The sequence below is a fragment of the Pseudaquabacterium terrae genome (genome assembly GCF_013266755.1).
GTDB lineage: Bacteria > Pseudomonadota > Gammaproteobacteria > Burkholderiales > Burkholderiaceae_C > Pseudaquabacterium > Pseudaquabacterium terrae.
On sequence record NZ_JABRWJ010000002.1, the window covers coordinates 340632 to 396360 of the forward strand.

Here is a 55729-nt window from a genome sequence, read left to right on the forward strand (position 1 = left end):
TGCGCAGCTCGGACGGGTTGATCGTCACCTCGGCCTGCTCGTCGGGCTCGGCCATCACGGCGACGGTGCAGGCACTGGTGTGGATGCGGCCCTGCGATTCGGTCTCCGGCACGCGCTGCACGCGGTGGCCGCCGGATTCGAACTTCAGCTGGCCGTAGACCTGCTCGCCCTCGACCCGCAGCACCAGTTCCTTGTAGCCGCCCAGGTCCGACGCACTCTCGCTCATCACCTCGGTGCGCCAGCCGCGGCGCTCGCAGAAGCGCAGGTACATGCGCGCCAGGTCGGCGGCGAAGAGCGCCGACTCCTCGCCGCCGGTGCCGGCGCGGATCTCGACGAAGGCGTTGCGGACATCGTCCGGATCGCGTGGCAGCAGCGCGGTCTGCAACTCGGCGTGCAGGCGCTCGATGTCGGCGTCAGCGGCGGCGATTTCCTCGCGCGCCATCTCGGCCATCTCCGGATCGGCAAGCAGCTCCCGCGCGGCGGCCAGGTCGGCTTCGCGCTGCTCGTAGGCGCGAAAGCGCTCGACGACGGCAGCCGCTTCGGCCTGTTCTCGCGCCACTTGGGCGTAACGCTGGATGTCGGTGGTGAGCTGCGGGTCGGCCAGGTGCGCGTCGAGCTCGGCGAGCCGCATGTCGAGGCGTTGCAGTTGGTGGCGCAGGGCGGGTTTCATGGCGTGGTGGCCGGCGTGCCGTCGAGCGCCCAAGGCTCGGCGGCAGCGCAGGCGGCAAGGCTAACGGCGGTCGTCCGACGGATTGCGCGTCGACTGGCGCAGGAACAGGCGCGCGACCGTGTCGGCCATCTGCGCCCGCTGCGTGCCTTCGCTGGCGTGCAGCTCGGCCAGGGTGCCGTGCAGCAGTTTCTGCGTCAGGCCGCGCGACAGCGCGTCGAGCACGGTGTCGATGTCCGCACCCTTGGCCAGTAGCTTGCGCGCGCGATTGATCTCGGCGCCGCGCCATTCGTCGGTCTGCGCGTTCAAAGCCTGGATCAGGGGCACGCTGGCGCGCTGGTCGAGCCAGTGGCTGAAGCTCTGCACGCCGGCATCGATGATCGCCTCGGCCTGCGCGACGGCGGCCTGGCGCTTTTCACCGGCGCTTTGCACCAGGCCGGACAGGTCGTCGACGGTGTAGAGGTAGACGTCGGACAGCGTCGCAACCTCGGGCTCGATGTCGCGCGGCACCGCCAGGTCGACCATGAACATCGGCCGGCGGCGGCGCGCCTTCAGTGCGCTCTTGACGGCACCGAGGCCGATGATCGGCAGCGTGCTCGCGGTGCACGAGACGATGGCGTCGAACTCGTGCAGGCGTTGCGGCAGGTCGGCCAGGCGAATGGCCTGCGCGCCGAAGCGGCCGGCGAGCTTCTCGCCACGTTCGAGCGTGCGGTTGGCGATCGCCATCGCCTTCGGCGCCCGCGCCGAGAAGTGCGTCGCGACCAGCTCGATCATCTCGCCGGCGCCGACGAACAGCACGTTGATCTCGGCCAGGTCCTCGAACAGCTGCGACGCGAGCCGCACCGCGGCCGCCGCCATGCTGATCGAGTGCGCGCCGATCTCGGTCGACGAGCGCACGTCCTTGGCGACCGAGAACGAGCGCTGGAACAGCTGGTGCAGCGTGGTGCCGAGCGTGCCGGCGGCATCGGCTTCGCGCACCGCCTGCTTCATCTGGCCGAGGATCTGCGGCTCGCCGAGGACCATCGAATCGAGGCCCGAGGCGACACGGAACGCATGCCGCGCGGCGTCGCGATGCTCGAGCACATAGGTGTGCGTGCGCAGCTGGTCGCCGCTGACGCCGCCTTGCGACGCGAGCCAGTCGATCGCCGGCGTCACCAGCTCGCGCACGGCGGTCGGCGCCGCGGCGACGTAGAGCTCGGTGCGGTTGCAGGTCGACAGCAGCGCCGCTTCCGGCAACAGGCGCCGCAACCGGTCCTGGAATCCGCGCAGCGCGGGCGAGAGCTGTTCGGGCGCGAACGCGAAGCGCCCGCGCAGGTCCACCGGCGCGGTCACGTGGTTCAGGCCGAGGGTGAACACGCTCATGCCGAGATTATAGAATTTGATGCATTTGCTACTGCTGTAGCGGGGCTGTCGCCGCTTGATCTGGCTCAAGCCGCGTCGGGCCATTTCTTCTTGGCGCGATGGACCTTCTCGACGCTGTCTGGCACCTGTTGAACCTGATCGCACCGGGGCTCGGCCTCGGTCTGATCGCCAGCGCGCTGGCCAAGCTGCTATGGCGGCGCGAGCTGGCCGGCGTGCGCTGGCCGCGCTTGGCTGGCTGGGCCTGCGCGGTGTCGACGGTCGTGCTGCTCGCCGGGCTGGTGATCACCGGCCGCGACGGGCGCATGGGCACCTACGGCGCGATGGTGCTCGGCTGCGCCGCGTCGCTGTGGTGGGCCGGCTTTCGCCGCCGCACCTGACGCTCAGGCGGCGAGCGCCGCGTCCTTCGTCAGCACGTCGGCGCGCAGCGAGTGCGGCAGCGCCTGCGTGATGCGCACGTCGATCAGCTGGCCGACCAATCGCGCCGACAGCGGGCCGCCGTCGAAATTGACGATGCGGTTGCACTCGGTGCGGCCCATCAGCTCGAGCGCATTCTTGCGGCTTGGGCCTTCGACCAGGATGCGCTGCACGGTGCCGACGCGGCTCGCGCTGATGCGTTGCACGTTCTCTTCGATCAGCGCCTGCAGCTGCTGCAGACGTTCGAGCTTGAGCGCCTGCGGCGTCTCGTCGTGCAGCGCCGCGGCCGGCGTGCCGGGACGCGGGCTGAAGACGAAGCTGAAGCAGGCGTCGAAGCCGACGTCGCGGATCAGCTGCAGCGATTTCTCGTGATCGGCGGCCGTTTCGCCGGGAAAGCCGACGATGAAGTCGCTGGACAGACTGATGTCGGGCCGCACCGCGCGCAGCTTGCGGATCGTGCTCTTGTACTGCAGCGCGGTGTAGCCGCGCTTCATCGCCATCAGGATGCGGTCGGCGCCATGCTGCACCGGCAGGTGCAGGTGATTCACCAGCTTCGGCAGCCGGCCGTAGGCCTCGATCAGCCGCGGCGTGAACTCGTTCGGATGGCTGGTCGTGTAGCGGATGCGCTCGATGCCCGGCAGCTCGTGGATGTAGTCGAGCAGCAGCGCGAAGTCGGCGATCTCGCCATTGCCATCGCGGCCCATCACGCCGCGGTAGGCGTTGACGTTCTGGCCGAGCAGCGTCACTTCCTTGACGCCTTGCGCGGCGAGGCCGGCGACCTCGGCGAGCACGTCCTCGAACGGGCGGCTGACTTCTTCGCCGCGGGTGTAAGGCACGACGCAGTACGAGCAGTACTTCGAGCAGCCTTCCATGATCGAGACGAAGGCGGTCGCGCCGTCGACCTTGGCCGGCGGCAGGTGGTCGAACTTCTCGATCTCGGGAAAGCTGATGTCGACCTGCGGCCGGCCTTGGCTGGTGCGCTGGGCGATCAGCTGGGGCAGGCGGTGCAGCGTCTGCGGGCCGAAGACGACGTCGACGTACGGCGCGCGCTCGATGATCGCCGCGCCTTCCTGGCTGGCGACGCAGCCGCCGACACCGATCAGCACGCCCTTGCTCTTCAGGTGCTTGACGCGGCCCAAGTCGGAGAACACCTTCTCCTGTGCCTTCTCGCGCACCGAGCAGGTATTGAACAGGATCAGGTCGGCCTGCTCGGGATCGTTGGTCGGCTCGTAGCCTGCGGCCACGCGCATCACGTCGGCCATCTTGTCGGCGTCGTATTCGTTCATCTGGCAGCCGAAGCTGCGGATGAAGACCTTCTTCGCGGGCGTCGTCATGACCGCCTCCTTTACTGCTTGGTCCAGTGTTGCGCGCCCCAGTCGAAGGACCAGTGCTGCGCTTCGGCGGGGGTGGTCGGCCAGGGCTTGCGCGCGGCCTCGGCCGGTGTCAGCACCCACACGTCGTGCAGGTTGCCGCTCGAATCGATGGTGTAGTGCACCAGCAGCTTGTGGCCGATCAGCGAACCGGACATCTGCAGCATGCCGTGCGCGCCGCGGATGCGTGCGCCGGGCGCCAGGCGCGCGGGCTTGCCATTGAGCTGCACCTCGGGCGGTTGCACGACCATGAACACGCCGCGCAGCGCGGTGGCCGGGAACTGGCGCGGCAGTTGAGCGGCCGCCGGCGCAATGAACGACGCGCCCAACAGGGCACCGAGAACACAGCGAAGCATGGTGTAGACCCAGGGGCTGTGGAAAGAAAAACGGCCCGAGCATGCTGCTCGGGCCGGGATCTGGTGGCGCTTCAGGGATTCGAACCCCGGACCTGCGGATTATGATTCCGTCGCTCTAACCGACTGAGCTAAAGCGCCAAGAGCCCGCGATTATAGCGGTGAGTTTCGACGCGGCAGCAAGGCGGCCGCAACCACGGATCTTCATGTTCAGCTTCTTCAAGAAAAAAGCGCCGCCGCCCGCACCGATCTTCACGATGGAGCCGCCGGCGCCGCTGGATGCGCCGGTCACTGCGCCGAAGGCAACACCCGTCGCCACGCCGCCACCGGCGGCAATCTCGTCACCGAAGCCGGCGCCCGTCGCAACCCCGGCGCCGGTCGCCGCCGAGCCGGTCGACATGCGCGGCGGCATGGCGATGTTCGAATCGGCCGCGGCGCGCGAGCGCTGGATGGACCGGCTGCGCGGCGGCCTGCAGAAGACCGGCGCTGGCATCACGCAGGTCTTCGTCGGCACGCGCATCGACGATCACCTGTATGAAGAGCTCGAAGCCGCGCTGCTGATGGCCGACACCGGCGTCAAGGCCACCGAGCACTTGCTGCAGGACCTGAAGCGCCGCGTCAAGGACAGCAAGGCGACGGACCCGCAGCAGGTCAAGACGCTGCTGGCCGACGCGCTCACTGACTTGCTGAAGCCACTGGAGAAGGCACTGGTCGTCGGCCAGTACCAGCCGACGGTGGTGATGGTCGTCGGCGTCAACGGCGCCGGCAAGACCACCAGCATCGGCAAGCTGACGCGGCACCTGGCCGACGCCGAGCAGAGCGTGCTGCTCGCGGCCGCGGACACCTTCCGCGCGGCGGCACGCGAGCAGCTGGCGGTGTGGGCCGACCGCAACCGCGTCGAGATCGTCAGCCAGGAAGGGGCCGACCCGGCGGCGGTCACCTTCGATGCCGTCTCGGCGGCCAAGGCGCGCGGCCGCGATGTCGTGATTGCCGATACCGCGGGGCGCCTGCCGACGCAGCTGCACCTGATGGAGGAGCTGAAGAAGATCCGCCGCGTCATCGCCAAGGCCGATCTGACCGCGCCGCACGAGGTGCTGCTCGTCGTTGACGGCAATACCGGGCAGAACGCGCTGACCCAGGTCAAGGCCTTCGACGATGCGCTGACCTTGACCGGCCTGATCGTCACCAAGCTCGACGGCACCGCGAAGGGCGGCGTGCTGGCGGCCATCGCGCGCGAGCGGCCGGTGCCGGTCTACTTCATCGGCGTCGGCGAGAAGCTCGAGGATCTGGAAACGTTCGATGCGCGCGAGTTCGCGCAGGCATTGCTGAGCTGACTGCTCAGCGTGCCTGCACGGGCACGGGTTCGAAGTCGTCGAACAGTGCCGAAGGCACCGGCTCCATCGAACCGTCGTCGTGGTCCTTGTCGCCCTCGGCGAGGATCTCGGCCACCGGGATCAGCGGCATCGGACGCGAGCTGCCGGCAGCCTGCTGCTCCCTCGCGGGGCTCGGTGCGGCGAGCATCGGCAGCAGCTGATGGCGTGCCAGCGCAACATCGGGCAGCGCCTCGGCCTGCCACGACAGCACCTTGATTCCGGCCTTGCGCAGCAGCAGCGTCATGCGTTCATGGCGGCGCTTGCTGTTCTCGCTCAGGCGCGCCGGCCGCACGTCGATGACCGCCAGCACGCGTGAGCCGCTGTCGCACAGCAGCAGGTCGGCGCTCAAGCCGGCGATCGCCTGCAGCCATTCGGATTGGCGCGTCGGCACACCGAGAAAGCGCGACAGCGGCACCTGCGCCAGCACCAGGTAGCCGGGCATCGCGGCGCGCAACAGCGTGTGTGCCTGGCGCTCGGCGACCGTCAGCACGCGGGCGGCCTGCGGTGTGAAGGTGGCGGCGACATCCTGGGCCTCGCGCCGTGCAGTGGGCCGCGCGGCGGGCCGCCTGCGCCGGCCGGCAAAGTAGGACAGCAGCAGCACCAGGATGGCGGCGACTGCGAGAGCGGCGGTGGGATCGACGGACAGCATGGCGGAATGTTCGGCCTTCGTGCCACCGGACTGAAGGTCCGAAAGTCACGGGACACGTGATTGCGCTGCGACAAGTGTGTCGGACTGCTACGGAAGCAGCCCGTCGGCGTCAGCGCATCAGGCCTTTCATGCCGCCCATGCGCTTCATCATCTTCATCAGGCCGCCGCCCTTCATCTTCTTCATCATGCCCTGCATCTGCTCGAACTGGTTCAGCAGGCGGTTGACCTCCTGCACCTGCACGCCGGCACCGGCGGCGATGCGGCGCTTGCGGCTGGCCTTGATCAATTCGGGCTTGCGCCGCTCCAGCGGGGTCATCGAATGGATGATGCCCTCCATCCGGCGCACGTCCTTCTCGGCACGGTCCATGTCGACGTTGCCGGCCTTGGCGGTCATCGCGCTCGGCAGCTTGTCCATCAACCCCGACAGGCCGCCCATCTTCTTCATCTGCGAGATCTGCATCAGGAAGTCGTTGAGGTCGAAGCCGTCGCCGGACTTGACCTTGTCGGCCAGCTTCTGCGCCGCGCCGAGATCGACGTTCTTCTGCACCTCCTCGACCAGCGCGACGATGTCGCCCATGCCGAGCACGCGGCCGGCATGGCGCTCGGCGTCGAAGACCTCGAGGCCGTCGATCTTCTCGGAGACGCCGGCGAACTTGATCGGCGCGCCGGTGATCTGCCGCACCGACAGCGCCGCGCCGCCGCGCGAATCGCCGTCGAGCTTGGTCAGCACGATGCCGGTCAGCGGCAAGGCGTCCTTGAAGGCCTTCGCGGTGTTGACCGCGTCCTGGCCCTGCATCGCATCGACGACGAACAGCGTCTCGACCGGATTCAGCAGCGCGTGCAGCTCGCGGATCTCGGCCATCAGCGCTTCGTCGATCGCCAGGCGGCCGGCGGTGTCGACGAGCAGCACGTCGAAATAGTGGCGCTTCGCATGGTCGAGCGCGGCGAGGGCGATGTCGCGCGGCTTCTGCTGCCCGGTCGACGGGAACCATTCGGCGCCGGCCTGCTTCGTCACGGTCTTCAACTGCTCGATCGCCGCCGGCCGGTAGACGTCGGCCGAGACGGTCAGCACTTTCTTCTTGCGGCGCTCGATCAGGTGCTTGGCGAGCTTGGCGGTCGTCGTCGTCTTGCCCGCGCCCTGCAGACCAGCCATCAGGATGATCGCCGGCGGCTGCGTCACGAGGTTCAGGTCGGCGACGCCTTCGCCCATCGTGCGGGCGAGCTCCTTGTGCACCACGCCGACGAGCGCCTGGCCCGGGTTCAGCGAGCCGACCACGTCCTGGCCGAGCGCTTTTTCCTTGACGCGCGCAATGAACTCGCGCACCACGGGCAGCGCGACGTCGGCTTCGAGCAGCGCGACGCGCACCTCGCGCAGCATGTCCTGCACGTTGCTTTCGGTGATGCGGGCCTGCCCACGCATCGTCTTGACGAGGCGCGACAGGCGGTCGGAAAGGGCGGAGGCCATGGGCGGGGTGCGGGGCGTTGCGATGCTGGATGCCGCGCAGGCCGCGAAAGTACACTGGGCTCGATGATTCTATCGGGCCTATCCTCGGGCGCCGGGTCGACCTGGGGCCTCGCCGGCAGCACGCTCGGCGCGGCACCGCTGGCCCTGGCGTTGGCGTCGGTGCTGGCCTATGCGATCGCGGCCTGGCCGCAGCGCGCCGCGGCCATCGCCGGCGAGGCGACCACGCCGAGCATTTCACGCGTGCAGGCGCCGGCGCTGGTTGCCGGCTGGATGCTGCATGCCGTGCTGCTGGTGCTCGACATCAGCGGCTGGGGTCGCAGCGAGGTCGGTGCGCGGCTCGGCTTCGGACCGGTGCTGTCGCTGACGCTGTGGCTGGTCGTCGCGGTGCACATCGTCGAGAGCCGATTCGTGCCGCTGCCCTCGGTGCGGCGTGCGCTCGCCGCGGGCGGCGCGATGGCCGTCGTGCTTGCCTGGGCCTTTCCGGGGGACGTGCGCGCGATGCCCTCGCCGTGGGCGCCGCTGCATTGGGTGCTCGGCGTCGCATCGTACGGGCTCTTCGGCGCCGCGGTGCTGCATGCGTGGCTGCTCGATGGGGCCGAACGCCAGCTGCGCCGGCACACGCCGCCGGTGCACGGACCGCTCGGCCTGCCGCTGCTTCGGCTCGAGCGGCTGACCTTTCGTTTCGTCGAGGCCGGCTTCGTCGTGTTGACGCTGGCGCTGGTGCTCGGCTTCGTCACCGCGTCGCGCTGGCGCTGGGATCACAAGACGGTGTTCTCGCTGCTCGGCTGGGGCGTCTTCGCGGCCTTGATCGGTGGCCGGCTGCTGCGCGGCTGGCGCGGCCGCCGCGCGACACGCTGGCTGTACGTCGGCACCGTGCTGCTGCTGCTGGCTTACGCCGGTTCGCGCTTCGTGTTCGAAGTCGTGCTTGGCCGCAACGCGGCCTGAAGGCTCATCCGGCATGAAATACCTGCTCGTTCTGCTGGTGATCGGCATCGGCCTGTGGATGGTGACGCGACGCCTGCGCCGGCCGGCGCCGCCGAAGCCGCAGGCGCCCGCCGAGCCGAAGGTGCCGGCCCCCGCGGCGATGGTCGAGTGCGCGCACTGCGGCCTGCACCTGCCGGCCGCCGACGCGGTGCTCGAGGGCCGCCACGTCTATTGCGGCGAAGCGCACCGGCTGCTCGGCCCGCGCGCATCCGATGGCCGGTGACCGCGGCGCGGCGTCGCCGCGTTCGCGCTCGGCGGGCGGCTCGGCGACCGCCGCGCGCGACGAGCGGCGCAGCAACGACCGCCGCAGCAACGACCGCCGTCGCAGCGACCGACGCCAGGCCGATCGGCGCCAGGGTGATCGCCGCCAGCTGCCGCGCGACGACGACGAGGACTCGTGGTTCGGTGCGCTGGCCGGCGGCGCGCGTTCGACATTCCTCGGCGAGCGCGATGCCGGGCTGTGGGCCGACGAGGAGGGCGAGGCGGCCACCGAGAGCCGCTTTCTCGCGCGCGAGGCGCGGCGCATCGTCTCCACCGAGGGCAGCGCGCTGCGGCGTGTCTTCCGCGCCTACCTGATGGCACGGGCGGTGCTCGGCACCGCATTGGCGCTGACGCCGTGGATCATGAGCGTGATGGGGGCGCGGCTGTCGCTGCCGATGCTCGCGGTGTGCCTGGGTTATGCGGCGCAGGCGCTGTCGATGTGGCTGCTGCCGGGCCGCGGCGACGTGGCGGCGGCGGCCGCGCGGCCGCGGCTGGCGCGCCGCCAATGGGCGCTGACGATCGGTGTCGATCTGCTGGCCTTCTCGACGCTGTACCTGATCGATCCGGGCGCGCAACTGAACTTCGCCGCATTGCTGGCGCTGCCGGTGCTGATGGCCGGCGCGATGACCAAGCGCCTGGCCGCGCTGGCGACGGCGGCTTTCGTCACGCTGGTGTTGCTGGCGGGCGTCTGGCGCAGCGCGCTCGGCGGACAGTTCACCGTCGCGCTGTTGACGCAAGCCGGCCTGGCCGGCGTCGGTGCCTTCGTCATCACGCTGCTGTCGGGTGAGCTCGCGCAGCGGCTCGCGCGCGAGGAGCGGGCGGCACGCGGCAGCCTGGCGCTGGCGCGGCAGCAGGCGCGGCTGAACCGGCTGGTGATCGAAGAGATGGCCGACGGCGTCATGGTCGTCGACCGGCGCTGCCGCGTGCGCACGGCCAATCCGGCGGCACGCGCGATGCTCGGCGTCGCCGCGAACGCGCGCACGTCGTCATTCACGTTGCACGACGATCCGGCGTGGGCGACGCTGCTGTCGGCGGTCGAGCTGGCCTACGGCCTCGGTCACTGGCCCGAGGCGTTGCGCGAGATCAGCCTGCCCGGCACCGGCGGCTCGGCGCGCACGGTGCAGGTGCGCGCGCGCTTCACGCGCCGCGGCGGCATCGACGAAGACACCACGCCGCCCGAGGATGTCTGCGTGCTGTTTCTCGAAGACCTGCGCAGCGTGCAGGCCCGCATGCGGCAGGAGAAGCTGGCGGCGATGGGCCGGGTCTCGGCGGGCATCGCGCACGAGATCCGCAACCCGCTGGCGGCGATCGCGCAGGCCAACGCGCTGATGCTGGAAGACCCGCTGCCGGCACCGCAGCAGCGGCTCGCCCGCATCGTCGAGGACAACGTCGAGCGGCTCAAGCGCATCGTCGACGACGTGATGGCGGTGGCGCCCGGCGCCGAATCCCAGCAGCGGGTCATCGATGCCAGCACCGAGGTCGCGCGCATCGTCGCCGAATGGCGGGCCACCAGCGGGCTCGGCGCGGCCGACGCCGATCGCCTCGACGTGCGCCTGCCGAGCGAGCGGCTGCCGGTGCTGTTCGATGCCGAGCATCTGCGCCGCGTGCTGGTGAACCTGCTCGACAACGCGCGCCGCCACGGCAGCGAAACGCCCGGTGCGGTGCGCCTCGAGCTGCTGCCGCGCCCGAAGGAGGGCGGTGCGCTGCTGGCGGTGGCCAGCGACGGCGCGCCGATTGCCCCGGAGGTCGAGCACCATCTGTTCGAACCGTTCTTCTCGACGCGCAGCCGCGGCACCGGACTCGGCCTGTACATTTGCCGCGAGCTGTGCGAACGTCACCGCGCCAGCATCGAATACCGTCCCGGTCCGCCGGGCGATCGCCATCGCAACGTGTTCCGCGTCTCGATGCGCGGCGCACCTGCTGCACCGTAGAAGCTGCCGACATGCCTGCCCCTGCCGCCCCGAGCCTGCTGGTCGTCGACGACGAGCCCGACCTGCGCACGCTGTACGAGCTGACGCTGCTGCGCGAGGGCTACGACGTCGAGACCGCCGGCTCGGTCGAGGAAGCCTGGCAGCGCCTGGTCGAGCGCGGCTACAACGCGGTGATCACCGACATGCGCCTGCCCGACGGCAGCGGCCTCGACCTGCTGCGCCGTCTCGAAGCGGCCGATCGATCCGAGAAGACGATCGTCATCACCGCCTACGGCTCGGCGGAGAACGCCGTCGAGGCGCTGAAGGCCGGCGCCTTCGACTACCTGACCAAGCCGGTCGACCTGCGCCAGTTCCGCGGCGTCGTGGCTGCGGCGCTCGGCCGCGCGCCCCAGACGGCGCCGAGCGTCAAGCCCTCGTCGCTGCCGCCGGCGACAGCGCCCGCGGCCGCGCCCGTGGCGGCTGTTGCGCGCGCCGCACCGGTGGCCGTCGCGGAGCCGCCGGCGCCCGGCGCGCACCCGGCATTGCAGCGCCTGATCGGCGGCTCGGCCGCGATGCAGCAGGTGCGCTCGATGATCGAGCGTGTTGCCCGTGGCATGGCGCCGGTGATGGTGCAAGGCGAGTCGGGCACCGGCAAGGAACTCGTCGCGCGTGCGATCCATGGCGTCAGCGGACGCTCGGCGCAGTCGTTCATCGCAGTCAATTGCAGCGCGATTCCCGAGCAGCTGCTGGAGGCCGAGTTCTTCGGCTACCGCAAGGGTGCCTTCACCGGCGCGAACGAGGACCGCGAAGGCTTCTTCCAGGCCGCGCATGGCGGCACCTTGTTCCTCGACGAGATCGGCGACTTGCCGCTGTCGATGCAGAGCAAGCTGCTGCGCGCGATCCAGGAGCGTTCGGTGCGGCCGATCGGCGCGGTCAGCGAAATGCCGGTCAACGTGCGCATCGTCAGCGCGACGCACAAGGACCTGTCGACCGAGGTCCACGAGGGCCGCTTCCGCCAGGACCTCTATTACCGGCTCAACGTGATCCAGCTGCGCATGCCGCCGCTGCGTGAGCGCACCGACGACCTGACCGCCATCTGCGGCGCGGTGCTGCAGCGCATCGCGCGGGATGCGGGTGTCGCGCCCGCGCCGCGGCTGTCGGCCGAGGCACTCGCTCACTTGAGGGCTTATTCCTTTCCGGGCAACGTGCGCGAGCTGGAGAACCTGCTGCACCGCGCCGTGACGCTCGCCGGCAACGACGTGATCGAGCGTGGCGACCTCGGGCTCGACGACAACGGCGAGCCGGTGGGCGACAACGAGTGGGTGCCGACGGTGGCGCCCGCCGCCGAGCCGCCAGCGCCGGAGCCGGGGCGCGCAGCGCCGGTGGCGGCCGAGCCGGCGCCGCTGCCGCCGGACCTGGTGGCCTACCTCGATCAGATCGAGCGCGACGTGCTGCAGCGTGCGCTCGAACGCTATCGCTTCAACCGCACGGCCGCCGGCGCGAGCCTCGGGCTGTCGCTGCGGCAGATGCGCTACCGCATGGCGCGGCTGGGCATCAACCTGTCGGACCATGGGGAGTGAGCCAACCTGGTCCGACGACGGGTGGTGGACGGCGGCGCGGCGCATCGATTCACCGAACCACGGCCCGCGGCCCGACGCGGTCGCGATCGAACTGGTGGTGCTGCACTCGATCAGCCTGCCGCCGGGCGAATACGGCGGCGACCAGATCGAGCGCTTCTTTACCAACCGGCTCGACATCGCCGAGCATCCGTACTTCGAGCGCCTGCGCGGCGTGCAGGTCTCGGCGCACTTCGTGATCCGCCGCGACGGCGAAGTGCTGCAGTTCGTGTCGACCGAGCGCCGGGCCTGGCACGCCGGCCGCTCGCAGTGGGCCGGCCGCGACGACTGCAATTCCTGGTCGATCGGCATCGAGCTCGAAGGACTCGAGGGCGAGCGCTTCGAGCCGGCGCAATACGCCGCCCTCGTGCCGCTGCTGCGTGCGCTGCGGCGGCGTCATCCGATTCGCGCCGTGGTCGGGCACGAGCACGTCGCGCCGCAGCGCAAGCAGGACCCCGGACCCGGCTTCGATTGGGCCGGACTGCGGCGCCGTCTGCGCTGGTCGCCGCGCCGCTTTCCGGCCGCGACCTGAGGCGCTGCGTCGCGCGGGGGTCGGCGTCTGCAGCGCTAGCACAAACGCGGCGCTGGTCGGGGAAAGTCCGGTGGTGTACGCTATAGGTAGTGTCTAGAGTACCGCGTGGCCCTAGATGTAGTGTCTTCGGTCCACCGGCGCTCCACGGCATCTCCACAGCCTTATCCACACCCGACCGATTGATTGCCTGTCTGGCCGCCCGCTGCGCGGCCCGATCGGTCGACTGCTGCCAGAAAGAGGAGTACGCATGCAAACAGCCATCAGCAGGGCGCAAGAGCCCGCCATTGCGCAGCCCACCGCCGCTGCCATCGCCGGCGCGCCGGTGTCCGCCTACGCCGGCTACCAGATCATTCGCCGCAACGGCTCCGTGGTGTCCTTCGAGCCGAACAAGATTGCCGTTGCGCTGATGAAGGCCTTTCTCGCGGTGCACGGCACGCAGGGGGCGGCCTCGGCGAGCGTGCGCGAGACGGTCGATGCGCTGACCGAGGCGGTCGTGCGTGCGCTGCTGCGCTCGCGTCCGGGCGGTGGCACCTTCCACATCGAGGACGTGCAGGACCAGGTCGAGCTCGGCCTGATGCGCGGCGGCCACCACGAGGTCGCGCGGGCCTACGTGCTGTACCGCGAGCGCCGCTCGCAGGAGCGTGCGCGCCAGGGCCAGCCGGCGCAGGCGCAGGAGCCCCAGCTGCACGTCGTCGATGGCGGCCGGCGCGTGCCGCTCGACCTGCCCGCGCTGCGTGCGCTGATCGAATCGGCCTGCGCCGGCCTGGGTGCCGATGTCAGCGCGCAGCCGATCCTTGCCGAGACGCGGCGCAACCTCTACGACGGCGTGCCGATCGACGAAGTGCACAAGGCCGCGATCCTCGCCGCGCGCACGCTGATCGAGAAGGAGCCGTCCTACAGCCGCGCGACGGCGCGGCTGCTGCTGCACACGATCCGCAAGGAGATCCTCGGCGAGGAGGTCTCGCAGGCGCAGATGGCCGAGCGCTACGCCGAGTACTTCCCGCAGTTCATCAAGAAGGGCATCGCCGCCGAGCTGCTCGACGGCAAGCTGGCGCAGTTCGACCTCGCGCGGCTCGGCGCGGCGCTGAAGGCCGAACGCGATCTGCAGTTCGACTACCTCGGCCTGCAGACGCTGTACGACCGCTACTTCCTGCACATCCAGGACACCCGCATCGAGATGCCGCAGGCCTTCTTCATGCGCGTCGCGATGGGCCTGTCGCTGAACGAGATCGACCGCGAGGCGCGGGCGATCGAGTTCTACGACGTGCTGTCGTCGTTCGACTTCATGTCGTCGACGCCGACCCTCTTCAACAGCGGCACGCAGCGCTCGCAGCTGTCGAGCTGCTACCTGACGACGGTGGCCGACGACCTCGACGGCATCTACGAGGCGCTGAAGGAGAACGCGCTGCTGTCGAAGTACGCCGGCGGCCTGGGCAACGACTGGACCCGCGTGCGCGCGCTCGGCTCGTACATCAAGGGCACCAACGGCAAGAGCCAGGGCGTCGTGCCGTTCCTGAAGGTCGTCAACGACACCGCGGTCGCGGTCAACCAGGGCGGCAAGCGCAAGGGCGCGGTGTGCGCATACCTCGAGACCTGGCACCTCGACATCGAGGAGTTCCTCGAGCTGCGCAAGAACACCGGCGACGACCGCCGGCGCACGCACGACATGAACACCGCGAACTGGATTCCGGACCTGTTCATGCGCCGCGTTCACGAAGGCGCCGACTGGACGCTGTTCTCGCCGTCGACCTGCCCGGACCTGCACGACAAATTTGGCACCGAGTTCGAGCGCGCCTACACCGCCTACGAAGCCAAGGTCGACCGCGGCGAGATCAAGCTCTACAAGCGCATGCCGGCCAAGGACCTGTGGCGCAAGATGCTGTCGATGCTGTTCGAGACCGGGCATCCGTGGATCACGTTCAAGGACGCCTGCAACGTGCGCTCGCCGCAGCAGCACGTCGGCGTCGTGCACTCGTCGAACCTGTGCACCGAGATCACGCTGAACACCAGCGACACCGAGATCGCCGTCTGCAACCTCGGCTCGGTGAACCTGGTGCAGCACGTGGTCGACGGCCAGATCGACCACGAGAAGCTCAAGCGCACGGTCAGCACGGCGATGCGCATGCTCGACAACGTCATCGACATCAACTACTACGCGGTCAAGAAGGCGCGCGATTCAAACCTGCGCCATCGGCCGGTCGGCCTCGGGCTGATGGGCTTCCAGGACGCGCTGTACCAGCTGCGCATTCCCTACGGCTCGCATGCCGCGGTGGAGTTCGCCGACCGCTCGACCGAAGCGATCTGCTACTACGCCTACTGGGCCTCCAGCGAGCTGGCCGAAGAACGCGGCCGCTACGCCAGCTACCGGGGCTCGTTGTGGGACCGCGGCATCCTGCCGCTGGATACGCTCGATCTGTTGCGCGAGCAGCGCGGCGGTGGTGAGGGCGCAGGCTACGTCGAGGTCGATCGTTCGCAGACGATGGATTGGGACGCGCTGCGCCAGCGCATCGCGCAGCACGGCATGCGCAACTCCAACAGCATCGGCATCGCGCCGACCGCGACGATCTCCAACATCATCGGCGTCGAGGCGTCGATCGAGCCCTGCTTCGGCAACCTGTCGGTCAAGAGCAACCTGTCGGGCGAGTTCACCATCGTCAACGAGTACCTCGTGCGCGACCTGAAGAAGCTCGGCCTGTGGGACGACGTGATGGTGATGGACCTCAAGCACTTCGATGGTTCGCTGCGCCGCATCGACCGCGTGCCCGAGGAGCTGAAGCAGCTCTACGCGACCGCGTTCGAGGTCGAGCCGCAGTGGCTGATCGAGGCCGGTGGCCGTCGCCAGAAGTGGATCGACCAGGCGCAGTCGCTGAACATCTACATGGCCGGTGCATCGGGCAAGAAGCTCGACGAGACCTACAAGCTCGCGTGGCTGCGTGGACTGAAGACGACCTACTACCTGCGCACGATGGGCGCGACGCATGCCGAGAAGTCGACCGTCACCGCGGGCGCGATGAATGCCGTGTCGAGCAGCGCCGCAGCACCGATCGCTGCAGCTGCAGCTGCAGCCACGATGATCGACGAGACGCCGGCCAGCGACATCAAGTTCTGCTCGATCGACAACCCCGACTGCGAAGCTTGTCAGTGATCGAAGCCTGTCAGTGATGCGCGATGAACCGCACCGCATGACGACGATGTGGTGCGGCCGCGCGGGGTCCCTCGCGCATGCGTTGCGATGCTGCGCAACGATGCACGAGGGCAACAACGAGGCCGCGCAAAAGTCAAGAAGTGCTTGGTGTTTGAACACAACACTCCGATAATTCGAGACCATAGGAAGCACACACATGCTGGTCTGGGAAGACGACGTTCGACTCCCATCGACGACTCAATCGAAAGGCAGTGCGACACCGATGGCCGGTGACGCGCTTGCGCATCAATCGACGACGCTGCAGCCGCCGCAGTTGCAGCCAATCACCGCGCTGCAAGCAGCGGTGCCTTCGACCTCACCGACACAAGCGACGCGCGCACCGCAAGCCGCGACGCAAGCGCAGGCCGCAGTGAAGAACACGCGCCGCGTCACCGCGGCCGAGAAGCGCATCATCAACGGCCAGACCGACGTCAACCAGCTGGTGCCGTTCAAGTACAAGTGGGCGTGGGAGAAGTACCTCGCGACCTGCGCGAACCACTGGATGCCGCAAGAGGTCAACATGTCGCGCGACATCGCGACCTGGAAGGATCCCAACGGCCTGACCGAAGACGAACGCCGCATCATCAAGCGCAACCTCGGCTTCTTCGTCACGGCCGATTCGCTCGCGGCGAACAACATCGTGCTCGGCACCTACCGTCACGTCACGGCGCCCGAAGCGCGCCAGTTCCTGCTGCGCCAGGCCTTCGAAGAAGCGATCCACACGCACGCCTACCAGTACATCGTCGAGTCGCTCGGTCTCGATGAAGGCGAGATCTTCAATGCGTACCACGAGGTCTCGTCGATCCGCGAGAAGGACGAGTTCCTGATCCCGTTCATCGACGCGATCATGGATCCGAACTTCAAGACCGGCACGCTCGAGACCGACCAGACGCTGCTGCGTTCGATCATCGTCTTCGCGTGCCTGATGGAAGGCCTGTTCTTCTACGTCGGCTTCACGCAGATCCTCGCGCTCGGCCGTCAGAACAAGATGACCGGCGCAGCGGAGCAGTACCAGTACATCCTGCGCGACGAGTCGATGCACTGCAACTTCGGCATCGACCTGATCAACCAGATCAAGCTCGAGAACCCGCAGCTGTGGACGCCCGAGTTCAAGGCCGAGATCAAGGCCCTGTTCCTGAAGGCCGTCGAGCTCGAGTACCGCTATGCCGAGGACACGATGCCGCGCGGTGTGCTCGGCCTCAACGCTTCGATGTTCAAGGGCTACCTGCGCTACATCGCCAACCGGCGTGCAACGCAGATCGGCCTCGAAGCGCTCTTCCCGAACGAAGAAAACCCGTTCCCGTGGATGAGCGAAATGATCGACCTGAAGAAGGAAAGGAATTTCTTCGAAACCCGCGTCATCGAATACCAATCCGGTGGCGCATTGAGTTGGGACTGATCGATCCGGCGCGCACAAGCCGGACGGTCGTCCCGACACGGGATCAAGATCCGCAGCCGTTTCACCGAGGCCGATAGAAGTCTCGGACACGGTTGCTCCCCAGTTCATCGGCGCGGATGAAGAAGCCGGCATCAACCGGCACGCATCCGAATCGATGAATGGCCCCATCGCTCGAGCGGCTGGGGCGTGTTTCGCAACTTGATCAAGGAGATCGTCATGGCAACTGCGAAGAAGGCTCCGGCCAAGAAGGCTGCAGCGAAGAAGCCGTCGGCAGCCAAAAAGGCGCCGGCCAAGAAGGCCGCACCGGCCAAGAAGGCCGCACCGGCCAAGAAGGCCGCACCGGCCAAGAAGGCCGCCGCGAAGAAGGCGCCCGCGAAGAAGGCACCGGCGAAGAAGGCCGCGCCGGCGAAGAAGGCGGCACCGGCCAAGAAGGCCGCCGCGAAGAAGGCGCCGGCCAAGAAGGCGGCACCGGCGAAGAAGGCGGCTGCGAAGAAGGCGGCACCGGCGAAGAAGGCGGCTGCGAAGAAGGCCCCGGCGAAGAAGGCTGCCGCGAAGAAGGCGCCGGCTTCCCCCGCTGCCCCTGCGGCGGCCCCTGCAGCGCCTGCGGCGAAAACCGCGCTGAGCCCTGCCGCCGCGTGGCCGTTCCCGACCGGGAACAAGCCGTAAGCGGCGTGCGTTAGCCCTTGAAGAACCCGGCCTCGTGCCGGGTTTTTCTTCTCTGTTGGCTCAGGCGCTCTTCACTCGATCTTCCAATTGATCGAGGTTCAACTCCAGCATGCGCTGGATCTCACGGTGTCTTGCAAGCGCGTGCGACGCGAGCATCGAACAATCCTTCAGGTACCGCTCGCCCATGCGCTCCTGGACCTGGGCGAGTCGGGCCAGCAGGTAGGCGAGGTCATCCGCTTCGAGCTCGGCATGGGATGCAGCCGCGGCTTGCAATGCGAATTCGCTGACGTGGTCGAACAGCTCGAGATGCACCAGGCACCACGCCTGATCGACCGCCACCAGAGGCCGAAAGCGAGGCGCCAACTCTTTCTTGTCGATCGAGGCGAGCATCATCAAGGCTTCATGGAACTTGCCTTCGACCGCCAGCAACTCGCCCTGCAGCATCGGCACCATCAGGCGAAGTGACTCGGTGCCGATGGCGGCGTCGTAGTTGAATGCCGAGGCCGCCTCCATCGAGGCCTGTTTCACCTCGGCCGACATCGGATTGCCCAAGGCATCCGCCAGGCGCACATTGGCCGTGCGATAGGCGGCCATGTTGTGCATCAATGCGCTCATCGTTGCGCCGTCGCCCTCGGCGGTGGCGTGCCGGCGTGCCCGCTCGTACCAGGGGCGCGCCTTCTTGAAGCTGCCCGTGAAGTGGAATGCATCGGCGAGCACCAGTGACGCCCGGGCACGGGCCTGGTGGTCGTCCTCCGGCGCCTGCGTCAACGCTTCCTCGATGAAGCGCACCATCGAGTCGTAGCGGCTGTCGTTGAAATCGATGAGGGCCATCCACGCCGCGCTGCACGGCCATGCGCGCGTGACCTTGAACGTCGCCGCCAATCCGTACGCACCGCGAAAGCGGTCGCAGGCGGCCGTCGAGCGCATCTGGAAGTAGTGCAGCATGCCCTCGGCCAGCATCAACCAGCAGGCGACCTCCGGATCGATGCGGTTGCCGAAGTGAGCCTTGACGCTGTCCATCCACTTCATTGCCGCGTCGACCTGGCCTTGCCGCGCGAAGTGCGAGGCCGCCCGGCAGACGTCGCGCGCCCAGGACACGCTGTCGGTGCTGGTTCGAATGCGCTTGTCGAGTTCCGCCAACAGGATCGAGCCCATCGTCAATTCCCTGCCGCGGGTGTGAGGTAGTCCTTCATGCGTGCGTCGAGCTCATCGAGCTTGCCTTCGAGTGCGGCCTGGGCACGGCGGTGCTTCGCCAATGCGCGAGTTGCCAGCTCCGAACAGTCCTTCACATACTGCCGATCCATGCGTTCCTGAGTCCTGGCGAGCCGGGCATACAGGTACGCCAAGTCGTCGGTTTCCAGCTCGGTGTCATCGACACGCGCGGCCTCGAGCGCGAATTCGTCGACGTGCTCGAAGATCTCCAGCTGCACGAGACACCATGCGCGGTCCACTGCAACCAGCGGGCGAACGCGCTGCGGCAGGCACTTCGCATCGATCGAGGTCAACATCATCAACGCATCGTGAAACTTGCCCTGCACGGCCAACAGCTGTCCCTGGAGCATCGGCGCGCTCTCGCGCAGCCACGACGCCGTGCCGACAGCCGCGTCGTAGTTGAATGCTGACGCCGCTTCCATCGAAGCCTGCTTCGCCTCCGCCGGCATCTGGTCGCCGAAGGCATCGGCCAGGCGCACATTGGCCGTTCGGAATGCAGCCATGTTGTGCATCAGCGCGCTCATCGTCGCGCCGTCGCCTTCGGCGGTGGCGTGCCGGCGCGCGCGTTCGTACCAAGGCCGCGCCTTCTTGAACGTGCCGGCGAAGTGGAAGGCATCGGCCATCACCAGCGACGCACGCGCGCGGGCCTGGTGGTCGTCCTCCGGCGCCAGCGTCAGCGCCTCTTCGATGAAGCGCAGCATCGAGTCGAAGCGGCTGTCGTTGAACTCGTTGAGCGCCATCCACGCGGCACAAGACGGCCGAGCGCGGGCCGCATCGAATGCCACGGCGAGGCCGTAGGCACCACGGAACAAGTCGTGCGCGGTGCCCGGGCGCACCTGGAAAAAGTGCAGCATGCCTTCGCCCAGCATCAGCCAGCACGCGACTTCCGGATCGATGCGCTTGCCGAAGTGGCGCTTGACGCTGTCCATCCATTTCAGCGCCACGTCGACCTGGCCTTGCCGGGCGTAGTGCGATGCCGCGCGGCAGACGTCGCGTGCCCAGGAGACGCTGTCCGAACTGGCCCGGATGCGCTTGTCCAGCTCGCTCAACAGGATCGATACCATCGTCAGCCGCCCATCGACGCAGTGAGCTGATCCTTGATGCGCAGCTCCAGCTGATCGAGCTTCGCCTCGAGCGCGGCTTGGGCGTCGCGATGCCGAGTCAAGGCGCGCGCGGCCCGCTCGGAACAGTCTCTCACGTACTGCTTGCCGGTCTGCTCCTGCACACGGGCGAGTCTCGCGAACACGTACGCGAGGTCATCCGTTTCCTGGTCGATCTCATTGGCACGCGCCGCTTCGAGCGCAAACTCATCGACGTGCTCGAATATCTCGAGCTGGACCAGGCACCAAGCTCGGTCGGCAGCCACGAGTGGACGCTCGCGAACCGGTAGGTACTTCGTGTCGATCGAGGTCAGCATCATTAGGGCGTCGTGAAACTTGCCGTGCACGGCCAGCAACTGGCCTTGCAGCATCGGCACCATCAGTCGCCAGGACTCGGTCCCAACGGCCGCGTCGTAGTTGAACGCCGACGCCGCCTCCATCGCAGCCTGCTTCGCCTCTGCCGGCATCTCGCTGCCGAAGGCATCGGCCAGCCGCACGTTCGCCGTGCGGAATGCGGCCATGTTGTGCATCAGCGCGCTCATCGTCGCGCCGTCGCCTTCGGCCGTGGCGTGCCGACGCGCTCGCTCGTACCACGGCCGCGCCTTCTTGAAGGTTCCCGCGAAATGGTACGAGTCGGCCAGCACCAGCGAGGCGCGTGCCAGCGCCTGATGGTCGTCCTCTGGTGCGCGCGTCAGCGCCTCCTCGATGAACCGGATCATCGAGTCGTAGCGACCGTCATTGAATTCGATGTGCGCCATCCACGCGGCGCTGCAGGGCCGCGCACGCACGGTGTCGAAGGTGGCGGCCAGGCCGTAGGCGCCGCGGAAGCGGTCGTGCGCGTCGATCGAGCGCATCTGGAAGTAATGCAGCATGCCCTCGGCCAGCATCAGCCAGCAGGCCACTTCCGGATCGATGCGGTTGCCGAAATGGCGCTTGACGCTGTCCATCCATTTCAGCGCCGCGTCGACCTGGCCTTGCCGCGCGAAGTGCGATGCCGCGCGGCAGACATCGCGGGCCCACGACACGCTGTCCGGGCTGGTTCGAATCCGTTTGTCGAGCTCAGTCAGCAGTATCGAGACCATTCGGCGACCTCCCTGGCCTGATCAGGCCGCCAAGAGTCGGCCTAGGGCGCCAGCAACTCCAGCGCGGCGCGGTAACGGTCGGCGGTCGTCTGCGCAATCTCCGCGGGCATCTCCGGTGCCGGCGCCCGCTTGTCCCACAGCCTCCCGTCCACGGTCGCCGACTCTAGCCAGTCGCGCAGGAATTGTTTGTCGAAGCTCGCGGGATTGACGCCTTCCTGATAAGACTCCAGGGGCCAGAAGCGCGACGAATCCGGCGTCAGCACTTCGTCCATCAGCGTCAGCTGCCCGTGCTCGTCGAGGCCGAACTCGAACTTGGTGTCGGCAATGATGATCCCGCGCGACAGCGCATAGGCCGCGGCCTCGCTGTACAGGCGGATCGCCGTGTCGCGCACCTGCTCGGCGAGCGGCTGGCCGATCAGCTCGACGGTGCGCTCGAAGCTGATGTTCTCGTCGTGTTCGCCGGCCTCGGCCTTGGTGGCCGGCGTGAAGATCGGCGCCGGCAGCCGGCTCGCATTGCGCAAGCCCGGCGGCAGGGCGACGCCGCAGACGCGCCCGTCCTGCTGGTACTCCTTCCAGCCCGAGCCGGCCAGGTAGCCGCGCACCACGGCCTCGATCGGCAGCGGCTTCAGCCGCTTGACCAGCATCGAGCGGCCGCGCACCTGATCGACTTCGTCGGCGGCGACGACACTCTCCGGCGCGTCGCCCGTCAGGTGGTTCGGCACGACGTGGCCGAGCTTGTGAAACCAGAACAGCGCCATGCGCGTCAGCAGTGCGCCCTTGCCGGGAATCGGCTGGCCCATCACGACATCGAAGGCCGAGATGCGGTCCGACGCGACCATCAGGATGCGGTCGTTGCCGACGGCGAAGTTGTCGCGCACCTTGCCGCGTGCCAGCAGCGGCAGCGAATGCAGGCGGGTCTCGAAAACGGTGGTCTCGGCGGTACTCATGGGATGCTCGCAAGGAAAGGAAATCGCGCCCGGATTGTGCCGCCCGGGCACAAAAAAGCCCGCCGGCGGGCGGGCTCGTCGCAGCGGAAGATCAGCGCTTCAGTTGACGACCTGCGCCAGCTTGCCGCTGGCGTAGTTCTGCGCCACGGCCGTCAGCGGGATCGCCTGGATCTTGCTGCCCTGGCCTTCGCAGCCGAACTGCAGGTAGCGCTGCTTGCAGATCGCCTTGGCCGCTTCGCGCGCCGGCTTCAGGTATTCGCGCGGGTCGAACTTGCTCGGGTTCTCGGCGAAGAACTTGCGGATCGCCGCGGTCATCGCGAGGCGGATGTCGGTGTCGATGTTGATCTTGCGCACGCCATGCTTGATGGCTTCCTGGATCTCCTCGACCGGCACGCCGTAGGTCTCCTTCATGTCGCCGCCGTACTTGCGGATCTCGGCCAGCAGGTCCTGCGGCACGCTGGAGCTGCCGTGCATCACCAGGTGGGTGTTCGGGATGCGGCGGTGGATCTCCTTGATGCGCTCGATCGCCAGGATGTCGCCCGTGGGCTTGCGGCTGAACTTGTAGGCGCCGTGGCTCGTGCCGATGGCGATCGCCAGTGCATCCAGCTGGGTCTTCTTGACGAAGTCGGCGGCCTGCTCAGGATCGGTCAGCAGCTGGTCGCGCGTCATCGTCGCTTCGGTGCCGTGGCCGTCTTCCTTGTCGCCGCGCATCGTCTCCAGCGAGCCCAGGCAGCCGAGCTCGCCCTCGACCGTGATGCCGAGCCGGTGCGCCATGTCGACGACGGTCTTCGTGACGTCGACGTTGTACTCGTAGCTGGCGATCGACTTGCCGTCTGCTTCCAGCGAGCCGTCCATCATCACCGAGGTGAAGCCGAGGTCGATCGCGCCCTTGCACACGTCGGGGCTCTGGCCGTGGTCCTGGTGCATCACCAGCGGCACCTTCGGGTAGGCCTCGAGCGCGGCCTGGATCAGGTGCTTGATGAAGCTCTCGCCGGCGTACTTGCGGGCGCCGGCGCTGGCCTGCAGGATGACCGGGGCATCCACCTCGGACGCCGCGGCCATCACGGCCTGGATCTGCTCGAGGTTGTTGACGTTGTAGGCCGGGATGCCGTAGCCGTTGTCGGCGGCGTGGTCCAGCAGCTGGCGCATCGAGACGAGTGGCATGGTGGGAGTCCTGCGAAGGGGGTGAATGCGCAGGCGATTCCGGGTCGTGAAACCGCCGTGTAACCGGGGCTGAATTGTACGGCGGGGGGTCGAAATGGCCGGTCAAACGCCCGCTTTTCAAACTGAAGCCGGGCGGCCCGGCGCCGACACTGGAGGCCAGACTTTGGCGGCCATGGCCGCTGGAAGGACCCCTACATGGCCCGCATCGCCCTCAGCGACCTCACGCCCTGGATCACCGAAGCCGTGCTTGCGCATCCGCAGGACCTGCCGGCTTACCTGTGCCAGCGGCTTTCGATCAGCCGCACCAGCGCGCGCAACCAGCTGAACAAGCTGGTCGAGGCCCAATGGCTGGCGCGCGACGGTGTCTCGCGCAAGGCCCACTATCGGCCCGGCGCGCTGCGCCAGGTGGTGCGCCGCTACCCGCTGCAGGGGCTGCAGGAAGACCTGCCCTGGGTGCAGGACTTCGCCGGCCGCTTCGAGCTCAAGGCCAACGTCGCGCGCATCGCGCAGCACGTCTTCACGGAGCTCTTGAACAACGCCATCGACCACTCCGGTGGCTCGAGCGTCACGGTGTCGATGCGGCAGACGCCGACGCAGCTGCAGCTGCTGGTCTCGGACGACGGCCGCGGCGTCTTCAACACCGTCGCCGAGCGCTTCAACATCACCGACCCGACGGTCGCGATGCTCGAGCTCGCCAAGGGCAAGCTGACCAGCCAGCCCGATGCGCACACCGGCCGGGGCCTTTTCTTCAGCGCCAAGCTGGCCGACATCTTCGACCTGCATGCCAACGACGCGGCCTTCCAGCAGCGCGAGTGGCAGCGTGACCAGTGGTGGCAACGCAGCCGCCCGGCCTGCCGCGTCGGCACCTCCGTCTACGTCGCGATCTGCGTCGACACCGAGCGCACGCTGGACAACGTGCTGCACCGCTACAGCCTCGACGGCGCGGGCTACGGCTTCGAACGCACCGTCGTGCCGCTGAAGCTGATCACGCAGACGCAGGCCGGACTGGAGTCACGCGCGCAGGCGCGGCGCGTCGCCTCGCGGCTGACGCAGTTCCGCCGCGTCGAGCTCGACTTCGAAGGCCTGGCCGACGTCGGCCATGGTTTCACCGACGAGCTCTTCCGCGTTTTCGGCGCACAACATCCCGAGCTGCAGCTGGTGCCGGTGAACATGGCGCCGCGCGTCGCGGCCATGATCGGCAGCGTGCGCGAGGCCTTGCCCGTCGCGGCTTGAACCTGCTGCCGTCGAGTCAGTTGACTCGGCAGACCTTCAGCATGTTCGTGCCGCCGGGGTAGCCCATGGGCTCGCCGCAGGTGATCGCGTAGGTATCGCCCGGCTTCAACACGCCGCGCTGCACCAGCACGCGTTCCGCGTCGGCCAGGGCCTGGTCGCGATCGGTGTGGTTGGGCATCAGGATCGGGCGCACGTTGCGGTACAGCGCCATGCGCCGCTCGGATGTCGCCTGCGAGGTCATGCCGAAGATCGGCACGTGGATGTTGTGGCGGCTCATCCACAGCGCGGTCGAGCCCGATTCGGTCAGCGCAATGATGGCCTTGCAGCCGAGGTGGTGCGCGGTGAACAGCGCCCCCATCGCGATGGACTGGTCGATGCGGCCGAAGCGCTTGTTGATGAAGTCGGCATCGAGCTTCACCTCGTCGGCGCGTTCGGCTTCCAGCGCGATCAGCGCCATGTGCTCGACCGTTTCGACCGGGTACTTGCCTGCGGCCGTCTCGGCCGACAGCATCACGGCGTCGGTGCCGTCGAGCACCGCATTCGCCACGTCCGAGACCTCGGCACGCGTCGGCACCGGGTTGACGATCATGCTCTCCATCATCTGCGTCGCGGTGATGGCGATCTTGTCCATCTCGCGCGCCATGCGGATCATCTTCTTCTGCAGCGCCGGGACCGCGGCATTGCCGACTTCCACCGCCAGGTCGCCGCGCGCGACCATGATGCCGTCGCTGGCCTTCAGGATCGCCTCGAGCACGGGAATCGCCTCGCTGCGCTCGATCTTGGCGATCATCGCCGGCTTGTGCCGGTAGGGCTCGCCGGCGACGTTGGCGAGCTGGCGCGCCATCTCCATGTCGGTCGCGCTCTTCGGGAAGCTGACCGCGAGGAAGTCGCACTGGAACGACGCCGCGGTCTTGATGTCGTCCATGTCCTTGGCGGTCAGCGCCGGCGCGGTCAAACCGCCGCCCTGCTTGTTGATGCCCTTGTTGTTGGACAGCTCGCCGCCGATCTTGACCAGCGTGTGCACGCGGTCGCCGCGCACGCTGTCGACCGTCAGCACCAGCAGGCCGTCGTTGAGCAGCAGCAGGTCGCCGGGGCGCACGTCGCGCGGCAGCTCCTTGTAGTCGAGGCCGACGATGTCGACGTTGCCCGGCTCGGTGCGCGACGCGTCGAGGATGAAGGGCGCCCCCGGCACCAGCATCACCTTGCCTTCCTCGAACTTGCCGACGCGGATCTTCGGCCCCTGCAGATCGGCCATCAGCGCGACCGGCTTGCCGACGCGTTCAGCCGTCTCGCGCACCAGGCGCGCGCGGTCGATGTGGTCCTGCGCCTTGCCGTGGCTGAAGTTCAGCCGCACGACGTCGACACCCGCGCGCAGCAGCCGCTCGAGCACCTCGGGATCGCTGGAGGCCGGGCCGAGGGTCGCAACGATCTTGGTGGCGCGTGACATGGCTGCTGCTTGTAGTGAAGAGAGGAAGCGGAGGATTATGGGCGTCGGGTTCGGCCTTCGAGTTACCGCGCGGTTTCAGCGCGGGTGCGCAGTTCGGCGGCATCGGCGACGGCGAGCGCGGTCATGTTGACGACGCGGCGCATCGTCGCCGACGGCGTCAGGATGTGCGCCGGCGCCGCGGCACCGAGCAGGATCGGCCCGATCGTCACGCCATGCCCGCTGGTCACCTTCAGCACGTTGAAGAGGATGTTCGCGGCATCCAGGTTCGGCAGCACCAGCAGGTTGGCCGCGCCGCTGAGCGTGCTGTCGGCGAGGAACTTGCCGCGGATCGCCTCCGACAGCGCCGCATCCCCTTGCATCTCTCCGTCGCACTCGATGTGCGGCGCCTGCTGCACGAAGAGGTCGCGCGCCGCGCGCATGCGCCGCGCCGACGCGCGCTTGGACGAGCCGAACACCGAGTGCGACAGGAACGCCACCTTCGCCGGCATGCCGAAGCGCTGCACCTCGGCGGCGGCCATCAGCGCGATCTCGGCGAGTTCTTCGGCGGTCGGCTCCTCGTTGACGAAGGTGTCGGTGATGAAGAGGGTGTGCTGGTCGAGCAGCAGCGCGTTCATCGCCGCCAGCGTGCGCTGGCCGGGGCTGACGCCGATCACCGCACGCACGTGCTCGAGGTGCGCGTCGTAGCGGCCGACCAGGCCGCACAACATCGCGTCGGCTTCGCCGCGGCTCAGCATCAGCGACGAGATCAGCGTGTTCGAGCGCCGCACCGTCGACTTCGAGGCCTCGATCGAGATGCCGTCGCGGCCCATCAGCTTGTGGTACTGCTCCCAGTAGCTGCGAAAGCGCGGATCGTCCTCCGGATCGCAGACCTCGAAATCGACGCCGGCCTTCAGGCGCAGGCCGGCGCGCTCGATGCGCATCGCGATCACCGAAGGCCGGCCGACGAGGATCGGCTGCGCCAGGCCCTCGTCGCGCACCACTTGCACCGCACGCAACACGCGCTCGTCCTCGCCTTCGGCGTAGACCACGCGCGCGCCGTGCTGGGTCGTGGCCGCACGGGCGGCGGCGAACACCGGGCGCATCACCATGCCGGTCTGGTAGACGAAGCGGGTCAGCTGCTGGCGGTAGGCATCGAGGTCGGCGATCGGCCGCGTCGCCACGCCGCTCTCGGCCGCCGCCTTCGCCACCGCCGGCGCGATGCGCAGGATCAGTCGCGCATCGAAGGGTTTGGGGATCAGGTAGTCGGGACCGAACTTCAGTTCCTGACCCGCATAAGCAGCGGCCACTTCATCGCTGGTCTCGGCCTTGGCCAGCTCGGCGATCTCGCGCACGCAGGCCAGCTTCATCGCCTCGTTGATGCGCGTGGCGCCGCAATCGAGCGCGCCGCGGAAGATGTACGGGAAACAGAGGACGTTGTTGACCTGGTTCGGATAGTCCGAACGGCCCGTGGCGATGATGCAGTCGGGCCGCGCTTGCTTGGCCAGCTCGGGCCGGATCTCCGGCTCGGGATTGGCCAGTGCCAGGATGATCGGCTGCGGGCCCATCGTCTTGACCATCTCCGCGCTCAGCACGCCGGCGGCCGAGCAGCCGAGGAAGACGTCGGCGCCCTTGACCGCGTCGGCCAGCGTGCGCGCTTCGGTCTTCTGGCAGTAGCGCTGCTTCGACTCGTCGAGCTTGTCGCCGCGCCCTTCGCGGATCACGCCCTTCGAATCGACGGCGAAGACGTTCTCGATCTTCACGCCCAGGCCGACCATCAGGTCGAGGCAGGCGATCGCCGCGGCGCCGGCGCCGGAAGCCACCACCTTGACCTCGCCGATCGTCTTGCCGACCAGCTCCAGGCCGTTGAGCAACGCAGCGGCGGAGATGATCGCCGTGCCGTGCTGGTCATCGTGGAAGACGGGGATGTTCAGCCGCTCGCGCAGCTTGCGCTCGACCAGGAAACACTCGGGCGCTTTGATGTCCTCGAGGTTGATGCCGCCCAGCGTCGGCTCCAGCGCGGCGATGATCTCGACCAGCTTGTCCGGATCCTTCTCGGCAAGCTCGATGTCGAAGACGTCGATGCCGGCGAACTTCTTGAACAGGCAGCCCTTGCCTTCCATCACCGGCTTGCCGGCGAGCGGGCCGATGTCGCCGAGGCCCAGCACCGCGGTGCCGTTGGTGATCACGCCGACCAGGTTGGCGCGCGAGGTGAAGTCGGCCGCGAGCGACGGATCTTCCTCGATCGCCAGGCAGGCGTAGGCGACACCCGGCGAGTAGGCCAGCGACAGGTCGCGCTGGTTCGACAGCGGCTTGGTCGGCGTGACCGAGATCTTGCCCCGCGTCGGCGCCCGGTGGTATTCGAGCGCTGCTTCGCGCAGCGCCATCTCGGCGTCGGAAAGGGGGGTCTTTGGCATGGCGCGGTCTCCATCGCGTTCTCGAAGGACCCGAGGTTACGCCCGATGCGCGCGGCCGGCCATGTGGTGAACCGAAATCAGCTTCACCCGCGCGCGATGCAATCGGCGCGGGTGAGGGCGCCCGCAGATCAGCTCGCGGCGCGCTTTTCCAGGATCTCGAAGGCCGGCAATGTCTTGCCCTCGAGCACCTCGAGGAACGCGCCGCCGCCGGTCGAGATGTAGCCGATGTCGCCCTCGATGCCGTACTTGGCGATCGCTGCCAGCGTGTCGCCGCCGCCGGCGATGCTGAAGGCGTCGCTGTCGGCGATCGCGCGCGCCAGCGTTTCGGTGCCCTTGGCGAAGGCGTCGAACTCGAACACGCCGACCGGGCCGTTCCAGACGATGGTGCCGGCGGCCTTCAGCTTCTCGGCCAGCAGCGCCGCGGTCTGCGGACCGATGTCGAGGATCAGGTCGTCGGCGGCGACGTCTGCCGCGGCCTTGACGGTCGCCGGTGCGTCGGCGGCGAAGGTCTTCGCGGTGACGACGTCGATGGGAATCGGCACCTCGGCGCCGCGTGCCTTCATCGCCTCGATCACCGCCTTCGCCTGGTCCAGCAGATCGGGCTCGGCCAGGCTCTTGCCGATCGGCAGTCCGGCGGCGAGCAGGAAGGTGTTCGCGATGCCGCCACCGACCACCAGCCCGTCGACCTTCGACGCCAGGCTCTGCAGGATCGTCAGCTTGGTGCTGACCTTCGAGCCGGCGACGATCGCCACCAGTGGCCGCTTCGGATTCGCCAGCGCCTTGCCGATCGCATCGATCTCGGCGGCGAGCAGCGGGCCGGCGCAGGCGATCGGCGCGAACTGCGCGATGCCGTAGGTGCTGGCCTCGGCGCGGTGCGCGGTGCCGAAGGCGTCGTGCACGAAGACGTCGCACAGCGCGGCCATCTTCTTCGCCAGCTCCTCGTTGTTCTTCTTCTCGCCCTTGTTCAGGCGGCAGTTCTCGAGCAGCACGACCTCGCCCGGCTTCACGTCGACGCCATCGACCCAGTTCACGCGCAGCGGCACCGCGCGGCCGAGCAGCTCGGCCAGCCGCGCCGCGACCGGCGCCAGCGAATCCGCGGGCTTGAACTCACCCTCGGTCGGGCGCCCGAGGTGCGAGGTGACCATCACCGCCGCGCCGGCATCGAGCGCCGCGCGGATGCAGGGAACCGAGGCGCGGATGCGGGTGTCCTCGGTGATGCGGCCGTCGTCGTCCTGCGGCACGTTCAGGTCGGCGCGGATGAAGATCCGCTTGCCGGCGAGCTGGCCGCGGGAAATCAGGTCGTCGAGGCGAAGGATCTTCATGGTCGGTGGGTGCGTGAAGCAAGACGTCGGCGGAGGCCGAAGTTTCGCAGATCACCAACCCAGGCCGAGCTTGAAGAGCAGCATCACGGCGGTGCCGGAGAGGATCGTCCCGAGCATGTCGCGCCGCCAGCAGAACCAGGCGGTCGCCGCGGCGGCACCAAACAGCCGCGGGTCGTTCCAGGTGCTGATCAGCTGGCCCTGGCTCATCACCAGCTCGGGCGTCACGACCGCCACCAGTGCGCCGATCGGCGCATAACGCAGGCCTTCGCGCAGCCACTCGGGGATCGGCAGCTCACGGCTCGGCAGGATGAAGAAGCCGCGCGTCAGCATCGTGATGCCCGCCAGGCCGATGATCGTGAGGATCGCTTCCCAGGTGCTCATGCCATCAGCCTGTTGCGCAGCGGCTTGCTGTGGTCGATCGCCATGCCCATCGCCACCGCGGCGGCGATCGCCACCAGCATGTTCAGCTTCAGCGGCAGTGCGTAGGCAGCGACCGCCGCCGTGCCGGCCAGCACCGCCGGCAGCCAGGTCGCGCGGTCGCTCAACAGCGAGTAGGTCATGCCGAGCAACGCCATCGTGCCGGCGAAGCCCAGGCCCCACTCGGTCGGCACGTGGTTGCCGAGCAGGATGCCGGCGAGCGACGCCACGTGCCAGGAACCGGCGTTGACGGTCGCGCCGCCCCAGAAGTAGGGCAGTTGCTCCGGCGCGGGCTTGCCGCCGGGGAAGCGGCGCATGAACAGCACGTAGTTCAGGTCCGCGGTGAAGTAGGCGAGTCGGGCGCGCTGGCCGAGCGGCAGGTGCTTGAAGTACGGCCGCCACTGCGCGCTGAAGATCACGAAGCGCAGGTTCAGGCACAGCGCGGTGGCCCACACGACCCAGATCGGCGCGCCGGCGGCGATCAGCGGCACCGAGGCCAGCTGCGCGGTGCCGGCGAACACCGTCAGCGACATCAACAACGCGATCCAGACGCCGATGCCGCTCTTGACCATCGCGACCCCGGTCACCAGGCCCCAGGCGGCGATGCCCAGCGCGATGCCGACCATTTCCTTGGCGCCGCGGCGGTATTCGGGGTGCCGCCAGGGCGGGGATGCTTCGGACATTCAGGGATTGTCCTATGGACACGGAGCACCCCGGGCGTGCAGGGACGCCCGCGGCGCGTGCAGCGCCGCAGACTTCAGTGTCCGCGCGTGCAGCGCCGCAGACATTCAAATGTCTGCGCATGCAGCGCCGCAGACTTCAGCCGTCAGCGCTTGCGCACGCTGCCGCTGCCGGCGACGGTGCTCTTGACTTGCGCTTCGCCGCGGTACACCACATCGCCCGTGCCGGCGATCGACACGGCGAGCGTCTTGTCGGCGTGCACCTTGGCATCGCCCGAGCCGGCGATGCTGATCGACACGTCGTCGGCCTTCAGCCCTTCGGTCTGCACGTCGCCGCTGCCCGAGACCTTGATCTGCAGCTTGCCGACCTGGCCGCCGCCGGCCTTCACGTTGCCGGAGCCGGCGATCTTGACCGTGAGCTCCTCGGCAGCCAGCGACTCGAGGTTCACGTCACCCGAGCCCGACACCGCGAGCACCAGCTGCGGCGTCTTCAGCGCGCCGATCGAGACATCGCTCGATCCGGCACTGGCGATCGATTGCAGCTTGACCGCGGTGACGTCGACGGTCGGCGACTGGTGCAGGCGCAGCTGGCTGCCGCGCTTCCAGCGCACCATCAGCGTCTTGCCTTCGACGACGGTCTCGAGGTAGGGCAGCAGGTTCGCATGCGCCTTCGCCTCGACGGCCTGCTGCGCGCCCTGGCGCACGTGCAGGTCGATGCCGCCGGAGACCGAGATCGCGTCGAACTCGGCGCTGACGCTGCGGGCCTCGGAGACGACGGCCCCGCTGGCCTTGACCGACTCGGCGCGCACGCCGGTCGGCATCGCGGACAGCGCGGCGCCCGCCAGCGCAGCGGCCAAGGCGATGCCGAACGCGCGGTCGAGCCAGGAAAAGATGCGGTCAGCCCGTTGCATGAGTTTCTCCGTTGCCGTGATCTGGACGCGATGATGCCGCGCCATTCCGGGCGGGCAAGCAAAGCGCGACCAGCGGTCGCAGAGGGGGGCTGAACTGTCGAGGCCGCGGGACGGACCGGCGGCGAACGCCGATCAGGGCGGCGCGCGGCGCTTGCGCGGCTCGGTGGCGGCACTCTTGTCGGCGGGCTTTTCCTCCGCCTTCTCACCGCCCGGCTTGGCCGCGGGCTTCTCTTCGGCCTCGGTGCCGGGCTCGATGCGGGTCGCAGCGACCTGGGTCTCGGCCTGGATCTGCGGCACCACCGCCTGAAGCTTGTTCTCGACCATGTACTCGTTCATCTCGCGCCAGCCGGCGTAGATCGCCGCGCGGTCGGCGCGGCGGTTGAGCACGTAGCAGTCTTCGATCGCCCGGCCGGCATGGCGGCAGGCACCGCCGATCGCCTTGCCGTCGGCCTCGCGGCGCGCGGCAATCGCGCTGGCCGACTCGATGCCGAGCTGGTCGCAGCCGGCGGCGAGCAGGCTGGCGAGCAACAGGACCGGGGTGAACAGTGCGGGGCGCATGGCGGGTTTATCGGCGCCCGCGGCCGCCGGCTTGAGCCGGATTCAGCGCGCCACGGCCATCTGCAGGAGACGTTCTACACGTTCTTCGGTCGACGGGTGGGTCGAGAACAGGCCGCGCAGGCCGCCCGCGGACAGCGGATTCATGATCATCATCTGCGCCGTCTCCGGATGGCGCTCGGCCGTCGGCAGCGGGATGCCCTGCGCGTAACGCTGGATCTTCTGCAGTGCCGAGGCCAGCGACTGCGGATCGCCGGCAATCTCGGCGCCCTCACGGTCGGCCTCGAACTCGCGCGCGCGGCTGATCGCCATCTGGATCAGGGCGGCGGCGATCGGCGCCAGGATCGCGACCAGCAGGCCGACCAGCGGGTTCGCGGGCCGGCCGTCGTCACTGCGGCCGCCGAAGAACATCGCGAAGTTCGCCAGCATGCCGATCGCGCCGGCCATCGTCGCGCTGATCGTCGAGATCAGGATGTCGCGGTGCTTGACGTGCGCCAGCTCGTGCGCCATCACGCCACGCAGCTCGCGCGGCGTCAGCGCGCGGATGATGCCGCTGGTCGCGGCGACCGCGGCATGCGACGGATTGCGCCCGGTCGCGAAGGCGTTCGGCGCCTGCTCGTCGATGATGTAGACGCGCGGCATCGGCAGGCCGGCGCGCTGCGCCAGCTCACGCACCATGGCGACGAATTGCGGCGCGCTGCTGTCGTCGACCTCGCGTGCGTTGTACATGCGCAGCACGATCTTGTCGCTGAACCAGTAGCTGAAGAAGTTCATCGCCAGCGCGACGACCAGCGCCAGCATCATGCCGGCGCGCCCGCCGATCCACTGGCCGATCAGCATGAACAGCGCGGTGATGGCGGCCATCAGCACGGCCGTCTTCAACATGTTGAACATCGAAGTCCTTCTCGACAACGCACAGGCCCGGTAGATCGGGCCGGCGGGACGGAAGTTCAAGCGGCGCTGGATCCGAGCCGGCGGCCAACGAGCGCCGGATGGGCCTGCAGCCAGGCCGCCGCATCGCTGCGCCGACCGCCGGGCTGCTGCAGTTGCTCCAGCGCCAGCGTGCCATCGCCGCAGGCGACCAGCAGCCGGCCGTCGCGTGCGCTCAGCACCTCGCCCGGTTGGCCGCCCGATGGCGGCTCGACCCGCGCGCGCCAGACCTTGTGCTGCACGCCATCGAGCTCGAAGCTGCAACCGGGGAAGGGATCGAAGGCGCGGATGCGGCGCTCGATCTCGGCTGCCGGACGGGTCCAGTCGATCGGCGCTTCGGACTTCTCGATCTTGGGCGCATAGGTCACGCCCTCGGCCGGCTGCGGACGGCGCGGCAGGTCCGGCGCGGCAAGTGCCTGCACGATCAGGCGCGCGCCGAGCGCGGCGAGCTCGTCGTGCAGACTCGCGCTGGTGGCCTCGTCGCCGATCGGCAGCGCTGCTTCGAGCAGCATGTCACCGGTGTCGAGGCCGGCGTCCATCTGCATGATCGTGATGCCGGTCTGGGCGTCACCGGCTTCGATCGCGCGCTGGATCGGCGCTGCGCCGCGCCAGCGTGGCAGCAAGGAGCCGTGGATGTTCAGGCAGCCGCGCGGCGGCAGCTCGAGCACCCAGGCCGGAAGGATCAGGCCGTAGGCGGCCACCACCAGCAGTTGCGGCGCGGCCTGCTGCAGCGCCTGCTGCGCGGCGTGCGCGTCGTCCGGGTATTTACCATCCAGGCGCAGGCTGCGCGGCTGCAGCACCGACAAGCCGTTTTCCAGCGCCAGTGTCTTGACCGGCGAAGCCTGCAGCTTCATGCCGCGGCCGGCGGGCCGATCCGGCTGGGTCAGCACCAGCGCAAGCTCATGGCCGGCGGCGATCAACGCGCGCAGCGCGACCGCTGCGAAGACGGGGGTGCCGGCAAAGCCGATGCGCATCGGTGCCGCGCTCAAGCGCGCACCCGGCCTTGCTCCTCGCGCGTCTTCTTCAGCATCTTGGTCTTGATGCGCTCGCGCTTGAGCGGGCTCAGGTATTCGACGAAGACCTTGCCGAGCAGGTGATCCATCTCGTGCTGCACGCAGACAGCGGTCAGGCCTTCGGCTTCGAACTCGTAGGGCTGGCCATCGCGGCCGAGCGCGCGCACCGTCACGCGTGCATGGCGTTCGACGCGGTCGTAGATCGTCGGCACCGACAGGCAGCCCTCTTCGGCAACGTGCATCTCGGCGCTGCGGGCGATGATCTCGGGGTTGATCAGCACGCGCGGCTCTTCGCGCGACTCGGAGGTGTCCATCACGATCAGGCGCTCGTGCACGTCGACCTGCGTCGCCGCCAGCCCCACGCCGTCGGCGTCGTACATCGTCTGCAGCATGTCGTCGGCGAGGCGGCGGATGCGCTCGTCGACGGCGGCAACCGGCTTGGCGACGGTGTGCAGGCGTGGATCCGGGAAGCGAAGAATCGGTAGCAGGGCCATGGCATCAGGGTTGCCGCTAGGGCGAAAGTTCACACGCGGCAACAGGTGTGGATCGATTACAACAAATGAAGGTTCGCCGGCGTGTTAGGCATTGACGATGCAATCCGTAATTCGTTGCGGCATCAAGGGTTTATCGGCAGAATCTGTGACGTAGCATGAACATTGCCAGCCGTTCCGATTGCCCACTTGATTGTCGTCAGGTCGGCGCCTGGGCTGAGCGTTATGTCGACGACCCGGCCGCTCGGCCGCGCCGCCGGCTCGAGGGGCACGATTGTGGCATCACGCTGGCTGGAGACTGATCAGATGCGTTCACGGTGGTTCCGCCTGGCTGCCGCGCGCACGCGCGCACCGATGCTCGCGGCCGCTGCGCTGCTGGCCGTCTGCGGCAGCGCCCAGGCCGTCGATCTGACGATCACGCCGGGCCAGCGTTCGACCGCCCAGCAGGTCGCGCAGACCGGCGTCCCGCTGTCCGAGCTGGCACCCAATGCGCCCGACTCGCACACCGTGCAGCGCGGCGACACGCTGTGGGACATCTCGAAGCTGTTCCTGAAGAGCCCCTGGCGCTGGCCCGAGCTGTGGGGCATGAACCTGGAGCAGATCCGCAACCCGCATCTGATCTACCCGGGGCAGGTGTTGGTGCTGGTGAAGGTCGACGGGCGCGCCACGCTGCGTCTGGCGCAGCCTGATCCTGCCGGCACGCCGCCGACGAACACCGTCAAGCTGTCGCCGCGCATCCGCAGCGAGCTGCTCGACAACGGCGCGATCGCATCGATCCCGCTGCACCTGATCGTGCCGTTCCTCAACGAGGCGATCGTGATGGATGCGGACGAGCTGGCCGACGCGCCGCGCATCGTCGCGGCGCAGGAAGGGCGCGTGATGCTGTCGCGCGGTGAAACGGCCTATGTGCGTGGCGACCTGAAGGGCGCGCGCGACTTCCGCCTGTTCCGCGAGAGCCGGCCGCTGAAGGATCCCGGCACCGAGGAACTGCTCGGCTACGAGGCAGCGTTCGTCGGCACCGCGGAGTACACGCGTCCGGGCGAACTGCGTCCCGCTGAAGGCGGCAAGGTGGTCGAGGTGCCGGCGAGCTTCCGCATCACCGGCGTGCGCCAGGAGGCCGGCATCGGCGACCGCCTGGCACCGGTTCCGCAGCGTGACTACAGCGCCTACGCACCGCACGCACCGACCGCGCCGATGGCCGGCCAGATCGTCTCGATCTACGGTGAAGCGCTGACCGCGGGCCAGAACCAGATCGTCGCGCTGAACCGCGGCACGCGCGACGGCCTGGAGCGCGGGCACGTGCTGGCGCTGTGGCGCAACGGCCCGCTCACTGCCGATCGGACCGATGGCCGCAAGGTCGCGATCAAACTGCCGGACGAGCGCATCGGCCTGCTGTTCGTGTTCCGCGTGTTCGACCGCGTGTCCTACGCACTGATCCTGACGGCGATCGATCCGGTCAGCCGCGGCGATCGCTTCACGCAGCCCTGATCCGCTGATCCGCTTGTTGCGGCTGTCGGACGACGAGCTCGACGCGTGGCTGCGGCTGGTGCATCGCACCGGCCTCGGCCGGACCGCGATGCGGCGCCTGCTGGCGGCGTTGGGTTCGCCGCAAGCTGTCGCGGCGGCCACACCGGCGGCGCTCGCCGACGTGATCGGCCCGGCCCGTGCGCAGGCGCTGAACGAGCCGCCCGACGATCACGCCAAACGTCTGGCCGCAACGCGCGCCTGGCTGGATGCGGCGCCGGATCGTCGCCGCGTGCTCACGCTGGCTGATGCGGACTACCCGCCCTTGCTGCTGCAGGCCGCCGACCCGCCGTTGCTGCTGTACCTCGAGGGCCGCCACGCGCTGCTGGCGACGTCGAGCGTGGCGATCGTCGGCAGCCGCAAGCCGACGCCGCAGGGCCTGGACAACGCGCGCCGGCTGGCGCGGCAGCTCGGCGAGCATGGCTGGACGGTGGTCTCCGGCCTGGCCAAGGGCATCGACGGCGCAGCGCACCTCGGGGCGCTCGATGCCGGCGCGGGCACGGTGGCCGTCGTCGGCACCGGCCTCGAGCAGGTCTACCCGCTGGCCCATCGTGCGCTCGCCGCCCGCATCGCGGAAGACGGCCTGCTGGTCAGCGAGTTCCCGATCGGCATGCCGCTGCAGCCGGACAACTTCCCGCAACGCAATCGCATCATTGCCGGCCTGACGCGGGGCACGCTGGTGGTCGAAGCGGCGCTGAAGTCGGGTTCGCTGATCACCGCCCGGCTGGCGGCCGAAGCCGGGCGCGAGGTGTTTGCGATTCCCGGCTCGATCCAGTCGCCGCAGGCCCGCGGCTGCCATGCCTTGCTGCGCGATGGCGCCAAGCTCGTCGAATCGGTCGACGACGTGCTGGAGGAGCTCGGCAACGAAGCGCGCCCGGCGGCACACGATCCGGCGCCAGCGCAGCCGGCGGCCGACGACACGCCCGACGACCAGGTGCTGGGCGCCCTCGGCCACGATCCTGCGACGCTCGACGCGCTGATCGCCCGCTGCGGCTGGCCGGCGCCGGCGCTCAATGCGCGGCTGATGGAGCTCGAGCTCGAAGGCCGGGTGATGCGCCTGCCGGGCGGGCTGTTTCAGCGCCGCGGCGCCGCCTGAAGAGGTCCACGGCGGGGCTCCCGGACAAAGCGCCGCAAGCTCGAAAACAGCCCGTTTCCGACCGTGTGCTTTCGACGCCCCTGACGGAGGCCGTGGGGTATAGTGGATTTCATGTTTGAGGTGCTGGTCTATCTGTACGAGAACTACTGGCGGCCCGACGCCTGCCCGGACCACGACCAGTTGACTCGCAAACTCTCGGCCGTCGGTTTCGAGACCGACGAGATCCAGGAGGCGTTGAGCTGGCTCGACGGCCTCGCCGAAACCGCCCAGGCGCATGCCGCCGAGCAGCAGCCGACCAGCATGCGTGTTTATTCCGCGGCCGAGATCGAGCGTCTCGGCGAAGAATCGATCGGCTTCATCAGCTTCCTCGAGTCCGCCGGCGTGCTGCCGCCGCCGATGCGCGAAATGGTGATCGATCGCGCCAGTGCCGTCGGCGAGAGCCCGCTCGCACTGGAAGACCTGAAGGTCATCGTGCTGATGGTCTTCTGGAGCCTGGGCGAAGAGCCCGATGCGCTGATCCTCGACGAACTGTTCGTCGCACCCGAAGAGCGCCTCATTCACTGAACCCCCCTCCGGGGGCGGTTTCATCAGTGCGTCAACCGGCTCGGATCGGCGTCGATCTTGGCCAGTGCGCTGCGCGTGGCCTTGACGGTCAGCGCCTCGTCCTGCGCCGGCAGCAGCAGGCCGGCTTGCAGGAAAGCGGCCAGCCGCTGCTGCTGGAACAGCACGCAGCGGCCACTGGCAGCGACGAACAGCGACAGCTGCCGCCGCAGGCCATGCCACACCAGCTGGACCGGCTCGTTGTGGTCGCGGTAGTCCAGCATGTACCAGCTGCCGACCAGCAGCTCGCGCGCCCACGACAGCATCGCCGGTGACGGCATCGAGCCACCTTCGGCGACGACTTCGAGCTCCGAGCTCTCGTGCCCCGACAGGTCGAGCACCATCGACTCGTCGATCTCCATGTCAGCGGCATCGGGCAGCAGCTCTTCGAGGGTCTCGAGCCGCTCCATCAGCTCGCCGAGCCGGTCGCTCGGGATCACCGCGGCCTTGGCGGTGAAGGCCGCCGCCAGCGAGTTGTTCAGCGACTGGATGTGCTCTTCCTGGCGCTCGCTGCTCATGTTGGCGGCGGCCATGCCGTCGCGCACTTTTTTCAGCAGCAGCGGCAGGCGGCGGATCACCTCCGCACGCTCCTCGCGGGTGACCTTGGCGCTGGCCGACCAGATCAGGTCGGCGGCCGCCCGCTTCATCGCCTTGGTCTCGTCGGTCTGCGCGCCATAGCGTACCGCCGTGGTCGCCAGCACGTCGGCCCAGACCTGGAACAGGAACTGGCGGATGCCTTCCTGCACCGGGATCTCGTTGAGCATGCGGCGCAATTCGATCGTGTACTGGATCGCCAGCGTCTCGCGCTGCTCGACCTGCTGCGCCAGCGAGACACCCTTGCGCGTCGCCTCGTTCTCGTTGCGGAAGTAATGCTCGAGGAACTTCTCGAACTCGACCAGCACGGTCTGGAAGACGCGCCGGCCGGTGTCCGGATAGGCCTCGACGACCTGCACGACGCGCTTGATCTCCTTCTCCAGCGTGTCGCCGACGGCCTGCGCCGAGCTGTCGAAGCCCATCACGCAGGAGCCCATGCGGTCGATCAGGCGGCGCGCCGGGTGGTCGATCGTCGCGAAGAAATCCGGCTCGCTGACGGCGACGCGCAGCACCGGCATCTGCAGGCGGGCGAACCAGACGCGCACCGTCGCCGGGATGCGGTCCTCGGTCAGGATGGCCTGGAACATCATCGCGACGATCTCGATCGTCGCGCGCTCGGCCGGCGTGCTGGCGGCATGCTTGAGCAGCTGCTTGCGCTGCTGCAGGTCGTCGAGCAGCATCGGCGTGGTCATCGCCGGTGCGGCAGCCTGGTCGGCGCCGGCGATCAGGCGCTGCTTCAGGCTGTCCTGTGCCAGCTCGATCGCGCGCGACAGCCGAGGCGTCACGGCGACCGGGCCGCGTGTCGTGTCGGCGAAGCCGGGCAAGTGGCGGCCGACCAGCCGGTTCAGGCGACCGAGCACCGCTTCGGCATGATCGCTGCCGTGGGCCAACGGCCCGGTGCGCGTCATCATCCGCGTTTCATCGCCGACCCCCCCGCGACCCGAATCGGGGGCTTGCGCGGCGCCTCGCCCATGCCCGCTGCCGATCTCGCTGCCCGGATCCGACAGCCGCGCGGCGACACCGGCCGGCCGGCCCGTCGAGGGCATCACCGCCGGTCGCGAGGGCCCGAGCGCCAGCGCGCTGCTGCCGACGCCGATGTCGCGTGCACGGCGGATGAACGGGCGCAGGTCGATGTCCGGCAGCACGTGGTGCTCGACCAGCCAGCGGTTGGTCTCGTGGTACGCCTCTTCGGTCAGCAGCGCGAATTCCTCGTGCAGCCAGAGCTGCGCTTCGCGCCAATCCTCGGGCGTCATTCCGGCGCCGCGCCAGGCGTCGAGCGCGACGCGCGCCAGCACGTGGGCGCGCAGCATGTCGTGGGTCTCGAGCTCCTGCCGCTGCTCGAGCATCGCAACGCGCGAACGCAGATCGGTGAACTCCCACGAGGCCTTGTCCATGATCGCCAGCGCCAGCCGCGAGGTCAGGATCTCGCGCTCGATGGTGTCGTCGTCGACCAGTGCCATGCCCTTCACGCTGGCCGCGCTGCCGGGGCGGGGCAGATCGCCCGGCTGCGAGGCCGAGGCACCGTACTGCAGCACGTGGCGCAGGCCCTCGTTCATGCCGCCGAGCCAGGCGCGGGCCGACTTCTGCAGGCCCTGCATCAGATCACGCCGGCGCTGGGCGGTCTGGTAGTCGGCGGGCTTGTCGAGCGCATGCCGCGAGCTGTCGAGCAGGTGCTTGACCAGCCCCGGCATGCCCTTGACCAGCTCCTCGGTGTACAGCCGACGGGCCTGGCTGGCGAGTTGGCTGGCGGTGGCGCTGGTCGCCATGGGTGAGGGAGATCGGCAGTCGGTCGCGTGAACGAATGGCTACTCTATACCACGGCCCCGGCGTTCGGGTCGTTCGGGTCGTGGTCCTTGGACGTGATTTTGACGAGGTCTTCGCGCTTGACGCCGAGCCACATCGCAATGGCGGCGGCGACGAAGACCGAGGAATAGATGCCGAACAGGATGCCGATGGTCAGCGCCACCGCGAAGTAGTGCAGCGTCGGGCCACCGAAGAACAGCATCGACAGCACCATCAGCTGCGTGCAGCCGTGCGTGATGATGGTGCGGCTGATCGTGCTGGTGATCGCGTGATCGATGACCTGCGGCGTGTCGAGCTTGCGCCAGCGCCGGAATGCCTCGCGGATCCGGTCGAAGATGACCACCGATTCGTTGACCGAGTAGCCCAGCACCGCCAGCACCGCCGCCAGCACCGCCAGCGAGAACTCCCATTGGAAGAAGGCGAAGAAGCCGAGGATGATGATCACGTCGTGCAGGTTGGCGATGATCGCGGCGACCGAGAACTTCCATTCGAAGCGGAACGCCAGGTAGACCATGATGCCGATGACGACGAAGGCCAGCGCCTTCGCGCCGTCGGCGGCCAGTTCGGAGCCGACCGCCGGGCCGACGAACTCGGTGCGCGACAGCTTCACCGGCTCGCCGCCGTCGGCCGTGGTGCACGACGGGCGCGTCACCTGCTCGCCTTGCGGCGTCGTGTAGCTCCTGGCGGACACCGTGCCCTTCTCGGCGGCGCACAGCGCGGCGAAAGCGCGCGACGCGACATCGGCCTGCTTGACGTCGGCGCGCACCGGCAGCCGCACCATCACGTCGCGCGAGGTGCCGAAGGTCTGCACCTGCACCTCGCCGAGGTTCAGCTGCTCGATCGCGTGCCGCGTCTTTTCGAGGTTGGCGGACTGGGTGTAGGCGACCTCGAGCACCGTGCCGCCGGTGAACTCGATCGACAGGTGCAGCCCGCGCGTCGCGAGGAAGAACACCGCCGCTGCGAAGGTCAGGAACGAGACGATGTTGAAGATCAGCGCATGCCGCATGAACGGGATGTCGCGCTGGATGCGGAAGAATTCCATCGAGCGTCCTTGTCAGGCCTTGGCCACCGGTTCGCCGCCGTTCGTGCTGCTGGCCGGCTCGACCGCCGGCTTCCAGACCTGGCCGATCGACACCGCCTTCAGCTTCTTCTGCCGGCCGTACCAGAGGTTCACCAGGCCGCGCGAGAACATCACGGCCGAGAACATCGAGGTCAGGATGCCCAGGCAGTGCACGACCGCGAAGCCGCGCACGAAGCCCGAGCCGAAGGTCAGCAGCGCGACGCCGGCGATCAGCGTCGTGATGTTCGAATCGAGGATCGTCGCGAAGGCGCGCTCGTAGCCGGTCGAGATTGCCGCCTGCGGACTGGCGCCGCCGCGCAGCTCCTCGCGCACGCGTTCGTTGATCAGCACGTTGGCGTCGATTGCCATGCCCAGCGTCAGCGCAATGGCCGCGATGCCCGGCAGGGTCAGCGTCGCCTGCAGCATCGACAGCAGGGCCACCAGCAGCAGCAGGTTGAAGCCCAGTGCCAGCGTCGAGAACATGCCGAACAGCAGGTAGTAGCCGCACATGAAGAGGGCGATCGCCGCGAAGCCGTAGGCCACGCTGCGGAAGCCCTTGTCGATGTTGTCGGCGCCCAGCGTCGGGCCGATCGTGCGCTCCTCGATGATCTCCATCGGCGCGGCCAGCGAGCCGGCGCGCAGCAGCAGCGCGGTGTCGGCGGCCTCGGTGGTGGTCATGCGGCCCGAGATCTGGACCCGGCCGCCGCCGATCTCGCCGCGGATCACCGGCGCGGTGACGACCTCGCCCTTGTTCTTCTCGAACAGCAGGATCGCCATGCGCTTGCCGACGTTCTCGCGCGTGACATCGCGGAAGATGCGCGCGCCCTTGGCGTCCAGCGTCAGGTGCACCGCGGGCTCGCTCTGGTTCTGGCCGTCGAAGCCGGGCTGCGCATCGGTGAGGTTCTCGCCGGTCAGCACGACCTGGCGGAAGACGATGATCGGCTGGCCGTCGCGCTCCAGGTAGCGCTCGCTGCCGAAGGGCACCGGCGCCGCGCCGCGCAGCGCCTCGAGCGCTTCGGTCGAGGTGTTGACCATGCGCACTTCGAGCGTCGCCGTGCGGCCGATGATGGCCTTGGCGCGCGCCGTGTCCTGCACGCCGGGCAACTGCACGACCACACGGTCGGCGCCCTGCTGCTGGATCACCGGCTCGTTGGTGCCGAGCTCGTTGACGCGGTTGTGCAGCGTGGTGATGTTCTGCTTCAGCGCCGCTTCCTGCACCTTGCGCGCGGCTTCCGGCTTCAGCGTGCCGGTGAGCTTGAATTCGCTGCCTTCGGCGGCCTCGATCCACTGCAGGTCGGGCAACTGATCGGCGAGCACCGCTTGCGCCTGCACCAGCAGCGGCCGCTCGCGGAAGCGCACGGCAACGTCGTTGCCTTCGCGCGAGATGCCGGCGTGGCGGATGTTCTTGTCGCGCAGCAGCGTGCGCGCGTCGGCGGCGAAGGATTCGGCCTTCTTGGTCAGCGCGCCCTTCATGTCGACCTGCATCAGGAAGTGCACGCCGCCGCGCAGGTCCAGGCCCAGGTACATCGGCAGGGCGCGCACGCTCGCGAGCCAGGTCGGCGAACGGCTCAGCAGGTTCAGCGCGACGGTGTAGCTCGGCTCTTCGGGGTTGCTGTTGAGCGCCTTCGACAGCGCTTCCTTGGCCCTCTGCTGCACATCGAGATCGGCCAAGCGCGCCTTGATCGAGGTGCCTTCGAGCTGCACGAAATCAGGCTTGATGCCGGCCTCCGCCAGCACGGCCTGGATGCGAGTGACCAGCGCCGCATCGACCTTGATCGTGGCCTTCGCGCTCGAGACCTGGACGGCCGGCGCTTCGCCGAAAAGATTGGGCAGGGTGTAGAGCAGCCCGATCACCAGCGTGATGCCGAGGATCAGGTATTTCCACCAGGGGTAGCGGTTCATGAGGCTTCCTCGGCCACGCCGGCGCGCCGCAGCGGCGCCGGCGCTTCAGCGGTTACTTGCCGTACGTGCCCTTCGGCAGCACCTGGACCACGGCGCTGCGCTGCATCTGCAGCTCGACGCCGTTGGCGACCTCGACGTGCACGAAGCTGTCGCCGATCTTGGAAATGCGCCCGATCAGGCCGCCGGAGGTGACCACCTCGTCGCCCTTGGCGAGCGCCTCGATCATCGACTTGTGCTCCTTTTGCCGCTTCATCTGCGGACGGATCATGATGAAGTAGAGCACCACGAACATCAGCACCAGCGGCAGCAGGCTCATCAGGCCCGAGGAGTCGCCACCCGCGGCCGGGGCGGTCTGGGCAAAGGCTTCGGAAATGAACACGATCGTCTTCCTTCTTTACGGAGTTGCCGCGCCCGTCAGGCGCCGGGCAAACAGCGGATTCTATGTGGCGGCATCGGGCCGCTCGGGGCTGAGCGCACGGGCGCCGCTTCAGGCGGCGGGCCTCGAAAGACTCAGAACAAGGCCATGCTGAGCTTGCGCCGGTACTGGTCGATCAGCGGATCGCTCGGCGCGGCCTGAGCCTTGCCGGTGACTTCGAGCGCGCCCTTGGCCGCTTCGGCAGCCGGCTTGGGCGCCGGCTTGCTCATCAGCTCGAGGATCGCGACATAGGTCTTGCGCGCGAGCTCGTCGTTCCAGGCCTTGTCGCGCATCACGATCTCGAGCAGCGCGTCCATCGCGTCGGTGAAACGGCTGGCCGCGAAGTGCGTCTGCGCCAGCTCGAAGCGCGCGTCGAAATCGCGCCGGTTGGCGTCGATGGCTGCGGCCAGGGCCTGCGGCGGGCGGGCTTGCGCCGCTTTCTCGCAGGCGTCGAGCCAATGGCCGAGCGCTGCGATGCGCGCGTCGAGCAGCGCCTTGCCGGCCACCGGCGCCCAGGCCTGGCGGGCCTGCGCGACGTGGCCGGACTCGATCAGGCGCTTGACGTAATCGCAGCGCGCGGCGTCGTTGGCCGGGTCGATCGCCACCGCCTGCTGCAGCCGGTCCAGCGCGGCATCGCTGTCGCCTTCGGCCTCCAGTTGCTCCGCCGCTTCGGCTTCGGCTTCGGCTTCGGCATCGAGCGCCTCGGCACTCGGCACGTGACGATCGAGGAACTCGCGGATCTGCGCCTCGGGCAGCGCACCGACGAAGCCGTCGATCGGCTGGCCCTTGTCGAACAGCACGCAGAAGGGGATCGAGCGCACGCCGAAGGCCTGGCTCAGCTGGCCGGCGATCTCGGGCTGGTCGTCGCTGTTGAGCTTGACCAGCTTGAAGCGTCCGTCGTAGGCCTGCTCGACCTTCTCGAGCAGGGGCCCCAGCGTGCGGCACGGGCCGCACCAGGGCGCCCAGATGTCCAGCAGCACCGGCTGCTGCATCGACGCCTGGATCAGGTCGGCCTCGAAGTTCTGCAAAGTGATGTCGTTCATGGTGATCTTGTCGAGAGGTCTGCGTGTCGGTCGGCCCGGGGCAGGTGGGGGTCGCCGCCTACAATCCAAGGCTTTGCCCATCTGTGTCGGAGTCTGCTGTGCCCAGCCCCACGTCGCCTGATCTCCCGCCCGGCCAGCATGCAGGCGCCGAGCCGCTCGTCGGTGTGCTGATGGGCTCGTCCAGCGACTGGGAGACCCTGCAGCAGGCGGCAGCGATTCTCGCCGAGTTTGGCGTGGCGCATGAATGCCGCGTCGTCTCGGCACACCGCATGCCCGACGACATGTTCGCCTACGCCGAAGCCGCGGCCGGGCGCGGATTGAAGGCGATCATCGCCGGCGCCGGCGGCGCGGCGCACCTGCCGGGCATGCTGGCGGCCAAGACCACGGTGCCGGTGCTCGGCGTGCCGGTGGCAAGCCGGCACCTGAGCGGCGTCGACTCGCTGCACTCGATCGTCCAGATGCCCAAGGGCATCCCCGTCGCGACCTTCGCGATCGGTGCCGCCGGCGCGGCCAATGCCGCGCTGTTTGCCGTCGCGATGCTGGCCAACGAGAACCCGGCGCTGCGCGCGCAGCTCGACGCCTTCCGCGCCCGCCAGACCGAGGCCGCGCGGGCGATGAGCGCGGAGCTCAAATGAATGAAACGCTGCAGCCCGGCGCGACGCTCGGCGTGATGGGCGGCGGCCAGCTCGGCCGCATGTTCGTGCATGCGGCGCAGTCGCTCGGTTACGAGACGGTGGTGCTCGATCCCGATGCCGGCGCGCCGGCCGGCGTCGTTGCGCAGCACCAGGTGCGCGCGGGTTACCTGGACGAGGCCGGCCTGGCCGAGCTCGCGCGCCGCTGCGATGCGATCAGCACCGAGTTCGAGAACGTGCCGGCCGAGGCGTTGCGCCAGTTGGCCGAACGGCGGCCGGTCGCGCCGGGGGCGGCCGCCGTCGCCGTGTGCCAGGACCGCGCCGACGAGAAGGCGCAGTTCGTGCGCTGCGGCGTGCCCTGTGCGCCGCATGCCCTGATCACCGATGCCGCGCAGCTCGCCGCGGTGCCCGACGCGCTGCTGCCCGGCATCCTGAAGACCGCCCGCATGGGCTACGACGGCAAGGGCCAGGCCAGCGTCGCCGACCGTGCCGCGCTGCAGGCCGCCTGGGCGCACTTGGGGCACGTGCCCTGCGTGCTCGAGCAGCGGCTGCCGCTGCGCCACGAGCTCAGCGTGATCGTCGCCCGCAATGCCGGCGGGGAGCTGGTCAACCTGCCGGTGCAGCAGAACCTGCACCGCGACGGCATCCTCGCGGTGACGCAGGTGCCGGCGCCCGACATCGCGCCGGCGCTGCAGCAGCAGGCGGTGGCCGCAGCGCGCGAGGTGGCTGCGGCGATGGACTATGTCGGCGTGCTCTGCGTCGAGTTCTTCGTGCTGCAGGACGGCCGGCTGGTGGCCAACGAGATGGCGCCGCGGCCGCACAACTCGGGCCACTACTCGATCGATGCCTGCGATGTCAGCCAGTTCGAGCTGCAGGTGCGCACGCTGGCCGGGCTGCCGTTGGTCGAGCCGCGGCTGCACTCGCCGGCGGTGATGCTGAACCTGCTCGGCGACCTGTGGTTCGATGCCGCCGACAGCGCCCGCACGCCGCCGTGGGATGCCGTGCTGGCCCTGCCTGGCGTGCACCTGCACCTGTATGGCAAGACCGATGCGCGGCGCGGCCGCAAGATGGGCCACCTGACGGTGACCGCGCCGACGGCCGCCGAGGCGCGCGCTGTCGCGCTGCGCGTCGCGGCGCTGCTGGGGCTCGCCGCCTTCTGAACTGCCCGCGATGCCGATCCTCCGAGGCGACGATCCGGCCGCAGTGGCCGCCGCCGCCCGCTGTCTGGCCGACGGCGGGCTGGTCGGCATGCCGACCGAGACCGTCTACGGCCTTGCCGCACGCGCCGACGACGACCGCGCGGCCGCCGGCATCTTCGCCGCCAAGGGCCGGCCGGCCGACCATCCGCTGATCGTGCACGTCACCGACGTCGCGGCGGCGCGCAGCTTCGCGGCGCACTGGCACGACACGGCGCAGCGCCTGGCCGCCGCCTTCTGGCCCGGCCCGGTGACGCTGATCGTGCCGCGTGCGGCCGGCCGTGGCAGCGCGGCCGCCGGCGGCCATCCGACGATCGGCCTGCGCTGCCCGGCGCATCCGGTGGCCCAGGCGCTGCTGCATGCGGCGGCGGCGCTCGGCGTGGCCGGTGTCGCGGCGCCGAGCGCGAACCGATTCGGTCGCGTCAGCCCGACGCTCGCCAGCCACGTCGCCGATGAGTTCGGGCCCGCGCTGCTGGTGCTCGACGGCGGGCCCTGCGCGGTGGGCATCGAATCGAGCATCGTCGACTGCTCGCGCGACGAGCCGGTGCTGCTGCGGCCTGGCTTGCTGACGCGCGAGCGCCTCGAAGCGGCGCTCGGCCGGCCGCTGCGCGAGCGCGATGCCGACGCACCGCGATCGTCCGGCGACCTGGCCTCGCACTACGCGCCCGCGGCGCGCGTGCGGCTGATCGCCGCGGACGCGCTTTACCGGGCCGACATGTTCGGCGCCGGCGTGGCGGTATATTCCCGCAGCCGCCCGGCCGGCGCCGATGCGGCGCTCTGGCGGGCCTTGCCGGACGATCCGGCGCGTGCCGCGCAGGACCTGTTCGCCGTGCTGCGCGCCTTCGACGGTGCTGGCGCCCGTGAAATCTGGGTCGAAGAACCGCCCGACCTGCCCGAATGGGAAGGGGTGCGCGATCGTTTGCGGCGTGCCGCCGCGTGAGACCGACCGCTTGCCGCCTTCCGACCGCCTTCTGAGAGTGAGAGCCTGATGATGTGTTCGAAACAAGCGCGCCGCACCGGCTGGCGCATCGGGACCTTGGCCGCCGCGGCAATGGCGCTGTTGACGGCCTGCGGCGGCGGGACCTCGCAGATCGAGCCGTTCGCGCCCGGGCGCCTGATCGTCTTCGGTGACGAGAACAGCCTGATCGTCAGTGATGGCACCGGCAACGGCCGCAAGTACACCGTCAACGGCATGACCGGCGAGGCCCTGCCGCTGCGCGATTGCACGCTGAACCCGCTGTGGGTCGAGGCGCTGAGCAACCACTACGGCTTCGTCTTCGCCGAGTGCAACAAGGCCGCCGCGACGCCACGGGCCTTCATGCGCGCGAAGGCCGGCGCCAAGGTCGGCGACGCGACCGTGGGCATCGCGCAGCAGATCAGCGAACAGACGACGAGCGGAGGTGCCTTCAAGACGAACGACCTGGTCACCGTGATGCTCGGCTCGAACGACCTGATCGAGCTGTCCGAGCGCGTCATCGCCGGCACGCTGAGCGAAGGCGATGCGGTCGGCGAGGCGCGCCGGCGCGGCGCGCTGCTTGCCGAGCGCATCAACGGCCTGCTCGGCGCCGGCGCCCGGGCCATCGTCTCGACGGTGCCCGACATGGGCGTGACGCCCTATGCGATCACCCTGAACAAGACCCGGGCCGGCGCGGCCGCGCGGCTGTCGAACCTGAGCTACGAGTTCAATGCGACGCTGCGCACGACCATCGACCAGACGCGTTTCGACGGCCGCAACTACGGCCTGGTGCTGACCGACGACACGGTGTCGACGGTGTCTCGCTTCCCGGACAGCTTCGGCTACAGCAACGTGGTCGACGGTGTCTGCGCGGTGGCGCTGCCGAACTGCACCAGCGCCACGGCCGACCTGGTCAGCGGCGGCAATGCCGGGACCTACATGTGGGCCGACGATCGGCGCCTGGCGCCGCCGATGCATTCGCGCATCGGCTCGCAGGCGCTGACGCGCGCGATCAACAATCCGTTCTGAAATGAAGCCCCCACGCTCACTTCGTTCGCTGCCCCCCGAGGGGGCGCTCGGTCCCTTCGGAACGGCCGGGCGGGACTGTCGGCTGGGGTGCCGCCCCTAGGTTGGTTGCGGGAAAGCCCGCTGCAGCGCCGCCGAACCCCCCTCGTATAGTGCCCGGCTGAAAAACGAACGGTCGTTCGTTTCTTTTGTCGGCAGCGGGTTGCACGAGACCCGATTCGAGGGGAACACATGAAGACGATCCGGGTTCTGGGGCTGTCGCTGATCACGGCCGCATTGCTCGCGGCCTGCGGCGGCGGTGACGAGCCGTACGAGCCGGGCACGACGCCGACCGCCGGCGCGCCGACCACCAAGGGCAATTTCAGCGCCGTGGTGTCGTTCGGCGACAGCCTGAGCGACATCGGTGCCTACGCGCCGGCGACCTCGCTGAGCGGTGACGGCCAGGCGCCGTACTTCGGCGGCAAGTTCACCACCAACGGCAACGGCACCGCCGGCACGGTGTGGGTCGAGAACCTGGCCGCGAAGATGGGCCTGCTGGTGACGCCTGGCGAAGTCGGCTTCGGCGCCCAGTCGGTCAAGTGCCCGGCCGCGGCGCTGAACCTCGGCAACACCTGCACCGGCTACGGCCAGGGCGGCTCGCGCGTCACCGATCCGAACGGCATTGGCAAGAGCACGGGCGCGCTGACGGTGCCCGTGAGCAAGCAGATCGAGAACCACCTGGCGCGCTTCGGCAGCTTCAAGGACACCGACCTGATCCTGGTCTACATCGGCAGCAACGACGTCTTCATCCAGTTCGGCGGCTTCGCCGCCAAGGCCGCGCAGATCCAGACCGCTGCGGCGACCGGGCAGATCTCCCAGGACGAGGCGCAGCGCCAGCTCTTCGCCGCGCAGACGGCCGCGCAGAACGGCATGAAGCAGGCGGCCACCGAGTTGGCGGGTTATGTGCGCACCCAGATCCTCGCCAAGGGCGGCAAGTACGTCGCGGTGATGACGCTGTCCGACACCGTCGACACGCCGTACGGCAAGTCGCTGCCGCCCAGCGTGCAGCCGGTGCTGACCGATCTGTCGCGGGTCTTCAACCTGTGGCTGCGCGAAGGCTTGAGCAACCAGCCGGTGCAGATCATCGACACCTTCCCGATCCTGAAGGACTCGTACGCCAATCCGGCCAAGTACGGCTTCGTCAACAACACCGTGCCGGCCTGCGATGGCGCCAAGATCCAGGCGATCACGGGCGGCCGCGTCACCGACGGTTCCTCGCTGTTCTGCAACGGCACCGCCGGCGTGCCGTTCAACGGCCTGCGCACCGGTGCCAGCGTCGACAGCTGGGCCTTCGCCGACGGCGTGCACCCGACCACCGGCGGGCACCGCGCGCTGAGCGAGGCCTTCCACGCCCAGCTCAAGGCCTTCGGCTGGCTCTGATCGCCCGCCCCAACGAGGAGAAATGATGAACAACAAGTTCCACGGGATGGCGGTTGCCTGCGGCCTGATGCTGGCCGCTTCGGTCGTGCAGGCGCAGACCTCGATCAAGATCGGCGTCACGCGCTACGACACCCATGCCAAGACCTCGGGCATCAGCGGCATCGGCGTGCCCGCCGGCGCGGATGCGACGGTGGGTGACGCGACGACGATGATCTTCGTTCTCGGGCACGCGCTGACCCCGAACATCGGCGTCGAGCTGGTGCTCGGCGTGCCGCCGAAGATCAAATCGCGCGCTGCCGGCACGGTGGCCTTTCTCGGCGAGGTGCTCGAGGCGAAGAACGTCGCGCCGACGCTGCTCGTCAACTACCACTTCGGCCAGCCGGGCGACGCCTGGCGTCCCTACGCCGGCGTCGGCATCAACTACACCCGCTTCACCGGCGTGAAGTCGCCGCTGGCCGAGCATGTCGAAATGTCCGATTCGGTCGGCCCGACCGCGCAGGCCGGCATCGACTACTACTTCTCGAAGGAGTGGGGCGCCTTCGCCAGCGTCGCGGCGGTCAAGGTCAAGAGCGACCTGGTGGCGCAGGGCAGCACGGTGCTGAAGACGACGATCGACTTCCGGCCGATCGTCTATTCGGCGGGCATCTCGTACCGCTTCTGATGGGTGCGGCGCCGGCACGGCTCACGGACGGCGCCGCCTTTCGAGCACCACCTTCAGCACCAGGATCCACGCGGCCAGCGCCAGCGTGACGATGTTGGCGACGACCACCGGCCGCGCGCCGATCAGCAGGCCGTAGGCCAGCCACAGCGCGATGCCGGTGCAGAAGATGCTGTACATGCCGAACGAGATGCCGCTCACATCGCGTGTACGCAGCGTGTGCAGCACCTGCGGCACGAAGGCGGTGGTGGTGAAGATCGCGGCCAGGTAGCCCAGGGTCTCGGTCGAGGCGAAGCTCATCGGTGCGGCAGTCATTCGGTCGGTGGTGCGTTCCTGCGCGAGGGCGTGTCGCGCGGCGTGTCGGCCAGTACCGCCCGGCCGTTCCGAAGGGACTGAGCGTCCCAGGGAGCCCGCAAGGGATCCTTCGGATCCTTGGGGGCAGCGAACGAAGTGAGCGTGGGGGCTTCAATGACCCATTGCACCAGCGCATCAAGCGCCGGCCGCGCCTGGCCGGCGTTGGCATGCTGCACGATCGCCACGACGATCCAGCGCCGGCCATTGTGGCCGAGCGCAAAGCCCGCAATGCCCGCGCTGTCGCGCAGCGAGCCGGTCTTCAGGTGCGCGCGCCCGCTGCCGCTGCGTGCGCGGCGCGCGGTGCCATCGACGCCGGCCAGCGGCAGCGAGGCGATCAGCTCCGGCATCACCGGGCTGCGCCAGGCCGCCTGCAGCAGCAGCGCCAACTGCTCGGCGCTCATGCGCGCGTCACGCGACAGGCCGGAGCCGTTGTCGATCACCAGCCCGTCGATGCGCTCGCCCAGGCGCAGCTGCAGCCAGTCGCGCAGCGCCGCGCGGGCCGCTTCGGGGCTGCCGCTGCCGCGCTGCGTCAGGCCCAGCGTCAGGAACACCTGCTGCGCCATCACGTTGTTGCTGAACTTGTTGATGTCGCGCACCAGCTCGGCCAGCGCCGGCGAGCTGACCTCGAAGCTCGGCGACACGCTGGGTGCCACGCCGTCGCGCACGCTGCCGGTCAGGCGCCCGCCGAGCTCGCGCCACAGCGCCTGCAGCAGGCGCGCGTTGTAGCTGGCCGGGTCGGCATACGCCACCGGCCAGTTGCGTTCGCCGCAGGCGAGCGGAAAGCCGCCGGCAAAGCGCATGCGCTCCGGATCGGCCGGGGTCGCCTTCAGCGCAGCGCGCCAGTCGTCGCACGGGCCCGTCAGCAGCGGTACCTGCGGGTCGACCTGCAGCCCGTGCAGCGGCGGCTCGGCGCCGACCCGGGCGACGCCGTTCATCACGTCCGGCGTGAAGGTGTAGAGCACGCTCTTGTGCGACAGCAGCAGCGCGTCGGGCTGCACGTTGTAGGGCTTCAGCGGCTCGCCGTCGAAGTCGGCCGGCGTGCCGCTCGGCGCGACGAAGGCGCTGCGGTCGAGCACGATGTCGCCGCGAATCTCGCGCACGCCTTGCTGCTGCACGCGGCGCAGCAGCAGCCACACGCGCTCGGGCACCAGCTTCGGGTCGCCGCTGCCCTTGATCACCAGGTCGCCCTCGAGCACGCCGTCGCGCAGCCGGCCCTTGAGCCACACCGGCGTGTTCCAGGTGTAGCCCGGTCCGAGCAGCTCGAGCGCCGCGAAGGTCGTCGCCAGCTTGAACAGCGACGCCGGGTTGACCGGCTGCTGCGCCTGCCAGGCCAGCCGCGGCTGCGCGCTGCCGGCTTCCTGCACCAGCACGCTGATCGCCTCGGGTGGCACCTGCGCGCGCGCCAGCGCCTGGCGCAGCTCGGCCGGCAGCGGCGTGTCCGCCCCGGCGGCGCCGATGGCCGACAGCAGCGCGACCGTCAGGACGGCACGGCGGGCGGGGCCTGAGGCGGGCATCGCGCGATGATGGCACGGCTACACTGTCGTGCCTCGATGGAACCGTGCCTGCTCGCCCTCGATACGTCGACCGAAACGATGGCGCTGGCGCTGAGTACGCCGGCAGGCGTGCGCCTGCTCGACGAAGCGGGCGGTGCGGCCGCCTCGGCGCGCATCGTGCCCGCTGCGCTGCAATTGCTGGCCGACGCCGGGATCACGCTGCAGCAGCTCGACGCGATCGCCTTCGGCGCCGGCCCGGGCGCCTTCACCGGCCTGCGCACCGCCTGCGCAGTCGCGCAGGGGCTGGCCTTCGGCGCCGGCAAGCCGGTGCTGCCGCTGGACAGCCTGATGCTGGTCGCCGACGACGCGCTGGCCCAGGAACCCGGCGCTGCCGATCCGTCCCGCCTGCACTGGGTGGCGGTCGACGCGCGCATGGACGAGGTCTACGCCGCCGCCTATCGGCATTCCGACGCCGGCTGGTCCGTCGTCCGGCCGCCGGCGCTCTACACCCTGCCGGCCCTGATCGCCGGCTGGACCGAGGCGCCGCCGCGGCGGGTCGCCGGCAATGCCTTGACGGTTTTCGCCGACCGGCTCGCGCCCGTGCTCGCGCAGGCCGAGACCCGCGTGCCGCAGCTGCGCTCCCGTTCGGCGGCGCTGGCGCGCCTCGCCGCCCAAGCCTGGCAACGCGGCGAAGCGATCGACGCCGCCGCCGCGCTGCCGCTGTACCTGCGCGACAAGGTGGCGCTGACGACCAGCGAGCGCCTGGCGCAGAAGGCCGCTGCAGGGGCTGCGCGTTGAACGCTCTGATGCAACCGGGCGCCGCGTGGCAGCGGCCGATGCGGGTGGCGGACCTGGACACCGTGCTGGCGATCGAGGCGCAGTGCTACAGCCACCCGTGGACACGCGGCAACTTCGTCGACTCGCTCGCCGCCGGCTACTGGGCCGAGCTGCGGCTCGACGCCGCGGGCCAGTGCCTGGGCTACTTCGTCGCGATGCCGGGCGTCGACGAGATGCACCTGCTGAACCTGACGGTCACGCCGCACCACCAGCGCCAGGGCCACGCCTGGGCGATGCTGCTCGACCTGCGCGAGCGTGCTCTGCAGCGCGGCGACCGCCAGCTGTGGCTCGAGGTGCGGCAGAGCAACCAGGTGGCGCGGGCGCTGTACGGCCGCTTCGGCTTCACCGATGCGGGTGTGCGGCGGTCGTACTACCCGGCGGCCGGCGCGCGGCGCGAGGATGCGGTGGTGATGAGCCTGGTGCTCGACGGAGGTGCCGATGCGCTGGACTGAACGCCAGCAGGCGATGCTGCAGGCAATGGGCCTGCGGCTGTGGGGCCCGGCGGGAGATGATCCGGCTGCGTCCCGGTCCCCGCTGCCGCTCGCAACGGACGTTAGCATTGCCGCGCCGCCGATCGCAGCACCGCCCATGGCAGCGGTCGCCGCGCCAGTCATGCTGTCGCCCGAGCGCGGCGCGGTCGCGTCCCTCGACTGGTCCGCGTTGCGCGCCGCGGTCGCCGACTGCCGCGCCTGCCGGCTGTGCGAAACGCGCACGCAGACGGTGTTCGGCGTCGGCCACCCGCAGGCGCACTGGATGGTCGTCGGCGAAGCGCCGGGCGAGCAGGAAGACCTGAAGGGCGAACCCTTTGTCGGCGCCGCCGGCCGCCTGCTCGACCGCATGTTGCTGGCGCTCGGCCTGACGCGCGCGGGCGGCGAAGGGGCCGACGCCGCGCACCAGGTCTACATCGCCAACACGCTGAAGTGCCGGCCGCCGCGCAACCGCAATCCGGAGCCCGAGGAGCTGCTGCGCTGCCAGCCCTTCCTCGAGCGCCAGGTCGAGCTGATCCAGCCGCGGGTGATCCTGGCGATGGGCCGCTTCGCGGTGCAATCGCTGCTCGACAGCAGCGAGCCGATCGGCCGGCTGCGCGGCCGCGTGCACACCTGGCGCGGCCGGCCGCTGGTCGTCACCTACCACCCGGCCTACCTGTTGCGCAGCCCGGCCGACAAATCGCGCGCCTGGGCCGATCTGTGCCTGGCGGCGCGCGCCGCCGAGGCCGCGCAGCGCTGAAACGCCCCGCGGGCCGGCTTCGGCAATCTCGCACAAGGTGCGCGCGGCCCCGGCACTATCATTCGCCGTTTCCAGCCTCACCCGCCTCAGGAAGACGATCGTGCAGCCCGCGGAAGGTCCCGCCCGCAGCCTGGCCGCCGCCCCGCAAGGCTGGGACCGGCTGCCCGTGCCGGCACTCGAGCTGAGCTCGGACGCCCACGCGCTGCATGCCAATGCCGCGATGGCCGCGCTCGCCGGCCTGCCCGCCGGGGCACTGCTGGGCACCGGCTGGTTCGCGGTGCTGTCGCCGGACCGGCGCGCCGCGCTCTTCGCGGCGCTGGCGGCACAGCGCGACTTCACGCTCGAGATCCGGCTGCTGCGGCACGACGGCGTCAAGGCCTGGGTCGACCTCGAAGCGCGCTGGCTGCCGCAAAGCGGCAGCTTCCTGTGCCTGCTGCAGGACTGCACGACGCTGAAGCTGGCGGTGCAGGACGCGCAGGCAATGGCCTCGCGCTTCGAGCTGCTGGCCAACAACCTGCCGGTGCTGATCGCCTACTACGAAAGCGCCGGCTTCACCTGCCTCTACGCCAACCCGCAGTACGCGGCGACCTTCGGCCTCAAGCCCGAGGCGGTGACCGGCCGCACCTTCGCGCAGGTCATCGGCGATGACGCCGCGCGCGAGATCCAGCCGCATGTCGACCTGATGCTGAAGGCTCGGCGCACGGTGTCGTACATGCGCCAGCTGCCCGGGCCTCAGCCGGCGGGCCGGCCGCGCTGGCTCGAGGTCAGCCTGGTGCCGCACCTGGGCAGTGAC

Annotated in this window: 53 protein-coding genes and 1 tRNA gene (2 of these 54 only partly in view); 24 read left to right on the forward strand and 30 right to left on the reverse strand. The window is 69.2% G+C overall.

The window, feature by feature from the left end; translation table 11 throughout:
* Both prfA and hemA read right to left on the reverse strand, forming a co-directional pair.
* Positions 1-670, reverse strand: partial view of a peptide chain release factor 1 gene (gene prfA / locus HLB44_RS06650; RefSeq protein WP_173121770.1) — the 5' portion only. Its footprint begins 413 nt before the window's first position; only the first 670 of its 1083 coding nucleotides appear in the window; the start codon lies at positions 668-670; its stop codon lies off the left edge, out of view.
* Between the two features lie 60 nt (positions 671-730).
* Positions 731-2029 (reverse strand): glutamyl-tRNA reductase, encoded by a 1299-nt coding sequence (gene hemA / locus HLB44_RS06655; protein WP_173121771.1) that lies wholly within the window; start codon positions 2027-2029, stop codon positions 731-733.
* Positions 2030-2127: 98 nt separating this feature from the next.
* Here hemA and HLB44_RS06660 point away from each other — a divergent pair, with 98 nt between their 5' ends.
* A complete protein-coding gene (locus tag HLB44_RS06660; RefSeq protein WP_173121772.1) occupies positions 2128-2406 on the forward strand; it encodes a hypothetical protein in 279 nt (92 codons plus the stop codon).
* A 3-nt stretch (positions 2407-2409) separates the two neighbouring features.
* On the opposite strand, the gene miaB is transcribed toward HLB44_RS06660, so the two are convergent.
* The 4 genes from miaB to HLB44_RS38120 form a co-directional block, all read right to left on the reverse strand.
* Positions 2410-3777, reverse strand: coding sequence for a tRNA (N6-isopentenyl adenosine(37)-C2)-methylthiotransferase MiaB (gene miaB, locus HLB44_RS06665; RefSeq protein ID WP_173121773.1), 1368 nt, complete (start codon positions 3775-3777; stop codon positions 2410-2412).
* 11 nt (positions 3778-3788) lie between these two features.
* The gene (locus HLB44_RS06670) at positions 3789-4169 is read right to left on the reverse strand and encodes a hypothetical protein (RefSeq protein WP_173121774.1); all 381 of its coding nucleotides are present in this window, start codon (positions 4167-4169) and stop codon (positions 3789-3791) included.
* Between the two features lie 61 nt (positions 4170-4230).
* Positions 4231-4307: transfer RNA gene (locus HLB44_RS06675), tRNA-Met, on the reverse strand.
* Positions 4285-4578: a hypothetical protein gene (locus HLB44_RS38120; RefSeq protein WP_343051269.1), complete on the reverse strand. Its 294-nt coding sequence runs from the start codon at positions 4576-4578 to the stop codon at positions 4285-4287. The genes HLB44_RS06675 and HLB44_RS38120 overlap by 23 nt, the downstream gene beginning before the upstream one ends.
* On the opposite strand from HLB44_RS38120, the gene ftsY reads away from it, so the two are divergent.
* On the forward strand, positions 4577-5500 hold the full coding sequence (gene ftsY, locus HLB44_RS06680) for a signal recognition particle-docking protein FtsY (protein WP_425500772.1): 924 nt from the start codon (positions 4577-4579) through the stop codon (positions 5498-5500). The genes HLB44_RS38120 and ftsY overlap by 2 nt on opposite strands.
* A 4-nt stretch (positions 5501-5504) precedes the next feature.
* Here ftsY and HLB44_RS06685 read toward each other — a convergent pair whose 3' ends face one another.
* Positions 5505-6188 carry a DUF2726 domain-containing protein gene (locus tag HLB44_RS06685; RefSeq protein WP_173121776.1) on the reverse strand — a complete coding sequence of 228 codons (684 nt, stop codon included), beginning with the start codon at positions 6186-6188 and terminating at the stop codon, positions 5505-5507.
* A 109-nt stretch (positions 6189-6297) separates the two neighbouring features.
* The gene (ffh, locus tag HLB44_RS06690; protein ID WP_173121777.1) at positions 6298-7653 is read right to left on the reverse strand and encodes a signal recognition particle protein; all 1356 of its coding nucleotides are present in this window, start codon (positions 7651-7653) and stop codon (positions 6298-6300) included.
* Positions 7654-7716: 63 nt separating this feature from the next.
* On the opposite strand from ffh, the gene HLB44_RS06695 reads away from it, so the two are divergent.
* The 8 genes from HLB44_RS06695 to HLB44_RS06730 all read left to right on the forward strand — a co-directional run bounded on the left by HLB44_RS06695 (position 7717) and on the right by HLB44_RS06730 (position 18205).
* On the forward strand, positions 7717-8598 hold the full coding sequence (locus tag HLB44_RS06695; protein ID WP_173121778.1) for a cytochrome C assembly family protein: 882 nt from the start codon (positions 7717-7719) through the stop codon (positions 8596-8598).
* A 13-nt stretch (positions 8599-8611) separates the two neighbouring features.
* Positions 8612-8860, forward strand: coding sequence for a PP0621 family protein (locus HLB44_RS06700; RefSeq protein WP_173121779.1), 249 nt, complete (start codon positions 8612-8614; stop codon positions 8858-8860).
* Positions 8850-10829, forward strand: coding sequence for a sensor histidine kinase (locus tag HLB44_RS06705; RefSeq protein WP_173121780.1), 1980 nt, complete (start codon positions 8850-8852; stop codon positions 10827-10829). The genes HLB44_RS06700 and HLB44_RS06705 overlap by 11 nt, the downstream gene beginning before the upstream one ends.
* 11 nt (positions 10830-10840) lie before the next feature.
* Positions 10841-12388 (forward strand): sigma-54-dependent transcriptional regulator, encoded by a 1548-nt coding sequence (locus HLB44_RS06710; protein WP_173121781.1) that lies wholly within the window; start codon positions 10841-10843, stop codon positions 12386-12388.
* Entirely contained in the window at positions 12378-12956 is a 579-nt protein-coding gene (gene ampD, locus HLB44_RS06715; protein ID WP_173121782.1) for a 1,6-anhydro-N-acetylmuramyl-L-alanine amidase AmpD, read from the forward strand. The genes HLB44_RS06710 and ampD overlap by 11 nt, the downstream gene beginning before the upstream one ends.
* 247 nt (positions 12957-13203) lie before the next feature.
* Positions 13204-16101, forward strand: a complete 2898-nt coding sequence (locus tag HLB44_RS06720) for a ribonucleoside-diphosphate reductase subunit alpha (protein ID WP_173121783.1) — start codon at positions 13204-13206, stop codon at positions 16099-16101.
* Positions 16102-16297: 196 nt separating this feature from the next.
* On the forward strand, positions 16298-17539 hold the full coding sequence (locus HLB44_RS06725; protein WP_173121784.1) for a ribonucleotide-diphosphate reductase subunit beta: 1242 nt from the start codon (positions 16298-16300) through the stop codon (positions 17537-17539).
* A 216-nt stretch (positions 17540-17755) separates the two neighbouring features.
* The gene (locus HLB44_RS06730; protein WP_173121785.1) at positions 17756-18205 is read left to right on the forward strand and encodes a histone; all 450 of its coding nucleotides are present in this window, start codon (positions 17756-17758) and stop codon (positions 18203-18205) included.
* Positions 18206-18265: 60 nt separating this feature from the next.
* Here the strand turns inward: HLB44_RS06730 and HLB44_RS06735 are convergent, their stop codons facing one another.
* From HLB44_RS06735 to fba, 5 genes are all read right to left on the reverse strand, one after another.
* Positions 18266-19360 (reverse strand): tetratricopeptide repeat protein, encoded by a 1095-nt coding sequence (locus HLB44_RS06735; protein WP_173121786.1) that lies wholly within the window; start codon positions 19358-19360, stop codon positions 18266-18268.
* Positions 19361-19362: 2 nt separating this feature from the next.
* Positions 19363-20481, reverse strand: a complete 1119-nt coding sequence (locus HLB44_RS06740; protein ID WP_173121787.1) for a tetratricopeptide repeat protein — start codon at positions 20479-20481, stop codon at positions 19363-19365.
* Positions 20482-20483: 2 nt separating this feature from the next.
* Entirely contained in the window at positions 20484-21404 is a 921-nt protein-coding gene (locus tag HLB44_RS06745) for a tetratricopeptide repeat protein (RefSeq protein ID WP_173121788.1), read from the reverse strand.
* Between the two features lie 236 nt (positions 21405-21640).
* Complete coding sequence (locus HLB44_RS06750; protein ID WP_173121789.1) at positions 21641-22546, reverse strand: phosphoribosylaminoimidazolesuccinocarboxamide synthase; 906 nt, start codon at positions 22544-22546, stop codon at positions 21641-21643.
* A 99-nt stretch (positions 22547-22645) separates the two neighbouring features.
* Complete coding sequence (fba, locus tag HLB44_RS06755; RefSeq protein ID WP_173121790.1) at positions 22646-23710, reverse strand: class II fructose-bisphosphate aldolase; 1065 nt, start codon at positions 23708-23710, stop codon at positions 22646-22648.
* A 195-nt stretch (positions 23711-23905) separates the two neighbouring features.
* On the opposite strand from fba, the gene HLB44_RS06760 reads away from it, so the two are divergent.
* A complete protein-coding gene (locus HLB44_RS06760) occupies positions 23906-24943 on the forward strand; it encodes an ATP-binding protein (RefSeq protein WP_173121791.1) in 1038 nt (345 codons plus the stop codon).
* 16 nt (positions 24944-24959) lie between these two features.
* On the opposite strand, the gene pyk is transcribed toward HLB44_RS06760, so the two are convergent.
* The 10 genes from pyk to def form a co-directional block, all read right to left on the reverse strand.
* Entirely contained in the window at positions 24960-26390 is a 1431-nt protein-coding gene (pyk, locus tag HLB44_RS06765) for a pyruvate kinase (protein WP_173121792.1), read from the reverse strand.
* Positions 26391-26452: 62 nt separating this feature from the next.
* A complete protein-coding gene (locus tag HLB44_RS06770) occupies positions 26453-28783 on the reverse strand; it encodes an NADP-dependent malic enzyme (RefSeq protein ID WP_173121793.1) in 2331 nt (776 codons plus the stop codon).
* A gap of 128 nt (positions 28784-28911) precedes the next feature.
* Positions 28912-30105: a phosphoglycerate kinase gene (locus HLB44_RS06775; RefSeq protein WP_173121794.1), complete on the reverse strand. Its 1194-nt coding sequence runs from the start codon at positions 30103-30105 to the stop codon at positions 28912-28914.
* A gap of 51 nt (positions 30106-30156) precedes the next feature.
* Entirely contained in the window at positions 30157-30486 is a 330-nt protein-coding gene (locus HLB44_RS06780) for an AzlD domain-containing protein (RefSeq protein ID WP_173121795.1), read from the reverse strand.
* Positions 30483-31205, reverse strand: a complete 723-nt coding sequence (locus HLB44_RS06785) for an AzlC family ABC transporter permease (protein ID WP_173121796.1) — start codon at positions 31203-31205, stop codon at positions 30483-30485. The genes HLB44_RS06780 and HLB44_RS06785 overlap by 4 nt, the downstream gene beginning before the upstream one ends.
* 143 nt (positions 31206-31348) lie before the next feature.
* Positions 31349-32113 carry a head GIN domain-containing protein gene (locus HLB44_RS06790; RefSeq protein ID WP_173121797.1) on the reverse strand — a complete coding sequence of 255 codons (765 nt, stop codon included), beginning with the start codon at positions 32111-32113 and terminating at the stop codon, positions 31349-31351.
* Positions 32114-32245: 132 nt separating this feature from the next.
* On the reverse strand, positions 32246-32671 hold the full coding sequence (locus HLB44_RS37065; RefSeq protein WP_246312106.1) for a hypothetical protein: 426 nt from the start codon (positions 32669-32671) through the stop codon (positions 32246-32248).
* A 42-nt stretch (positions 32672-32713) separates the two neighbouring features.
* On the reverse strand, positions 32714-33562 hold the full coding sequence (gene htpX / locus HLB44_RS06800) for a zinc metalloprotease HtpX (RefSeq protein ID WP_173121798.1): 849 nt from the start codon (positions 33560-33562) through the stop codon (positions 32714-32716).
* A gap of 56 nt (positions 33563-33618) precedes the next feature.
* Positions 33619-34572: a methionyl-tRNA formyltransferase gene (fmt, locus tag HLB44_RS06805; RefSeq protein ID WP_173122244.1), complete on the reverse strand. Its 954-nt coding sequence runs from the start codon at positions 34570-34572 to the stop codon at positions 33619-33621.
* 11 nt (positions 34573-34583) lie between these two features.
* A complete protein-coding gene (gene def / locus HLB44_RS06810; RefSeq protein ID WP_173121799.1) occupies positions 34584-35105 on the reverse strand; it encodes a peptide deformylase in 522 nt (173 codons plus the stop codon).
* A gap of 303 nt (positions 35106-35408) precedes the next feature.
* On the opposite strand from def, the gene HLB44_RS06815 reads away from it, so the two are divergent.
* The 3 genes from HLB44_RS06815 to HLB44_RS06825 all read left to right on the forward strand — a co-directional run bounded on the left by HLB44_RS06815 (position 35409) and on the right by HLB44_RS06825 (position 38286).
* Complete coding sequence (locus HLB44_RS06815; RefSeq protein WP_173121800.1) at positions 35409-36590, forward strand: LysM peptidoglycan-binding domain-containing protein; 1182 nt, start codon at positions 35409-35411, stop codon at positions 36588-36590.
* Between the two features lie 22 nt (positions 36591-36612).
* Entirely contained in the window at positions 36613-37722 is a 1110-nt protein-coding gene (gene dprA / locus HLB44_RS06820) for a DNA-processing protein DprA (protein WP_246312144.1), read from the forward strand.
* 111 nt (positions 37723-37833) lie between these two features.
* Positions 37834-38286, forward strand: a complete 453-nt coding sequence (locus tag HLB44_RS06825; protein WP_173121801.1) for a Smg family protein — start codon at positions 37834-37836, stop codon at positions 38284-38286.
* A 23-nt stretch (positions 38287-38309) separates the two neighbouring features.
* Here the strand turns inward: HLB44_RS06825 and HLB44_RS06830 are convergent, their stop codons facing one another.
* The 5 genes from HLB44_RS06830 to HLB44_RS06850 form a co-directional block, all read right to left on the reverse strand.
* Positions 38310-40682: a DUF1631 family protein gene (locus HLB44_RS06830; protein WP_173121802.1), complete on the reverse strand. Its 2373-nt coding sequence runs from the start codon at positions 40680-40682 to the stop codon at positions 38310-38312.
* A gap of 44 nt (positions 40683-40726) precedes the next feature.
* A complete protein-coding gene (gene secF / locus HLB44_RS06835) occupies positions 40727-41761 on the reverse strand; it encodes a protein translocase subunit SecF (RefSeq protein WP_173121803.1) in 1035 nt (344 codons plus the stop codon).
* Between the two features lie 12 nt (positions 41762-41773).
* Positions 41774-43681, reverse strand: a complete 1908-nt coding sequence (secD, locus tag HLB44_RS06840; protein ID WP_173121804.1) for a protein translocase subunit SecD — start codon at positions 43679-43681, stop codon at positions 41774-41776.
* Positions 43682-43733: 52 nt separating this feature from the next.
* On the reverse strand, positions 43734-44060 hold the full coding sequence (gene yajC / locus HLB44_RS06845; RefSeq protein ID WP_173121805.1) for a preprotein translocase subunit YajC: 327 nt from the start codon (positions 44058-44060) through the stop codon (positions 43734-43736).
* A 131-nt stretch (positions 44061-44191) separates the two neighbouring features.
* Positions 44192-45139 carry a tetratricopeptide repeat protein gene (locus tag HLB44_RS06850; RefSeq protein ID WP_173121806.1) on the reverse strand — a complete coding sequence of 316 codons (948 nt, stop codon included), beginning with the start codon at positions 45137-45139 and terminating at the stop codon, positions 44192-44194.
* 170 nt (positions 45140-45309) lie between these two features.
* Here HLB44_RS06850 and purE point away from each other — a divergent pair, with 170 nt between their 5' ends.
* The 6 genes from purE (at position 45310) to HLB44_RS06880 (ending at position 51028) form a co-directional block, all read left to right on the forward strand.
* Positions 45310-45774 carry a 5-(carboxyamino)imidazole ribonucleotide mutase gene (gene purE / locus HLB44_RS06855; protein WP_173122246.1) on the forward strand — a complete coding sequence of 155 codons (465 nt, stop codon included), beginning with the start codon at positions 45310-45312 and terminating at the stop codon, positions 45772-45774.
* Positions 45771-46931, forward strand: coding sequence for a 5-(carboxyamino)imidazole ribonucleotide synthase (locus HLB44_RS06860; RefSeq protein ID WP_173121807.1), 1161 nt, complete (start codon positions 45771-45773; stop codon positions 46929-46931). Before purE ends, HLB44_RS06860 begins: the two co-directional genes overlap by 4 nt.
* A 10-nt stretch (positions 46932-46941) precedes the next feature.
* Positions 46942-47907 (forward strand): L-threonylcarbamoyladenylate synthase, encoded by a 966-nt coding sequence (locus HLB44_RS06865; protein ID WP_173121808.1) that lies wholly within the window; start codon positions 46942-46944, stop codon positions 47905-47907.
* A gap of 51 nt (positions 47908-47958) precedes the next feature.
* Complete coding sequence (locus tag HLB44_RS06870; protein WP_173121809.1) at positions 47959-48951, forward strand: SGNH/GDSL hydrolase family protein; 993 nt, start codon at positions 47959-47961, stop codon at positions 48949-48951.
* Between the two features lie 228 nt (positions 48952-49179).
* Positions 49180-50367, forward strand: a complete 1188-nt coding sequence (locus tag HLB44_RS06875; RefSeq protein WP_173121810.1) for an SGNH/GDSL hydrolase family protein — start codon at positions 49180-49182, stop codon at positions 50365-50367.
* A 25-nt stretch (positions 50368-50392) separates the two neighbouring features.
* Positions 50393-51028 carry an OmpW/AlkL family protein gene (locus tag HLB44_RS06880; protein ID WP_246312107.1) on the forward strand — a complete coding sequence of 212 codons (636 nt, stop codon included), beginning with the start codon at positions 50393-50395 and terminating at the stop codon, positions 51026-51028.
* Between the two features lie 21 nt (positions 51029-51049).
* Here the strand turns inward: HLB44_RS06880 and HLB44_RS06885 are convergent, their stop codons facing one another.
* Both HLB44_RS06885 and dacB read right to left on the reverse strand, forming a co-directional pair.
* Positions 51050-51325 (reverse strand): SemiSWEET transporter, encoded by a 276-nt coding sequence (locus tag HLB44_RS06885; RefSeq protein WP_173121812.1) that lies wholly within the window; start codon positions 51323-51325, stop codon positions 51050-51052.
* Positions 51326-51336: 11 nt separating this feature from the next.
* Positions 51337-52893 (reverse strand): D-alanyl-D-alanine carboxypeptidase/D-alanyl-D-alanine endopeptidase, encoded by a 1557-nt coding sequence (gene dacB / locus HLB44_RS06890; RefSeq protein WP_173121813.1) that lies wholly within the window; start codon positions 52891-52893, stop codon positions 51337-51339.
* Between the two features lie 36 nt (positions 52894-52929).
* On the opposite strand from dacB, the gene tsaB reads away from it, so the two are divergent.
* From tsaB to HLB44_RS06910, 4 genes are all read left to right on the forward strand, one after another.
* Positions 52930-53670 (forward strand): tRNA (adenosine(37)-N6)-threonylcarbamoyltransferase complex dimerization subunit type 1 TsaB, encoded by a 741-nt coding sequence (gene tsaB, locus HLB44_RS06895; RefSeq protein WP_246312108.1) that lies wholly within the window; start codon positions 52930-52932, stop codon positions 53668-53670.
* The gene (gene rimI, locus HLB44_RS06900) at positions 53667-54161 is read left to right on the forward strand and encodes a ribosomal protein S18-alanine N-acetyltransferase (protein WP_173121815.1); all 495 of its coding nucleotides are present in this window, start codon (positions 53667-53669) and stop codon (positions 54159-54161) included. Before tsaB ends, rimI begins: the two co-directional genes overlap by 4 nt.
* Entirely contained in the window at positions 54148-54936 is a 789-nt protein-coding gene (locus HLB44_RS06905; RefSeq protein ID WP_173121816.1) for a uracil-DNA glycosylase, read from the forward strand. The genes rimI and HLB44_RS06905 overlap by 14 nt, the downstream gene beginning before the upstream one ends.
* Positions 54937-55036: 100 nt before the next feature.
* Positions 55037-55729, forward strand: partial view of a diguanylate cyclase domain-containing protein gene (locus HLB44_RS06910; RefSeq protein WP_173121817.1) — the 5' end (the start) only. The gene runs 1752 nt beyond the window's last position; the window shows 693 of its 2445 coding nt (coding positions 1-693); the start codon lies at positions 55037-55039; its stop codon lies beyond the right edge, outside the window.

Coding starts and splice junctions, on each gene's coding strand:
- hemA (WP_173121771.1), bottom strand. CDS start 2,029: ATGAGCGTGTTCACCCTCGGCCTGAACCACGTGACCGCGCCGGTGGAC.
- HLB44_RS06660 (WP_173121772.1), top strand. CDS start 2,128: ATGGACCTTCTCGACGCTGTCTGGCACCTGTTGAACCTGATCGCACCG.
- miaB (WP_173121773.1), bottom strand. CDS start 3,777: ATGACGACGCCCGCGAAGAAGGTCTTCATCCGCAGCTTCGGCTGCCAG.
- HLB44_RS06670 (WP_173121774.1), bottom strand. CDS start 4,169: ATGCTTCGCTGTGTTCTCGGTGCCCTGTTGGGCGCGTCGTTCATTGCG.
- ftsY (WP_425500772.1), top strand. CDS start 4,577: ATGGCGATGTTCGAATCGGCCGCGGCGCGCGAGCGCTGGATGGACCGG.
- HLB44_RS38120 (WP_343051269.1), bottom strand. CDS start 4,578: ATGCCGCCGCGCATGTCGACCGGCTCGGCGGCGACCGGCGCCGGGGTT.
- HLB44_RS06685 (WP_173121776.1), bottom strand. CDS start 6,188: ATGCTGTCCGTCGATCCCACCGCCGCTCTCGCAGTCGCCGCCATCCTG.
- ffh (WP_173121777.1), bottom strand. CDS start 7,653: ATGGCCTCCGCCCTTTCCGACCGCCTGTCGCGCCTCGTCAAGACGATG.
- HLB44_RS06695 (WP_173121778.1), top strand. CDS start 7,717: ATGATTCTATCGGGCCTATCCTCGGGCGCCGGGTCGACCTGGGGCCTC.
- HLB44_RS06700 (WP_173121779.1), top strand. CDS start 8,612: ATGAAATACCTGCTCGTTCTGCTGGTGATCGGCATCGGCCTGTGGATG.
- HLB44_RS06705 (WP_173121780.1), top strand. CDS start 8,850: ATGGCCGGTGACCGCGGCGCGGCGTCGCCGCGTTCGCGCTCGGCGGGC.
- HLB44_RS06710 (WP_173121781.1), top strand. CDS start 10,841: ATGCCTGCCCCTGCCGCCCCGAGCCTGCTGGTCGTCGACGACGAGCCC.
- ampD (WP_173121782.1), top strand. CDS start 12,378: ATGGGGAGTGAGCCAACCTGGTCCGACGACGGGTGGTGGACGGCGGCG.
- HLB44_RS06720 (WP_173121783.1), top strand. CDS start 13,204: ATGCAAACAGCCATCAGCAGGGCGCAAGAGCCCGCCATTGCGCAGCCC.
- HLB44_RS06725 (WP_173121784.1), top strand. CDS start 16,298: ATGCTGGTCTGGGAAGACGACGTTCGACTCCCATCGACGACTCAATCG.
- HLB44_RS06730 (WP_173121785.1), top strand. CDS start 17,756: ATGGCAACTGCGAAGAAGGCTCCGGCCAAGAAGGCTGCAGCGAAGAAG.
- HLB44_RS06735 (WP_173121786.1), bottom strand. CDS start 19,360: ATGGGCTCGATCCTGTTGGCGGAACTCGACAAGCGCATTCGAACCAGC.
- HLB44_RS06740 (WP_173121787.1), bottom strand. CDS start 20,481: ATGGTATCGATCCTGTTGAGCGAGCTGGACAAGCGCATCCGGGCCAGT.
- HLB44_RS06745 (WP_173121788.1), bottom strand. CDS start 21,404: ATGCTGGCCGAGGGCATGCTGCATTACTTCCAGATGCGCTCGATCGAC.
- HLB44_RS06750 (WP_173121789.1), bottom strand. CDS start 22,546: ATGAGTACCGCCGAGACCACCGTTTTCGAGACCCGCCTGCATTCGCTG.
- fba (WP_173121790.1), bottom strand. CDS start 23,710: ATGCCACTCGTCTCGATGCGCCAGCTGCTGGACCACGCCGCCGACAAC.
- HLB44_RS06760 (WP_173121791.1), top strand. CDS start 23,906: ATGGCCCGCATCGCCCTCAGCGACCTCACGCCCTGGATCACCGAAGCC.
- pyk (WP_173121792.1), bottom strand. CDS start 26,390: ATGTCACGCGCCACCAAGATCGTTGCGACCCTCGGCCCGGCCTCCAGC.
- HLB44_RS06770 (WP_173121793.1), bottom strand. CDS start 28,783: ATGCCAAAGACCCCCCTTTCCGACGCCGAGATGGCGCTGCGCGAAGCA.
- HLB44_RS06775 (WP_173121794.1), bottom strand. CDS start 30,105: ATGAAGATCCTTCGCCTCGACGACCTGATTTCCCGCGGCCAGCTCGCC.
- HLB44_RS06780 (WP_173121795.1), bottom strand. CDS start 30,486: ATGAGCACCTGGGAAGCGATCCTCACGATCATCGGCCTGGCGGGCATC.
- HLB44_RS06785 (WP_173121796.1), bottom strand. CDS start 31,205: ATGTCCGAAGCATCCCCGCCCTGGCGGCACCCCGAATACCGCCGCGGC.
- HLB44_RS06790 (WP_173121797.1), bottom strand. CDS start 32,113: ATGCAACGGGCTGACCGCATCTTTTCCTGGCTCGACCGCGCGTTCGGC.
- HLB44_RS37065 (WP_246312106.1), bottom strand. CDS start 32,671: ATGCGCCCCGCACTGTTCACCCCGGTCCTGTTGCTCGCCAGCCTGCTC.
- htpX (WP_173121798.1), bottom strand. CDS start 33,562: ATGTTCAACATGTTGAAGACGGCCGTGCTGATGGCCGCCATCACCGCG.
- fmt (WP_173122244.1), bottom strand. CDS start 34,572: ATGCGCATCGGCTTTGCCGGCACCCCCGTCTTCGCAGCGGTCGCGCTG.
- def (WP_173121799.1), bottom strand. CDS start 35,105: ATGGCCCTGCTACCGATTCTTCGCTTCCCGGATCCACGCCTGCACACC.
- HLB44_RS06815 (WP_173121800.1), top strand. CDS start 35,409: ATGCGTTCACGGTGGTTCCGCCTGGCTGCCGCGCGCACGCGCGCACCG.
- HLB44_RS06825 (WP_173121801.1), top strand. CDS start 37,834: ATGTTTGAGGTGCTGGTCTATCTGTACGAGAACTACTGGCGGCCCGAC.
- HLB44_RS06830 (WP_173121802.1), bottom strand. CDS start 40,682: ATGGCGACCAGCGCCACCGCCAGCCAACTCGCCAGCCAGGCCCGTCGG.
- secF (WP_173121803.1), bottom strand. CDS start 41,761: ATGGAATTCTTCCGCATCCAGCGCGACATCCCGTTCATGCGGCATGCG.
- secD (WP_173121804.1), bottom strand. CDS start 43,681: ATGAACCGCTACCCCTGGTGGAAATACCTGATCCTCGGCATCACGCTG.
- HLB44_RS06850 (WP_173121806.1), bottom strand. CDS start 45,139: ATGAACGACATCACTTTGCAGAACTTCGAGGCCGACCTGATCCAGGCG.
- purE (WP_173122246.1), top strand. CDS start 45,310: ATGGGCTCGTCCAGCGACTGGGAGACCCTGCAGCAGGCGGCAGCGATT.
- HLB44_RS06860 (WP_173121807.1), top strand. CDS start 45,771: ATGAATGAAACGCTGCAGCCCGGCGCGACGCTCGGCGTGATGGGCGGC.
- HLB44_RS06865 (WP_173121808.1), top strand. CDS start 46,942: ATGCCGATCCTCCGAGGCGACGATCCGGCCGCAGTGGCCGCCGCCGCC.
- HLB44_RS06870 (WP_173121809.1), top strand. CDS start 47,959: ATGTGTTCGAAACAAGCGCGCCGCACCGGCTGGCGCATCGGGACCTTG.
- HLB44_RS06875 (WP_173121810.1), top strand. CDS start 49,180: ATGAAGACGATCCGGGTTCTGGGGCTGTCGCTGATCACGGCCGCATTG.
- HLB44_RS06880 (WP_246312107.1), top strand. CDS start 50,393: ATGAACAACAAGTTCCACGGGATGGCGGTTGCCTGCGGCCTGATGCTG.
- HLB44_RS06885 (WP_173121812.1), bottom strand. CDS start 51,325: ATGAGCTTCGCCTCGACCGAGACCCTGGGCTACCTGGCCGCGATCTTC.
- dacB (WP_173121813.1), bottom strand. CDS start 52,893: ATGCCCGCCTCAGGCCCCGCCCGCCGTGCCGTCCTGACGGTCGCGCTG.
- tsaB (WP_246312108.1), top strand. CDS start 52,930: ATGGAACCGTGCCTGCTCGCCCTCGATACGTCGACCGAAACGATGGCG.
- HLB44_RS06905 (WP_173121816.1), top strand. CDS start 54,148: ATGCGCTGGACTGAACGCCAGCAGGCGATGCTGCAGGCAATGGGCCTG.